At 44.4% G+C, this 55087-nt stretch carries 56 protein-coding genes and 1 pseudogene (1 of these 57 running past the window's edge); 7 read left to right on the forward strand and 50 right to left on the reverse strand.

The genetic code is table 11. The annotated features are described in order from the left end of the window. A protein-coding gene (locus tag ASG16_RS05735) for a DUF8202 domain-containing protein (RefSeq protein ID WP_111914377.1) crosses the window boundary here: on the reverse strand, positions 1-1323 show its start. It extends 4047 nt beyond the left edge of the window; only the first 1323 of its 5370 coding nucleotides appear in the window; the start codon lies at positions 1321-1323; the stop codon falls past the left edge of the window. 650 nt (positions 1324-1973) lie between these two features. Between ASG16_RS05735 and ASG16_RS05740 the strand changes: the two genes are divergently transcribed. Next, positions 1974-5048 (forward strand): hybrid sensor histidine kinase/response regulator, encoded by a 3075-nt coding sequence (locus ASG16_RS05740; protein ID WP_056488871.1) that lies wholly within the window; start codon positions 1974-1976, stop codon positions 5046-5048. A 17-nt stretch (positions 5049-5065) separates the two neighbouring features. Here ASG16_RS05740 and ASG16_RS05745 read toward each other — a convergent pair whose 3' ends face one another. Continuing rightward, positions 5066-6199, reverse strand: coding sequence for a response regulator (locus tag ASG16_RS05745; protein WP_241970692.1), 1134 nt, complete (start codon positions 6197-6199; stop codon positions 5066-5068). A gap of 101 nt (positions 6200-6300) precedes the next feature. Next, the gene (locus tag ASG16_RS05750) at positions 6301-6678 is read right to left on the reverse strand and encodes a winged helix-turn-helix transcriptional regulator (RefSeq protein ID WP_056488867.1); all 378 of its coding nucleotides are present in this window, start codon (positions 6676-6678) and stop codon (positions 6301-6303) included. A gap of 125 nt (positions 6679-6803) precedes the next feature. Here ASG16_RS05750 and ASG16_RS05755 point away from each other — a divergent pair, with 125 nt between their 5' ends. Then, positions 6804-7847, forward strand: coding sequence for a zinc-binding alcohol dehydrogenase family protein (locus ASG16_RS05755; RefSeq protein WP_056488865.1), 1044 nt, complete (start codon positions 6804-6806; stop codon positions 7845-7847). 134 nt (positions 7848-7981) lie between these two features. Here ASG16_RS05755 and ASG16_RS05760 read toward each other — a convergent pair whose 3' ends face one another. Further along, complete coding sequence (locus ASG16_RS05760) at positions 7982-8521, reverse strand: uracil-DNA glycosylase (RefSeq protein WP_056488862.1); 540 nt, start codon at positions 8519-8521, stop codon at positions 7982-7984. 124 nt (positions 8522-8645) lie between these two features. On the opposite strand from ASG16_RS05760, the gene ASG16_RS05765 reads away from it, so the two are divergent. Further along, on the forward strand, positions 8646-9212 hold the full coding sequence (locus ASG16_RS05765) for a DUF4062 domain-containing protein (RefSeq protein ID WP_056488861.1): 567 nt from the start codon (positions 8646-8648) through the stop codon (positions 9210-9212). 104 nt (positions 9213-9316) lie between these two features. Here the strand turns inward: ASG16_RS05765 and ASG16_RS05770 are convergent, their stop codons facing one another. From ASG16_RS05770 to ASG16_RS05815, 10 genes are all read right to left on the reverse strand, one after another. Then, positions 9317-9739, reverse strand: a complete 423-nt coding sequence (locus tag ASG16_RS05770) for a tetratricopeptide repeat protein (RefSeq protein ID WP_056488859.1) — start codon at positions 9737-9739, stop codon at positions 9317-9319. A gap of 70 nt (positions 9740-9809) precedes the next feature. Next, complete coding sequence (locus tag ASG16_RS05775) at positions 9810-10307, reverse strand: imm68 putative immunity domain-containing protein (protein ID WP_056488858.1); 498 nt, start codon at positions 10305-10307, stop codon at positions 9810-9812. Between the two features lie 96 nt (positions 10308-10403). Continuing rightward, complete coding sequence (locus ASG16_RS05780) at positions 10404-12077, reverse strand: DUF6138 family protein (protein ID WP_056488857.1); 1674 nt, start codon at positions 12075-12077, stop codon at positions 10404-10406. Between the two features lie 291 nt (positions 12078-12368). Continuing rightward, complete coding sequence (locus ASG16_RS05785; RefSeq protein ID WP_056488856.1) at positions 12369-12707, reverse strand: cupin domain-containing protein; 339 nt, start codon at positions 12705-12707, stop codon at positions 12369-12371. A gap of 29 nt (positions 12708-12736) precedes the next feature. Continuing rightward, entirely contained in the window at positions 12737-13720 is a 984-nt protein-coding gene (locus ASG16_RS05790) for an ABC transporter substrate-binding protein (protein WP_056488855.1), read from the reverse strand. Positions 13721-13807: 87 nt separating this feature from the next. Then, a complete protein-coding gene (locus ASG16_RS05795) occupies positions 13808-14635 on the reverse strand; it encodes a helix-turn-helix transcriptional regulator (protein ID WP_056488852.1) in 828 nt (275 codons plus the stop codon). 234 nt (positions 14636-14869) lie between these two features. Further along, positions 14870-15388 (reverse strand): SRPBCC family protein, encoded by a 519-nt coding sequence (locus ASG16_RS05800; RefSeq protein ID WP_056488851.1) that lies wholly within the window; start codon positions 15386-15388, stop codon positions 14870-14872. A 208-nt stretch (positions 15389-15596) separates the two neighbouring features. Further along, entirely contained in the window at positions 15597-16076 is a 480-nt protein-coding gene (gene rlmH / locus ASG16_RS05805) for a 23S rRNA (pseudouridine(1915)-N(3))-methyltransferase RlmH (protein ID WP_015894066.1), read from the reverse strand. A 3-nt stretch (positions 16077-16079) separates the two neighbouring features. Next, positions 16080-16346, reverse strand: a complete 267-nt coding sequence (locus tag ASG16_RS05810) for a CxxH/CxxC protein (protein WP_241970693.1) — start codon at positions 16344-16346, stop codon at positions 16080-16082. Positions 16347-16856: 510 nt separating this feature from the next. Beyond that, entirely contained in the window at positions 16857-18092 is a 1236-nt protein-coding gene (locus ASG16_RS05815; protein ID WP_048035459.1) for a S1C family serine protease, read from the reverse strand. Positions 18093-18373: 281 nt separating this feature from the next. Here ASG16_RS05815 and ASG16_RS05820 point away from each other — a divergent pair, with 281 nt between their 5' ends. Then, positions 18374-18610, forward strand: a complete 237-nt coding sequence (locus ASG16_RS05820; protein WP_056488850.1) for a hypothetical protein — start codon at positions 18374-18376, stop codon at positions 18608-18610. Here the strand turns inward: ASG16_RS05820 and ASG16_RS05825 are convergent. The 6 genes from ASG16_RS05825 to ASG16_RS05850 form a co-directional block, all read right to left on the reverse strand. Then, positions 18605-19393 (reverse strand): MBL fold metallo-hydrolase, encoded by a 789-nt coding sequence (locus tag ASG16_RS05825; protein WP_056488849.1) that lies wholly within the window; start codon positions 19391-19393, stop codon positions 18605-18607. The genes ASG16_RS05820 and ASG16_RS05825 overlap by 6 nt on opposite strands. A gap of 43 nt (positions 19394-19436) precedes the next feature. Beyond that, positions 19437-20210: a two-component system regulatory protein YycI gene (locus ASG16_RS05830; RefSeq protein ID WP_056488846.1), complete on the reverse strand. Its 774-nt coding sequence runs from the start codon at positions 20208-20210 to the stop codon at positions 19437-19439. Then, the gene (locus tag ASG16_RS05835) at positions 20197-21579 is read right to left on the reverse strand and encodes a YycH family regulatory protein (RefSeq protein WP_056488844.1); all 1383 of its coding nucleotides are present in this window, start codon (positions 21577-21579) and stop codon (positions 20197-20199) included. The genes ASG16_RS05830 and ASG16_RS05835 overlap by 14 nt, the downstream gene beginning before the upstream one ends. Further along, on the reverse strand, positions 21576-23399 hold the full coding sequence (gene walK / locus ASG16_RS05840; RefSeq protein ID WP_048035464.1) for a cell wall metabolism sensor histidine kinase WalK: 1824 nt from the start codon (positions 23397-23399) through the stop codon (positions 21576-21578). The genes ASG16_RS05835 and walK overlap by 4 nt, the downstream gene beginning before the upstream one ends. Continuing rightward, positions 23396-24106 (reverse strand): cell wall metabolism response regulator VicR, encoded by a 711-nt coding sequence (gene vicR / locus ASG16_RS05845; RefSeq protein ID WP_048035465.1) that lies wholly within the window; start codon positions 24104-24106, stop codon positions 23396-23398. The genes walK and vicR overlap by 4 nt, the downstream gene beginning before the upstream one ends. Positions 24107-24351: 245 nt before the next feature. Then, entirely contained in the window at positions 24352-25848 is a 1497-nt protein-coding gene (locus ASG16_RS05850; protein ID WP_056488843.1) for a LysM peptidoglycan-binding domain-containing M23 family metallopeptidase, read from the reverse strand. A 173-nt stretch (positions 25849-26021) separates the two neighbouring features. Between ASG16_RS05850 and ASG16_RS05855 the strand changes: the two genes are divergently transcribed. After that, a complete protein-coding gene (locus ASG16_RS05855; RefSeq protein WP_056488842.1) occupies positions 26022-26477 on the forward strand; it encodes a hypothetical protein in 456 nt (151 codons plus the stop codon). 66 nt (positions 26478-26543) lie between these two features. Here ASG16_RS05855 and ASG16_RS05860 read toward each other — a convergent pair whose 3' ends face one another. From ASG16_RS05860 to ASG16_RS05955, 20 genes are all read right to left on the reverse strand, one after another. Further along, positions 26544-26759, reverse strand: a complete 216-nt coding sequence (locus tag ASG16_RS05860; RefSeq protein WP_007720197.1) for a hypothetical protein — start codon at positions 26757-26759, stop codon at positions 26544-26546. A 132-nt stretch (positions 26760-26891) separates the two neighbouring features. Continuing rightward, on the reverse strand, positions 26892-28178 hold the full coding sequence (locus tag ASG16_RS05865; protein ID WP_056488841.1) for an adenylosuccinate synthase: 1287 nt from the start codon (positions 28176-28178) through the stop codon (positions 26892-26894). 181 nt (positions 28179-28359) lie between these two features. Further along, positions 28360-29709 (reverse strand): replicative DNA helicase, encoded by a 1350-nt coding sequence (gene dnaB / locus ASG16_RS05870; RefSeq protein ID WP_048035469.1) that lies wholly within the window; start codon positions 29707-29709, stop codon positions 28360-28362. A 24-nt stretch (positions 29710-29733) separates the two neighbouring features. After that, the gene (rplI, locus tag ASG16_RS05875) at positions 29734-30177 is read right to left on the reverse strand and encodes a 50S ribosomal protein L9 (protein WP_017246819.1); all 444 of its coding nucleotides are present in this window, start codon (positions 30175-30177) and stop codon (positions 29734-29736) included. 26 nt (positions 30178-30203) lie between these two features. Then, entirely contained in the window at positions 30204-32141 is a 1938-nt protein-coding gene (locus ASG16_RS05880) for a DHH family phosphoesterase (RefSeq protein ID WP_056488840.1), read from the reverse strand. 4 nt (positions 32142-32145) lie between these two features. After that, positions 32146-33054, reverse strand: a complete 909-nt coding sequence (locus ASG16_RS05885; RefSeq protein ID WP_056488839.1) for a DUF2232 domain-containing protein — start codon at positions 33052-33054, stop codon at positions 32146-32148. Positions 33055-33155: 101 nt separating this feature from the next. Further along, positions 33156-33386 carry a 30S ribosomal protein S18 gene (rpsR, locus tag ASG16_RS05890; RefSeq protein ID WP_016739387.1) on the reverse strand — a complete coding sequence of 77 codons (231 nt, stop codon included), beginning with the start codon at positions 33384-33386 and terminating at the stop codon, positions 33156-33158. A 40-nt stretch (positions 33387-33426) separates the two neighbouring features. Continuing rightward, positions 33427-33906 carry a single-stranded DNA-binding protein gene (locus ASG16_RS05895; protein ID WP_016739386.1) on the reverse strand — a complete coding sequence of 160 codons (480 nt, stop codon included), beginning with the start codon at positions 33904-33906 and terminating at the stop codon, positions 33427-33429. A gap of 29 nt (positions 33907-33935) precedes the next feature. Beyond that, entirely contained in the window at positions 33936-34223 is a 288-nt protein-coding gene (gene rpsF / locus ASG16_RS05900) for a 30S ribosomal protein S6 (RefSeq protein WP_007720183.1), read from the reverse strand. A 143-nt stretch (positions 34224-34366) separates the two neighbouring features. Next, positions 34367-35467 (reverse strand): redox-regulated ATPase YchF, encoded by a 1101-nt coding sequence (ychF, locus tag ASG16_RS05905; RefSeq protein ID WP_056488837.1) that lies wholly within the window; start codon positions 35465-35467, stop codon positions 34367-34369. Between the two features lie 460 nt (positions 35468-35927). Further along, positions 35928-37037, reverse strand: coding sequence for a Ger(x)C family spore germination protein (locus ASG16_RS05910; RefSeq protein WP_056488836.1), 1110 nt, complete (start codon positions 37035-37037; stop codon positions 35928-35930). Next, positions 37034-38134, reverse strand: coding sequence for a GerAB/ArcD/ProY family transporter (locus ASG16_RS05915; RefSeq protein WP_056488835.1), 1101 nt, complete (start codon positions 38132-38134; stop codon positions 37034-37036). Before ASG16_RS05915 ends, ASG16_RS05910 begins: the two co-directional genes overlap by 4 nt. After that, positions 38131-39687 (reverse strand): spore germination protein, encoded by a 1557-nt coding sequence (locus ASG16_RS05920; protein WP_056488833.1) that lies wholly within the window; start codon positions 39685-39687, stop codon positions 38131-38133. Before ASG16_RS05920 ends, ASG16_RS05915 begins: the two co-directional genes overlap by 4 nt. A 380-nt stretch (positions 39688-40067) precedes the next feature. Further along, a complete protein-coding gene (locus tag ASG16_RS05925; RefSeq protein WP_056488832.1) occupies positions 40068-40580 on the reverse strand; it encodes an SMI1/KNR4 family protein in 513 nt (170 codons plus the stop codon). A 21-nt stretch (positions 40581-40601) separates the two neighbouring features. Beyond that, complete coding sequence (locus ASG16_RS05930) at positions 40602-40886, reverse strand: HNH endonuclease (RefSeq protein ID WP_056488831.1); 285 nt, start codon at positions 40884-40886, stop codon at positions 40602-40604. A gap of 129 nt (positions 40887-41015) precedes the next feature. Then, on the reverse strand, positions 41016-41519 hold the full coding sequence (locus ASG16_RS05935) for a hypothetical protein (RefSeq protein ID WP_056488826.1): 504 nt from the start codon (positions 41517-41519) through the stop codon (positions 41016-41018). A gap of 94 nt (positions 41520-41613) precedes the next feature. Then, positions 41614-42675 carry a hypothetical protein gene (locus tag ASG16_RS05940; RefSeq protein WP_241970695.1) on the reverse strand — a complete coding sequence of 354 codons (1062 nt, stop codon included), beginning with the start codon at positions 42673-42675 and terminating at the stop codon, positions 41614-41616. A gap of 44 nt (positions 42676-42719) precedes the next feature. After that, positions 42720-43025, reverse strand: a complete 306-nt coding sequence (locus tag ASG16_RS05945) for an aspartyl-phosphate phosphatase Spo0E family protein (protein WP_111914383.1) — start codon at positions 43023-43025, stop codon at positions 42720-42722. Positions 43026-43224: 199 nt separating this feature from the next. Beyond that, positions 43225-44634, reverse strand: a complete 1410-nt coding sequence (locus tag ASG16_RS05950; protein WP_056488824.1) for a helix-turn-helix domain-containing protein — start codon at positions 44632-44634, stop codon at positions 43225-43227. Between the two features lie 645 nt (positions 44635-45279). Continuing rightward, complete coding sequence (locus ASG16_RS05955; RefSeq protein WP_056488823.1) at positions 45280-46053, reverse strand: M23 family metallopeptidase; 774 nt, start codon at positions 46051-46053, stop codon at positions 45280-45282. Between the two features lie 111 nt (positions 46054-46164). Here ASG16_RS05955 and ASG16_RS05960 point away from each other — a divergent pair, with 111 nt between their 5' ends. Together ASG16_RS05960 and ASG16_RS05965 are read left to right on the forward strand one after the other, a co-directional pair. After that, positions 46165-46857 (forward strand): hypothetical protein, encoded by a 693-nt coding sequence (locus tag ASG16_RS05960; RefSeq protein WP_056488822.1) that lies wholly within the window; start codon positions 46165-46167, stop codon positions 46855-46857. A gap of 402 nt (positions 46858-47259) precedes the next feature. Next, complete coding sequence (locus tag ASG16_RS05965; RefSeq protein WP_056488821.1) at positions 47260-47790, forward strand: hypothetical protein; 531 nt, start codon at positions 47260-47262, stop codon at positions 47788-47790. A 91-nt stretch (positions 47791-47881) separates the two neighbouring features. Here ASG16_RS05965 and ASG16_RS05970 read toward each other — a convergent pair whose 3' ends face one another. From ASG16_RS05970 to ASG16_RS30650, 10 genes and pseudogenes are all read right to left on the reverse strand, one after another. Beyond that, on the reverse strand, positions 47882-48448 hold the full coding sequence (locus ASG16_RS05970; RefSeq protein WP_056488817.1) for an N-acetylmuramoyl-L-alanine amidase family protein: 567 nt from the start codon (positions 48446-48448) through the stop codon (positions 47882-47884). Positions 48449-48564: 116 nt separating this feature from the next. Further along, positions 48565-48789, reverse strand: coding sequence for a helix-turn-helix domain-containing protein (locus ASG16_RS05975; RefSeq protein WP_056488816.1), 225 nt, complete (start codon positions 48787-48789; stop codon positions 48565-48567). Beyond that, positions 48752-49321 carry a sigma-70 family RNA polymerase sigma factor gene (locus ASG16_RS05980; protein ID WP_056488815.1) on the reverse strand — a complete coding sequence of 190 codons (570 nt, stop codon included), beginning with the start codon at positions 49319-49321 and terminating at the stop codon, positions 48752-48754. Before ASG16_RS05980 ends, ASG16_RS05975 begins: the two co-directional genes overlap by 38 nt. 227 nt (positions 49322-49548) lie before the next feature. Beyond that, entirely contained in the window at positions 49549-49701 is a 153-nt protein-coding gene (locus tag ASG16_RS30640; RefSeq protein WP_157966763.1) for a hypothetical protein, read from the reverse strand. After that, positions 49698-50516 (reverse strand): N-acetylmuramoyl-L-alanine amidase, encoded by an 819-nt coding sequence (locus ASG16_RS05985; protein WP_056488814.1) that lies wholly within the window; start codon positions 50514-50516, stop codon positions 49698-49700. Before ASG16_RS05985 ends, ASG16_RS30640 begins: the two co-directional genes overlap by 4 nt. Before the next feature lie 2 nt (positions 50517-50518). Continuing rightward, on the reverse strand, positions 50519-50977 hold the full coding sequence (locus ASG16_RS05990; protein ID WP_056488812.1) for a phage holin family protein: 459 nt from the start codon (positions 50975-50977) through the stop codon (positions 50519-50521). A gap of 98 nt (positions 50978-51075) precedes the next feature. Beyond that, positions 51076-51228: a CD1375 family protein gene (locus ASG16_RS30830; protein ID WP_167403236.1), complete on the reverse strand. Its 153-nt coding sequence runs from the start codon at positions 51226-51228 to the stop codon at positions 51076-51078. Continuing rightward, positions 51225-51389 (reverse strand): hypothetical protein, encoded by a 165-nt coding sequence (locus ASG16_RS30645; RefSeq protein ID WP_157966764.1) that lies wholly within the window; start codon positions 51387-51389, stop codon positions 51225-51227. The genes ASG16_RS30830 and ASG16_RS30645 overlap by 4 nt, the downstream gene beginning before the upstream one ends. A gap of 14 nt (positions 51390-51403) precedes the next feature. Then, a complete protein-coding gene (locus tag ASG16_RS05995; RefSeq protein ID WP_056488811.1) occupies positions 51404-54751 on the reverse strand; it encodes a glycoside hydrolase family 78 protein in 3348 nt (1115 codons plus the stop codon). A 15-nt stretch (positions 54752-54766) separates the two neighbouring features. Continuing rightward, a pseudogene (locus ASG16_RS30650) lies at positions 54767-55087 on the reverse strand (hypothetical protein); the annotation flags it as partial.

Consider the following 55087-nt stretch of genomic DNA (forward strand, 5'->3'; position numbering starts at 1 on the left):
GGTTTTGATTTCGTCCGCTTTTGCTTGCAGCTTCGATTTATCGACGACAGGTTCGGTTGGTGTTGTATCTACGGTAATAGACTTTGTTGCTTTGGCTGACTTGCCCTCGTCTGTCGTAGCTGTTACCTCAACTGTGTATTCACCGTCTATCAAATCTTGGGTTGGTGTAAAGGTCCAGTTGCCTTCTGTATCAACTGTTACCGTTGGAGTATCTACTACATTGCCATCTTTGTCTTTAATCTCAACGGTCACCTTAGATCCCGCTGTTGACGTTCCTTTGAACTCTGGTTTCCCAGTGGACACCTTGTCACCGGACGGTTGTTCAAACGTTACTGTCGGTGGTGCTTTCCACAACAAAGCATTACTTGCACCGTAAACTGCAAAAAGAGGACTGTCGTCAGCAATCAGATTCTCCAGCCCCGCTAGATCCCCTGCCTCGGCTTGTCCAAACTTGCTCTCAGCAGTCATACGATTTTGCGCGGTAATACCCGCTTTTCCGGTAAACGCACCGCTTAGCGTAAGAAGCGTACTGCCTTGTAGATTAACGTTTCGTGCTTTTGGTTGGCCCGAAACTACTATTGTATTCCCTGTAATAGTTGCATCGCCGGAAAGAGCGAATTTCCCCGCCTGGAGATCGACTCCTCCGCCACTATTGTTAGTGATTTGGCCTCCGGTCATATTGAATGTACCAGCACCAAGATAGACCGCACCTGTACTATTATTCTTATTGCCTGTAATTACTCCACCAGTCATTTGTAAGACCGCTGTACTTTGACCGAGATAGATTGCGCTTCCCGGAAAGTTTGAATAACTATTCCGTAAAACAGTGCCTTCTTCTATGATCAGTTTTGCATCATAGACGTTAATGATTCTACCTTGGGCCATTTTCCCCCCTTGGTAGCTGCCGTCAATGATAATATTTTTTAATGTAAGCTGGCCCAGACTAAGATCTAAAAGTGTGCCATCTCCAGCCGGGTCACGCTGAATCATAGCAGTCTCCGCGACTCCAGGAGCTGTGGTGATCGTAACAACCTTGTTCTTATCGTATTTTTTTGTAGTGCTGGCCAATAAGTTGATATTGTCCAGAACGTATATAGTCCCAACGCTACCAATCTTTTGATAGGCTGTATACAATGTAGCAAAAGGAAAATCTCGGGTTCCATCACCTGTGGTGTCATCGCCACTGTTAGAGACGTAATAGGTCTCTTCTTCAGCAGCATAGCTGACGGGTATTCCTAAGCTTGCCCCCATGCCGGTGAAGACAAGAGAAAAAATCAGGAAAACCATCCCTATTTTCCGTAGATTAATACCGTTGCTCAGCATGCAGATCCATTCCTTTCTGAGATTTGATTTGTGTTACGCTTCCGATGCTCTCAATATGAACCGACCTTCTCCCCTCACTTTCACTTATTCATCTGCTATGTCATATGTCAGGGGTACACAGCATCGGACTCTTCAATAGAATAAGTAAAGAACTCAAACTTGATATATTCTTCCAAACAGACAAAGTAGTGCTCCTAATCCTTTAGATTCTCTATTTTAAATCGGGAAATTTTCCCCCCGATATTTTAAATGAGAATCACCTCATCCAGAACCATTACTAAACGTATCAAACTTGTACGTAACCACTTAATTAGCTCAACCGCCTGCACGCCTTCTGCTTGCACTAGCGCCAATAAAAACCTGAGCGCCAGTGGACACTTCCACCAAATAGCCCTTTCTTCCTCTCCCCTCGGATTCTGGATATTTTGTTGAAACTACCTATTTTTCAATAGGCCTCATCCAATATGTCATCTTAACAGGGCCACCTCTACATAACCTCTACAACGTTCCTACTTCCACCCTGATATATTCTTTATAAGAGGTGTCCTAAAAATCTTGTCGAAGAGTATTCATTATGAGAAAAAATGATATTTTTCGGATTTGGGAACTAACAATCTTCTTACTACTATTCATTGAGGGTAATCATTGATATGAAAACAGTCGCCTGGAAATGGACGAAAATGATCGTTGTTGCTCTACTAGTAGTAACAGCCGTTCGCTTACTCTGGATGAGTTTCCTCACCACCTTTGACTACGCTGAAAAACCAGTGGCTGTACAAGGTGTGCTTGATTTACGTGGGTGGGAATTCTCTGAATACCAAACATTACGGTTGGATGGGGAGTGGGAGTTCTTTCCTTCTCAGTTCATAGAGGGAAACGGCCTGAAGAAACCTGGGGGACAGACATACCTCCAAGTGCCCAATCGCTGGGATGAGGCATTTGTTCATGAGCAGGGAATAACGGACTCCTTTCACTTTGGCACGTATCGACTACGTATCTTGCTTGATCCGGAACAGAAACAGACGCTTGGACTCAGGATCAATGAGCTTCGAACTGCCTCCGCCGTCTATGCCAATGGGAAATTAGTTACCCAAGTGGGACAACCGGCAACCAGCTACATAGAACATCAAGCACGCAATATTCCCTACTCTGTCAAACTGACACCAGAACAAGGCCAAGTGGAGTTGCTTATCCATGTTTCCAATGATGCCGGGGCAGGAGGAATCACAAAACCTATTCGCTTCGGTACGATCGAAGCTGTACAGATGCGGACGATCCTCTCCATCAGTTTGCAATTATTATTACTCGTCGTGTTTCTGATCCATAGTTTATATGCCTTGCTCCTGTACTTCTTGGGTGCCAGAAATAAAGGCTTGGTATATTTCTCTTTGGTCATGATTTGTGGAATATTGACTGTGGTAACAGCCGATGACAAGTTATTATTTGTCTGGTTGGAGTTCGATTATGATTGGACCGTTAAGTTGACATTTCTCGTCTATGTTGGTGCAGTCGCCTTCATCCCTCCCTTGGTTCATCATCTGTTTCCTGCTTATCTAAACAGAAGGGTTTTACAAGGTTTCGGTGGTTTGTGCAGCTTATACGCCATCTTCATCCTCCTTGTACCTGCTGGAACTATCTTAGCGATGAGCAGAATGCTCTCTATCATGATGCTCCTATCCGTCATTATTTCTGCCTACATACTCTGGAAAGCCATTCGGGACAAGGAAGACATTATATTTCTCCTGCTAGCTTGCTTGTTTGTAGGAGTGAATGTGATCTGGACGATCGCTTATGTCATATTAGGATTGGAATTGGTTCACTACCCCTTCAACCTGATCTTTGCCGTACTTGCTTTTGCGGCATATTGGTTTAGACGATTTTTCCGGGCAACGACTGAGACGAAACATCTTGCTGAGAAATTACAGCAAGAGGATAAGCGCAAGGATGAATTTTTGGTGAATACTTCTCATGAACTGAGAAACCCATTACATGGCATCATCAATATCACACAATCGATTATCGAGGATACAAACACGCCCCTTCATGAAGAACACAAAAAGCGTCTGGATATTCTCCTGCATGTCAGCAGACGTCTGACGCTCATGCTAGATGATTTGCTGGATGTAACCCGATTAAAGGAGAACACCATTCGCCTGCATGAGAAAAAATTAAACCTGCAGTCTATCTTCGCTGGTGTTTTCGATATGGCGAAGCTGATGCTGGACGGAAAACCGATTGCTCTAAAAGTGGAAATAGACGATTCATTTCCTTCTGTTCGGGGAGATGAAAATCGGCTGATTCAAATTCTTTTTAATTTGGTGCATAATGCCATCAAATTTACAGATGAAGGAACCATTACGATTCGTGCGACAACGTCTAACGGATTTGCGCATATCCAGGTAGAGGATACTGGGGTTGGTATCGAGGAAAAGGCTCTGCAAACTATTTTTCAACCTTATGAACAAGCGGAGCTGAATTCAATCAGAGCAAGTGGCGGATTCGGGCTTGGCTTACATATTTCCAAACAATTGGTTGAGCTACACGGCGGTACTCTGTCGGTTCAGTCCACCCTGGGAAAAGGCTCTGCCTTTACTTTTACACTCCCACTAGCTACAGATTCCGTTCCAATAGAAGAAGGCAGCGCTCAGACATGGATGCAGACTTCACTAGAAATGGCCGCTGCAACGACTGATCGAATCACGACACCGACAGAAACGGTTTCTTCTATGAATAGAAAAGCAAAAATAATCGTTGTAGATGACGACAGCATTAACCTGAACATCCTTAGCAAAATGCTTGAATCAGATCAATATGAAGTAAGCACGGCAACTAGCGCTCAGCAAGCCCTGTCCATACTGGAACGTAAACCGGTGGATCTGGTCATCTCAGACGTCATGATGCCTCACGTATCCGGCTATGAACTAACACGCATCATCCGGGAACGATTCTCTGTTTTAGAACTGCCTGTCCTGCTCTTGACCGCGCGCAGTCGTTCCGAGGATATTATAGCCGGCTTTCAAGCAGGAGCGAACGACTATGTTAAGAAACCCGTTGATGCTTGGGAATTAAGGGCAAGAGTAAAAGCCTTAACAGAGTTTAAAATCTCCTTCAATGAACGTTTGCGTATGGAAGGAGCATGGTTACAATCACAAATCGAACCTCATTTTTTATTTAACGCATTAAATTCAATTGCCGCCTTGGGACTCCAGGACTTCACGAAAATGCAAGCACTGCTTGAAGAGTTTAGCAACTATTTGCGTTTGAGCTTCGACTTTCATAATTCTGAACCCGTTATTTCGCTTCACGATGAACTTGATCTTGTTCGATCTTATTTGTATATCGAGAAGCAACGATTTGGCGATCGATTGCAAGTGGAATGGGATCTGGACCCTGATCTCGATTTTTACTTACCACCCTTATCCATACAACCGCTAGTCGAAAATGCAATCAAACACGGCTTAATGCAACGCACAAGTGGGGGAACAGTCTGGATTCACATCAAAGACAAAGAGGAGTATTTCGAAGTTTCCATCCAAGACGATGGGGAAGGGATAACAGAGGAAGATCTGAATCAACTTTTCAGCCAAACAAGGCATGGCAAAAAAAGAGCAAGCGTAGGTCTGCGAAATATCGAACGGCGACTTAAACAACTATATAGCCAGGGATTAACGATTGATAGCTCACCTGACCAAGGTACGATCGTCACTTTTAATATCCCAAAATAAGGAATAAGCCACTTGGTTTATTCCTTATTTTTCTGCTTCCAAAGTCGATACCATTCTGTAATAGCCGGATTAGGCTGTTCTTGCAATTCGTTCCATAACACACTCGTTAATTGATCATATTGCTTGTGAACTGAAGAGTGCCTTCCCATGTCAGCAAATATTTTCATAAGGAAAAAATAAGCTTCTTCCTCGAGCGGATAACGGTGACAAATGTCCAAACATAGCGTGATGGCTTTGTCCCACTCATCATTGGCGTAATACCAATCCACTACTTTCACGGCGGTTTGCACCCATTGCAGTTGTAATCTTTGACGCTCGCTTTCTGCCCATATGTAATTATGCTCTTGCAAATAATCTCCTTTATACAGAGCTATGGCTTGTTCATATTCGCCAATCGTCTCCGCAGATAAGGATAGATCAGAGCGAAAAAAACGCTCAAACTGATCCACATCCAAGATGGTTTGTTCTAGTCTTACCTTATAGCCTTCTGATGTATTGCTGATTTGAAAATGTTTACTAAATGGCGCCAACGTTTTGCGAATATGATAGATAGCCGTATACAATTGATGATAGGCTTTTTCCGGTTCAAGCTCTGGCCAGAGCAACTCAATGATCGCCGTTTTATTAACCACCGTTCCCCTGTGTTGAACCAAATATAAGAACAACTGCTGAACCTTGGCAGTTCGCCAACGAAGTAGGATTTCCTGGCCTCCATCTACAATCGTTACTTGTTGAAACAGACTCATTTGTAAATTCTCCGATTTCTGAAGGGAGAAGGGCGTATGTTCCTCCATCATGGATTGAATTCGTTTCATTGTATTTTGCAGACGTTGCTTGCCAACTGGCTTTAAGACATAGTCAAGGGCGTTCAGCTCAAATGCTTTAATCGCATATCTCTCATATGCGGTGACGAAAACAATTTGTAATTGAGGTTTCACTTCCAAAAGCTGTTCGGCCAACTCGATACCGTTTAGCTTTGGTGTTTGAATATCCAAAAAGACAATATCAATCTCATTTTTTTCAATCTCTCGTTTGCCGATCATCGGGTCCGTAAACTTGCCAACAATTTGAAAATCGCCGATATTTAATAACTGATGCTCCAAATAATTTAATGCTAACTCTTCATCGTCGATTAAGATCGCTTTCATCATGTTCACCACTTTAATATTCTATCTATTTTTAAACTATTCCCTCCCTGAACATTTACTCAAACATTCCCGCTCCACTACTTAGGTTACTGCTCAACTTGCCTCTAACTCTCCTCCGCTTGTATCGTTGGATTTTCATTAAGCCGCACTTTATAAGACTCGCCCCATACTTTCATTGACATAATGACCGGTTCGAGAGTCCTTCCGAAATCAGTAAGGGAGTATTCCACTCTTGGAGGAACCTCTTTATATATTTCGCGATGAATGATGCCATCCCGTTCAAGCTCTCTTAACTGCAATGTAAGCATAAACTGCGTGATTCCCGGATTGAGGCGCCTGAATTCATTGAATCTTTTCGTTCCGTTCAGGAGCTGATAGAGAATGATCCCCTTCCACTTTCCACCGATAACATCCAGCGTTGTTTCAACTGGACATGCTTGCATATCTGGACTCACTCCATATTTCTTTCTTCGGTCTCCCATCAGCTTATCCCCCAATGGTTTGATTTTTAATACTATACCATAAAAATATGCGTACTTACTTAAAGTAATTGAATCGATTTACAATGCAACTGTACAACATTTCCTATTTGAGAGGATGGATACCCATGAATACTCACCAAAAGATGAAAGCTGTCGGTGCTTACCAATACCTCCCTATATCCAATCCGGAAAGCCTTATTGATCTGCACTTGGATAAACCGGAACCTACAGGCCGCGATTTGCTTGTACGTGTGAAAGCAATCTCCGTCAACCCTGCAGACGTAGGCGTCCGCGAAAGTCATAACTACGAAGCCGATTCACCGAAAATTCTTGGTTGGGATGCCGCTGGAATCGTAGAACAAGTTGGTCCTGACTGCCAATTGTTTAAACCTGGGGACAAGATCTATTATGCGGGCAGTGTGTCTCGAGCAGGCAGTAACAGTGAATTTCACGTAGTTGATGAACGAATTGTGGGAAATATGCCAAGAAGCTTGGATTTCGCGGCCGCGGCCGCATTACCGCTCACCTCGATAACTGCATGGGAGGGCCTTTTTGATCGTTTAGGAATTAACGTAAATACAGGCGAAAACAAAAACATACTGATTATCGGTGCGGCTGGAGGAGTAGGATCGATCGCGATTCAACTTGCAAAATTAGCAGGTTTGACCGTCATCGGTACTGCTTCACGTCCAGAGTCAATTCAATGGGTTAAAGGTCTCGGTGCGGATTTTACCATAAATCACAACAACCCTTTTCACCCTCAGCTCAAGGAAGTTGGTATTGACAGCGTAGATTATATCCTTTGCTTGAATGACACTGTTCAACATCTTGAAAATATGGCGGAAGTCATTGTCCCCCAAGGTAAGATTTGCTCTATCGTTCCTGCAAATAAAACTACCTGGGCAGGGAGCTTGAAAATGGACTTGCTGTTTTCTAAAAGTGTAACGTTTGTATGGGAGTTCATGTTTACACGATCCTTGTTTCATACCAATGACATGATCAAACAACACCAATTGTTGAATGAACTGGCTGACTTAATCGATGATGGGAAAATAAAAACTACGCTGACTGAACGACTGGAGCCCATCAATGCTGCAAACCTGCGTTTTGCGCATGAAAAGCTGGAATCTGGACGGACCATTGGAAAAATCGTTTTGGAAAACTTCTGATACTACGAAGACAAAGTAGGCACCAATAAACAACTCTAAGGCCCCTTGCTACTATGGGGCCTTTTTGCGTACAACGGTGTGTGCTGGGCTCACCGCGCTGTCCGTAACGGCAAGTTCTCAAAAGAATCGTCAATCTATATCCTGCCGTGTTGAATCTCCTTCCACTTCTCCTTCAAAGCTTTCAAATCTTCTACGAAGAACCTAAGTAGATTAGACCGTCTTCTTACCGCAAGCGGGTGATAGGTGAAGCTGACGGGTGTACCCTGAAACTCATACCAGCTACCTCGTAATTCCTTGACACTGGCACTCTCCTTATCTATGCATATTGCTTCCGCTACGACATTACCAAATCCAAATAATAGAAGCGGCTGCTTCTGAAAGAGCTGCCGTTGTAGATGAGGGAGACACGCTGCTCTAGCCTCGGGTTTATTGTAAGCACGCATCGGTCGGCATTTTAGCAAATAGGTGACATAAACATCGTTTACATCTATCCCCGCCTCTCTCATGCCGAATTGGAGTGTTTCTCGGGTACCGCATAGAAACGAATTTCCTTCCCGATCCTCCCTGGCTCCGGGATTATCCAGAATCAGCATAAGCGGAGCCTTCGGATTTCCTTCACCCCAGATGACACGCTTCCGCTGCTTGGATAGTTCACAAATTTCACAATGCTCTATACCATTGGGCGCTTAGAGAACTGGACAATCACTTGCTTGCCGCATGAAAACCCAGTCAATTTTGACAAATAAAGTGAGTGAGTGGTAGATTCTTTTTATACAATTCTTTAATTTGGGTGGGCCTATGAGAAAAAAATTGCAAATTTACATATCGTCTACTTTCAACGATCTTATTGAGGAAAGACATACCGCTGTTGAAGCCGTACTTCAAGCCGGTCATATCCCTGCTGGCATCGAGCAATTTTTCAAGGAAAGCCCAATGAAAATTAGGAAGAGATGGATCGACGAGTCCGATGTATATATCCTGATTCTCGGAGGATTTTATGGCTTAACGCTTCCTGATGAATCCAAGAGTTATACGCATTGGGAATATGAGTATGCCGGAGAAGCAGGCAAACCTAGATTCGCTTTTGTTGTCACAGATGAAACATTAAGACAAAAACCATACGACTTCGCAGCAATAGAATACTATCAGAAGTTTCAAGAGTTTAAGCAATCGGTCATGGAACAAATCCCTATCTATTATGTTGAAGATTTACGGCACATTAAAATGGTACTTCGTGATCAATTGCCGGAGTATGCAGCAAGAGACGATTTGTATGGCTGGTTTTCCGGCAAGGATGTCCCGGACGTTCAAAAGCTGTTGGAAGAGAATGCAAGATTAAAAGCGGAGTTGGAGAAAAAGAAATGAAAGAGGGGCTGACACAATCAGCCCCTTTCTTCCGTCTTCCCCGCCAGCTTAGACTTCCCTAACCCCGCGGGAACCTCTATCCCTATTGTTCTAATCCCGGAACTTCAAATCTCTATTTTTGTCTCCAGAAACTCAAGGTACTTTGGGTCATCTTCCATAAAGATCGCAATCCCGGCACCCATATAAGCCCGGGTCAGCTCCTCTGCCGCTTTATCAAGGTTTTCCTGTTCGTAATACAATTGCCCTAGCCGAAGATGCACATAGGGATTCCCCAGCCCTTCCGGACACTGTACAGCATTAAAGAAACACTTGAATGCCTTATCGTAATTCTTCATTTGAAAATGGACATCCCCAATAGCCACATATATCCACGTTGCCGCCTCCCATTCTCGATGATTTTCCGGCAATAATCGGAGGGCCGCGACGTACTTATTCTTGCCCTCCTCAAGATTGCCTGCTCTCACCAAATCATCACCTTGTTTACACAGCACGGTAATTTCGGCATGGGTGGAATCTGAAAGTTGCACCGTCGTCTCTCCTATCCTGTGCGATTTGAAGCCGCCATAGCAAAAATTTTGCCGCTACTTGTGGAATGGTTCAGCTTAACGATGCCAGCTCATCTGCGATCATTTTTGCCTTTTCCGCAAGCTCCCTCATATCATCCGCCGGAACAAGCTCGGCTAATTCGTAAGTCAGCGGATCACGGGAAAACTTGTACAATTCATCCCGAAGCAGGTTCCTTTTTTCTTCGGAGGCATCTATATAAATTCTGCACGGCTGCCTATCCTCATCCAAATCATGCAAATCGACATAGCCTGATTTTTGAGACTCCAACACAATAGCTGAAAGATCGATTAGAACTGAGCAGGCAATATCAAGTTCTGCTCGAAACGTGCCGTTCGCATTTTTTATGTCAAATCCAATACTTCCGCCGCTTTTCAAGTCTCCCTCGGAAAGCAGAACATCCAGACCCAAGTCCTTTAAAATCTGATTGAGCGTCACATTCGTTGAGCCCAATTGTTCCAAATAGTCTACCAATGCCAGCGAATCATCGGAACCCCCAATTAAATCTCCCCACCATTTGCTTATGTACATGTTTTTCTCCCACTTTCTTTTAAGCATTGTAATGATCTAAATAAGATCGTTTCACTCAAAAGCATGCTTATCAATGCCGCTTTCACCGAGCCACCGTCAGGCTATACCCGCCGCCTTTTGCAGACGAATTATCAGCTCCTTATGCTGTCCTTGCGCCTTGCGAGCCAATGCAGTCAGCTTCTCCACCTTGCCCCAGATCGGGTACAGTACCCGCTCGACCTCGTCATCCGACAGAGTCTCTATTTGCTGTACGAATAGCAACAGCTTGTATTCGCTTTCCAGCTCCGGCTGAATCTTCAGCTTTAGCGAATCGTGGGAGCGCAGCAGGCACGCGATCAAGGTGGGAGTCGAGCGTTCCGTTATGCCATAGGTTTCGGCAAAAACGGCTGTGAACTTGTCATGCACCAGTTGATGCTCATCATCCACTAGGTCCATGTAAGCTTCAACAAGCGGAAAATACCGCTCGGACGAAAGCCCCAGCCCGAACACAGCATAACTGCCCGGCATTACGCTTTTTTCGCTTTCCGTATCCTCGTACCATTCATACTCTTCCATCGCCTCACGAGTGTATTCCTCCAATAAAGGATGCAGCTCGGAATAAGCCAGAGCATTCGCAAAAAAACGGTGCGTGTCCGATTTGGCTAGCCCCTTGATGGGTAAATACTCCTTCACGCTGGATTTCAACTTGATTTTGTAGCTTTTCGGGAAGTCCTTTCGGAGCAGGGAGAGAATAAACGAAATCGCCCGCTCGTACGCTCCCGCTTCTTCCTTGCGAATAACGATTGTGAAAAGGGAAAAAACATCGTTAGCCTTGCATTCGACCAATTCATGGCGCAAATGGACGTCTTCTTGCGAGAAGCTGTCGCTGCCATCCTTCAGCATACGGGCGGCTTTACCGCTACCAAGCTGCTTCGCCAGCTCCAGAAAAGTCTGGCCCATGAATTTGCTGAATTCCGGCTCGTAACGAATAATCATTACCGCTCCGTACAAAAGAAGGTCGATAGGCTGACTCGGCTCATCCTTGTCCTCAAAAACAGCATCCGGCTTGATTACATACTCATTGGTCCTGCATTCGGAACGGGTAACATCATAGTAACGCGGCAAAAATACATTCTCGACCCAGTCGGTCAAAGCCCTAATGATATCTCTTCGATGCTCGGCAAGAGCCTCAACCTGTTCTTTATTCAACTCCTGAATCCGGTCAAATAAAGCGATCGTCTTTGCGGCTTCCGGTTCGGGGAACAAATACGGATCCAGCAGATGACGCGCCAAAAAGAAGGTTTCCAGCCTGTTTGTCGGGTTAGAGCCCTTCTCCAGTTTTTCCTCCATATAGGACTGAATTCGCTCCAGAAGCTGCCGCTTTTTCTCTTCATATTCAGTTTCCAGCACCGTTAATTCCACCAGCCCGTCCGTCGTTGCGAAGGTTCCTTGGAAGGTAAAACGGTAGTTGATCAGCGGCGACGTTTCCAGCTTGTCCAGCCTCTCCCTTACGATTTCCGCCAGCAGAGGCTGAACCTCATGCAATATCTGCTCCCGCGTAAAGGGGGAAGCTTTCATCGACTTTTTGCCTGCGGCACTCCCTACAGATTTGGAACTTTCAACCCTAGTCCTGCCCGGTCGATAATCCAGCATGACAAAGTTAAAGATGCCTACTTGCAGCGTGGTGCGTAAGACCACTTCCTCTGCATTCTTTCGATTCTCCTGTTCGTCAAACCATTTATGAATCGCCGTTTTCATCTCTTCCAGCGCTTCTTTTTGTAGTTCGTTCATTGTCTCCCGCCTTTTTGCGTGCTCCATCTTAGCTCAATATAATCATACTATGAAAATGGGAAAGCTTGTTGGAATTGTATGCCTCTGCCTGTGGTTGGCTAAAGCTTGATCCTTAGGATGCAGGAAGTAGAGAGGAGAAAAATGCTTATGTCGGGAAGATCAGATTTAATAAACATAAAAAGCCGCTGGAGCAAGAGCTACAGCGGCTGGAAAAGGAACAAAATGATATTGAACGTAAAAAAAGCGGAGCTGAGAGCTGTACTAGTAGATCCAATTATCATTGGCTGCTGTTCATTCGGACTCATTACCGCCAGTGTTTACTGCGCTTCTAGGCTCCACCAACATGACATGGCATTCCTTTTCGGCGAAAGGCTTTTGAACGGCTCCCCCCGGGACAATAAACATCTCACCCTTGGAAATTTTCACTTGGCCATCACGAAAAGCAATGAACATCTCTCCTTCGAGCACGATAAATACCTTATCCGTACCTTGATGCTCGTGCCACATAAAATCCCCAGCAATCTTAATGAGCTTAAATTGATAGTCATTTATTTCAGCAATGACTTTCGGAGACCAGAGATCGTTGAATGTAGATAGCTTCTCATTCAGATTAATAGCTTGGTAATGCAAATGAATCCCTCCTCATTTTTCTCGACTTTTTAGAGCTTACGCAAGGCACTTGTTATATTTTGTAAAGCGTATTCGATAGCTAATGGGCCACCAGTAATAGCGGACGCATCCATTAAATGAACATTTCTTTTCTTAACGGCATTGAGATTATTCCATACATTGCTTCGTTTTAAGTCATTCATTAATTGTTCCTTTTTGGTAATGTCACCGATAAGGAAAATATGGTCTGCTTCAACAGTTGATATTCCTTCAAACGTAGTAAATTTATTAGTCGTACCTTTAAATATATGGTCTGGTGTAAGTCCCAGTCCCTTCTCTTTATCAAACGCAAGTATATAGACCGGATTTCCTTCACCTAGGACATTAAACGTTTTTCCATCCCACGACAATATAAGGGCTACTGACTCTCCTTCAATCGACTTTAATGTTTCGCGCCCAGTTGTGATTTCTTTCATCATTTTATCAATGACTTTTTCCGCTTCATCTTCTTTTCCAATAATCTCGGCTACTGTACGGAGTCCATATTGCCAATCGTCATAGATGTCCTTGGATTTTAACGTAATGACTGGCGCAACTTTTTCTAGTGAATCATACATTTTTTCATGATGCTCAGTTGCTAAAATAATGTCAGGCTCTATCGATAGGATTTTTTCAATATTAGGTGATAATTTTTCTCCTAATTCATCAGTTGAATCCAGCTTTCCTTTTAAATAGGTTAAAGTAGATAGATACTCTTTTTCAGTAGAAGCAGCAGGCGTCTCACCTAATGCAACTAGTATTTCAGGATAAAAATACCATAATGAAGCAATATTCTCTGGTTGTTTCTCGATAACAATTTCTTTACCTAAGGCATCCTTAAATGTTCTTGGCCATTCAGTTGTATCTACCTTACCTGCTGTTGTAGATGCGCCTTCTGTCGTTGATCCTTTATTTTCAGCAGGTGTTTCATTACAACCTACCAATATGCCTGCTACTAATAGCATGGAGATTAGCAGGCCTTTCATCTTTCGCATACGAAAATTCCTCCAACATCATGTTATCTTTCGTTTGCCATTAGTATAGAAAAGGAATTTTTAGATGAGAATGGATGCCTGTTGAAATTAGCATGGATTATTGATGAACTTCTCTCGATATTCAGTAGGAGAGATACCAAGTTGTTTCTTGAACACTCTACTAAAATAAAACGGGTCAGCAATTCCAACCGTTTGCGCAATTTGTTGTACAGACGCATCACTTGTAAATAGCATTTCTTGCGCCATGTTTATACGATGTTTTAATATGTATTCCGCTGGTCCCATACCTGCATGTCTTCTAAATAAATAAGACAGTCGATTTCGATTCACGTTATGTTGTTCTGCAAGCGATGCTATTGTAAGGCTTTGATCATAGTATTCATGAATATAATGAGATACCCGTTCGAACAAAGTTTGTGATTCACAGCTATTCTGCCTATTCACAACACATAATAAGGTTTCATTCAGTACATCACGAAACAGCATTTCGGTCTGAAACATCGAAATGCCACCAGGCTGATTATACACATGCCAAAGGCGCATAATTAGTTCAATCAGACGAGGAGATTGACCCGTTGATAATTCAAAATGCTGATGGGAAAAGCTTGTCTCTTCTAGTTCTGAGTTATATATCCGGTATAAAACAAGGATATATTCCCAGTTTGTGTTACCGAACATTTTTTGAGATATTTTCATTCTTGCACCGCCATGCACAACTTTTCCTGGCGAAAAGATATAAGGCGTTCCATTAAATTGAAATTGCACCTTCCCTGTAAGTGGAAACACAAATCCAGGAAAAGAATCTGTATATTCAGCGTAAGGTACACCTGGATTTTTCGCATATCGATATACTCCTTCTACTTGAAAAGGAATGTGTGCCAAATGCTCCGCTAACTGATTAACGTCGATTTTCACGTTGCATACCTCATTTCAATAGTCGTTTGCCAGTAATACCTGAGGGCTCTTGTTTATTTTACCATTATTGATAACGATTATCACTCTCAACATATGAGGACAATAAAAATGCCGCACCCGCTTATGTTCAAACAGCGGGTAACGGCATCAGATCAGGATATTCTCAAAAATAGAGGGGCAATAGTCTCATTGAGTCTTAAACTTTGGACAAAAAAAGACGTCCGATTGGACGCTTTAGCTAGTTTTATTTCTTCCCTCCGTCAAATATTGTTCAAGCTGATCAAAGGTCCCCCCGAAGCCCTGCTGCATGGACTCGAACATCCCCTCAAAGAAGCTGCGCTCTTCTTCAGTAGCATTGATCGCTTGGCTGCATAGGGTTATTTCGGTTGTACCATTATTATCGCTCAATGTTACCTCATTGCGAATTTCGAGCGGAATCAAATCACTGAATGGAGACCTGACAATGTTTCCTGCCTCATCCGAAAAGCAGTTGATCCAGACAATCTTCTCGGGAGCCTTGATCTCCTGGTACACAAATTTACCCCACATTTGACTGCCATCAGGAGCTTGCATGCTGTAGTGGAAAAATCCGCCCTCACGAAAATCGAGATGCTTTACACTTATTTCAAACCCTTTCGGCCCCCACCAATGCTTCAGGTGCTCTGCCTCAGTCCATACTTGGTATACAAGTTCGCGTGGCGCATGAATCTCACGCGTTATTACTAACTCTTTGCTTTCCGAGTTGAGCGTCATATCGATTCCTCCATCAATCAGTATTCATTTTTAATTTATATAAGTGCTTGGACGAGATACCGTGCCCAACCGCGATTACTGACACCGCCAATATTATTAAACAAAGTTAATACCTTTAAACATACCGACCCAGTTAAATATATAAATCTAATCATTACGAACTTTATATCAAAGCAACTACTTTGTTAATGCTTGTAAATACTTGCCGTTACTTATGATAAGGCTCCCCCCGACTAATCCGAAACGCCCGATAAACCTGCTCCAACAACACCAACCGCACCAACTGATGCGGAAACGTCATCTTCGAAAACGACAGCAACGCATCAGCTCGCTTCAACACCTGATCTGCCAACCCCAACGACCCGCCAATCACAAACGCCACCTGACTGCGCCCATGCAAAGCCAGCTTGTCCATCTCCGCAGACAGCTTCTCCGACGACCACATTTGCCCATCAATCGCCAGCGCAATCACATACTGATCCTGCTTGATCTGCGCCAGGATGCGCTCGCCTTCCTTGCGCTTCACCTGCTCCATCTCCGCCGCACTCATCTCTTCCGGCGCCTTTTCATCATTGACCTCGATCACTTGCAACTTGCAGTAAGCAGACAAACGCTTGCTGTATTCATCAATGCCCTCACGCAAATATTTCTCCTTCAGCTTTCCTACCGTAATAATCGAAATCTGCATGCCCTACATTCCCTTCTCTTTCAAAAGCGCAATCTGCCCAGGCACTCCACATTCCCGACAACGCTTGTCTACTCCATCGCCCTCAATCGCCTGTGCTGCATACGTATCCGGCGCCGCCTCAAAATCATTTACGTAATCATCCAGCTCCTGCTCCAAATGCTCCATGCAAGCAAACCGCACCGGATACTCCGCCAACAACTCAACTTCTTTGCCTTCTATTTGTAAGCTTTTCATCTTCATGTCCATATCAAATGCCTCTTTTCCGTTCATTAATGTTGCTTCCTATTCTACCCCAGAACAGCAACAAAACAAATGAATCCGCCAAAAAGACATCAATGAGTTTGCAGAGATGAGCCAGTTAAAGCTGTAGAGAGAAAAAAGAAGAAAACGGCGAAAGTCTTTGGGATATCATCCGAAGCTCCATGGAAAAAAAGAAACCTGCCTTTAGCGTCCACCTCTGAGACACTACGTAGCTACGCGACTTTGGACGCGGGTTTCACTTTTTCCATGAAGCTGGGCAGAACCGCTTCCCAGCAGGTATCCCAAGAACTTGAGCGTTTTCTTCTTTTTTCTCTCCTCCACCCAAAAGCCCGTCTAACGAAAAAAAAGAGAGCGCCGTATCAGCTCGGCGCTCTTAAGAAGGGATCTATTAAAAAATAGATAGAGGGGGGAACTTCAGATACTGCATATATGCAAACGGGATAAAATGCATCCCGGAATTGCCCGTCAAAGTTTGTTTCCTTCACATGCCTGCCTTCAAAACGGCTTGGTCAATGCTTCTTACTGCTGTGGCGGAGCGGTCAGCTTCACTTTGGCAGTCTTCTGGATACCATCACGATAGTACGTAACGTTCATCGTATCGCCCGGCTTTTTGCTCATCGTCAAGTACTTGCGTAGCTGAGCACTGTTGGAAATGTCCTTGTTGTCCAGCTTGACGATGACATCGAATTGTCTCAAGCCTGCTTCACCCGCAGGAGAGAATTTGCCTACCTCTGTTTGCACGACGACGCCGGCTTTCACATTGTCAGGCAGATTCAAGGTTTCTTTCCATTCGTAGCGTGGCACATTGGCCAAGTCGAGTGGCTGCACACCGAGGTAAGAACGTTCCAGTGTTCCTTTTTCCATCAGTTGGTCCACGATCACTTTGACATCATTGATCGGGAGGGCAAAACCTAATCCTTCGACCCCTGCTTTGGAAATTTTCAAGGTGTTAATCCCGATGACCTGACCCTCGATGTTCACGAGGGCACCACCGCTGTTACCAGGGTTGATCGCTGCGTCTGTTTGAATGACATCCAGCTCCCAGTCGTCTTGACCATCTTCGTTAAAGTCCATTGGCATGGAGCGTTCTTTGGAACTGATGATGCCTTGTGTAACGGTCCGGGAGAATTGCATGCCCAGCGGATTCCCGATGGCAATGGCCGGTTCGCCCACCTGTAAGGTAGAGGAATCACCAAACTCAGCAACGTCCGTAACCTTGGCGGCGTCGATTTCCAGTACCGCCAGATCGGTATAACCATCGGCTCCGACCACTTTTGCCGATACTTTTTCACCTGTTGGCAGGGCGACCTCTAGTTTTTGCGCCTTATCGATTACGTGGTAGTTGGTAACGATGTAGGCTTTTCCGCCTTTTTTCTCAAAGATGACACCAGAGCCTTGGCCCTGCTCTACATCCATCGAGTTCTGCATCCAACTGTTTCTGCGCTGCCCGATGTTGATTACACCAACAATCGCATTCTCCACTTTTTTCACCGCATCTACTGTACCAGAGCCGACACTTACAGATACTGGCTTGGCAAACAGGTTAGAAGAAGAAGAGGCATTACTGCTTAGCGCATTTTCTGTTCCAGGCTTAACCATATTAATATATCCCGCATTGGAGAGAGTCGGCAGCGTGAGCAGGACGACCATCCCCCCAATTACTGCGGACGTTACCGACGTCACGACCATACGTCCAATGCTAGAACCGCGTTGTTTCTTTCGCTCCACGTGAGTTAAATCATCATAAAACCCCATGATTCATACTCTCCTTTCTATCTTCTACCATTACTAGCTTTGCAGGTTTTCCATGCTCGTATACACAATGACATGCTCCATATTTGGTTTGCATGATTAATTTCGTTGATATCTGTTTCCTTTTGACATCCTTAGTATACGACCCGCTTTTGGCAAAATGGCGTGAGAATTATGGAAAGGTTGTGGAATAGAAAAAAGCTCCCGGAATATTTCTCCGAGAGCACGGATATGATAGATTAAGAGCTTTTTCTTGCCAGACCAAATAGAAAGGATTGATAGACTTGAAAGAAGTCCACCTTATCGCCAAGCTGGCTGACCTTCAGGAAGTAGACTACCACAATACCCTTGTCCTGCATGCCTTGATCGAACTACTCGTAGCCAAAGGACTGCTGACACATGACGAGCTGACTGCGAAAGTGAATGAACTCGATACACAGCTAACTTTCCATATCGATACGTACGCGAAGCTCACAGAGCGCATCGCCAGTCGTCAAGTGGGGATCAAACCGATCTTATAGCTCTTCCAGCTTGGTAGGTCGATCCGGGTACGTATCGCGCAGATGCACATCATCACCAACAGACAGCCCCCGCTCCTCCAGGATGTTTTTGACCGTCAGTCGGGCCAAATCAATCATGTTGTTCTCCTTACTCAAGTGGGCGAGGTATACACGTTCAGCCCCACCTGTTAGACAATCGAGCAAAGCATCGCCCGCCGCTTCATTGGACAAGTGCCCGACATCACTCAAGATACGTCGCTTGATGCTCCAAGGATACTGGGACATGCGCAGCAGCTCAACGTCATGATTGGACTCGAACACATACGCATCTGCTCCACGAATCGTCTCCTTGATCCGATCGCTGACATACCCCAAATCTGTCGCGACACTGAGCTTTTTCTTGCCATGATAAAAACAGAAGCCCATCGGCTCGGCGGCATCGTGCGAGATTCCGAATGACTCGATGCCCAAATCCTCCAGCTCTTTCTTTTCCCCCACAGAAAAGAAGCGTCGCTGATCTTCCTTGATCGTCCCGATTTGCCCATCCAGCTCCGACCACGTCTTATCATTGGCGTAAATCGGCAATCCATATCGTCTCGCCATGACGCCGACTCCTTTAATGTGGTCGACGTGCTCATGGGTAACGAGAATAGCGCTGAGCTCTGCTGGATTGACACCAATGGTCTCCAGTGCCGCTTCTGCCTGCTTTCCTGTAATGCCTACATCGATCAATACGGAAACACGGTCTGTCGCCACGTAAATGGCGTTGCCCGTACTCCCGCTTGCCAACACACTAAATCTCACCGAACATCCCTCTTCCCGTATCTTTCCCAGGTTGTCTATCTATTCAGCGCTGCGTTACCATCGGACGCTCCAGAGCCCCTGTAATCGCGTTGACAAAATGCCATTTGCCATCGTGAACCACGCGCCATACAGGCACAAGCGTCTGAATATCCGCATCGTAGGAACCGTAATAACCCAGGCTGACATTCTCAATCCGTTCCCCTGGTGAAATGATTTGCTTGTCCACCAGAGAGCGTAGTGCCGCATAACCAGAGATCACCTGTCGTTCCCCCTGCTGCTTGCGAAGGTGGAAAAAGGTCTGCCTGTATCCGAGTATCGATCCGTTGTCCAAATACATTTCCAGCGGCGCGACGAATACTGGCATCTTATCATAGACCTGCCAATACAAGAGGCGCGATTGATTCGATTGATACGGATCGGCCACGTATTGATCGGAATAAACCAGCCTCGGACCAATTTGACGCAAAAGCTCCTGAGGATTCAGTTGACCACGAATCTGCATGGGTGGGTCCAGCTTGGCAGCCAGCGCCATCTTTTCTACCGTCGCCTGAAGTCCTGATATCTCATGCAAGGAAATCGGATTAATTCCGATATACTCCGCATCCAAATTGGACATTTCCGGTGTATCCTGCGGCACTTCTGTATCCAATGTGATATTTTGCTGATTCAAGTACAGCTCTGTATTCCATTTCTCGCTCTGCGCGACTTCCTTGTCATTCCACAGGCTAATGCGCGTCACATACACCTGATACAGGAGAAACAAATCGAGGAGAAGAAAGGCCCAGATCAGAATCGTCTTCGTCCTACTCCAATCCATGCGCCTTCCCTCCTCCCTGCTTGGTGTGCGCAGAAATATACAGGTTCGCCTGATTCGCCAATTCCACAACCCAGACTGGCATCAGGTCCACGTATCCTTCACCTACTTTGGTATGGTAAGCCAAATAAGCGTTGGTGATTTTTTCTGTGTCCGCCAGCTTTTTGTCGCGGATATATTGATACAGCTCCGGACCAGACATAACCGTCCACTCTTTGTTATCGATATACTTGTCCAAATCCAGCAGCGATCGGCTCATCGTCACAACCTGGCCTGCCTCTGAAGTAATTTGGATCGTATCGATCTGCTTGGCCTCTCCCTCACTGATCAAGGGATACGCCCCCAAGTACTGGCGGAACGTGATCAAGTCCTTTTCATTGTAGCTCTTTTTGATTCGTTCAAAATGGTACTCATCCAGCCAGCCTAAGTGTTGATTCATGAAGGTAACGGCACTCTGCACTTTTTCTTCATCAGACAGCTCCTGATCCCGCTGTTGGTACGCCGGATCAGTAAACGTGAATGCCTGCTGCTCTGACCTCAATTGAATCGATCTGCTGCCATCTGTAAAAATAACCGTTTTGTCCCGCTCCATGATCTGTCTGACGAGCGATTGATCGATAAAGTAGGACTCGATCAATCTTTCATTCGTAACAGGTACGTAGCTGTAGCGGAATTGCTGCATGCGCATCTGATTCTTGGGCAAATAGTACGTGCTCCACATGAGCGCAGGTCCTTCCAAATCAACGAAGCTTCGCTCTGGTTTGACGATTTTCATGATTTGCTCAGGCATTAAATCACCAGAAGCCAAATACGATTCTCGCAAATCCTTTGGGCTGATCGATGTTCGAGAACGCATCATTCGACCTTCCTCAGTCGACAAAAATAACGCGTAGACGACATCCTCGTCCTTTTCGTAGTACAACCACAATCGGTCAATCCCTTTCATTCGGTTGTCAAACTCATCCCGAAAAGTTACCAGCCGACCTACAATTGACAAGGGAACCGTGCTCCGAAAGCGCACTTCCAAACCCATCTTTTCCCGGGCAATATCTTCCCATTTCTCATTGGAGATGGTGAGCGGAGAAAAATCGAGAAAGATCCATTTCGACATTTCTCGCACGATCAAACTGTAAGGAGCATCGGTTGCGGACGCTTTCGTGTGGCGATCTTCCCCATAATGAAAAACAACGGATTCCGGCGTAACGAGCTGTTCGAGTTGTTTTTCCTGAACTGGCTTTGACTGTGTGTACTCTGCCGGCTCAATAAATTGAAGGTTAGGTTGATTCGACCACAACATCGCTGTCAAAACAAAGCTGGCTAGCACTAGCAAATTGAGTAAGACGGTCTTGGCAGGCTCTAGCATCCGCTTCATCCCGTTTTTCCTCCTTGGGCAAATGGCACCCAGAACGTGACTGTCGTTCCCACATTCCATTCGCTTGTAATCTCGATATCTGCACCGTGTGCCTGTACTAATTCACGGGCAATCGCCAATCCCAGACCTGTTCCACCCTGACCGCGCGAACGCGCCTTGTCTACGCGGTAGAAGCGCTCAAAGATTCGCTTCAAATCGCGGCTGGGAATACCGATTCCTGTGTCGGTGATGGAGATTTGTACCCGCTTTTGCTTGTGGTTCTCTTTTGCCATGAGAACCACGGTGCCTCCTTGAGGCGTATACTTGATCGCATTGGACAAAAGATTATCCAATACTTGATTGATTGCATCCAAATCAATATAAACCGGCGGAAGCTTGCTCGGCATATCCAGACTGAGCTGAACCTCCTGCTGCTCACTGAACATGGAGAAACGATCGGCAGCATAGCGAAGCAATCGATTGATGTCCGCTTCCTTGCAATGCAGACGAACCCCCTGCGAATCAAAACGCGATAGCTGCAACAAATCGTTTACCAAGCGAATCATGCGCTCTGTCTCCGACGACGTAACCTTCAAGAACCGTTGGGACAGCTCTGGCTCTTCCACTGCGCCATCCAGCAGCGCTTCCACGTAGCTTTTAATGGTCGTCAGTGGTGTTCGCAGCTCATGCGACACATTCGCCACGAATTCGCGGCGCTGCTGCTCCAATCGCTGCTGCTCCGTCACATCAGCTACGACAGCAATGATCCCGCCCATTTTTTTGCTATCGTGCTGCAAAGGCGTAAACGTTACACGCAGGATCACTTCTTCCTTATTCGGCAGCGTCATCTCAATGAAAAGTGGCTCTTCCTGCGCATAGAGCGACATCTCATCCTCTGGCGGCAGGCCCAACAGATCATACAAGGTGCGTCTCTTGAGAAGGACGTCAGCCATCGTCACCTGTAACATATCTTCTGCTGCCCGATTAAACAGGATGATCTGTCCATTCCGGTTAGCGGCAATAACACCGTCCGTCATGTTGCTCAAAATTCCCGCGAGCTTCTCACGCTCTTCCTCTTGCTGCAAAATCGCTTCCTGCAAGCGCAAGGTCATATGATTAAAAGCCATACCGAGCTGGCCAATTTCGTCATCGCTATAGACACGTACACTACTGTTAAAATCCCCATCTGCCACCAATCGCGCCTGACGGGTCATCTCCTTCACTGGCTTGGTGATGGTACGGGCCAACACGACCCCGAGCACCGCCGTAATGACCATTGCGATCATGGTACCTGTCCCCAAGATGCCGTTCATTTTACCAATCGTCGCATAAGTGCCTTCCATCGAAGCAATCATGTAGACCGCACCGTATACGATCTGGTCGCCCTTAACAGGTAATGCCAATACTTTTACCCGCGCCCCTGTCTTCGGGTCGATCCGCATCGATTCACTGCGCGTCCCGAGCAAGGCAACCGTCACTTCAGGCTGCGAGGTCCGCTGTCCAATTGTATTTTTGTCCTCCGTCGTCGCAACCACCGTTCTTGTCTGGTCGATGACCTGCACATTCGCTCCGTTGATTTTTACCAGGTTGTTGATCAGGTTGTCGATGTCCTGGCGGTTTTGTTCGGCGTTGGATTCCTTCCCGTCATGCGGGCGCAAATCGCTTTCCAGCAAGCTCGCTAACAAACTAGCTTGTCCATTCAATGCCTCGGAAAAGTTGTTGATGTAGTAGCTCTCGACTTCCCGGGCAAAATAGGCGCTAATAAATTGCATCGCAAGCAAAATCAACAGCATGTAAATGATGACCATTTTCCACTGAACGGTTTTGAACAGCCGCCTCATCCAGGCTGGCCTCCCATGCCGGGATTGCGTAATGTATAGCCCAAACCACGCCGCGTAATAATGTACTTCGGCTGGCTAGGATCATCCTCTATTTTTTCTCGCAAACGACGGATGGTCACATCTACCGTTCGCACATCGCCAAAATAGTCAAATCCCCAGACCGACTGCAGGAGATGCTCTCGCGTCAATACTTGTCCCTGATGGCGAGCGAGGTACACCAGCAGCTCAAACTCACGGTGCGTCAGCTCTAATGCTTCTCCCACCTTTTCGACGGTATACGAGTGCAAATCGATTTCCAGCTCATGCACGCGCAGTACATGCTGGCTATCCTTCTCTTCCACTTTCGAGCGGTTACGGCGCAAATGGGCCTTTACACGGGCTACCAGCTCCCGCGTACTAAATGGCTTCGTCACGTAATCGTCCGCACCCAATTCCAGCCCGAGTACTTTATCCAGTTCAGAGTCTTTGGCAGTCAGCATGATGATCGGAACATCATACGTTTGACGAACGGTTCGGCATACGTCCATCCCGTCTCTACCTGGAAGCATAACATCAAGTAAAATCAGATCCGGTCGCTCATCCTTGACCACGACAAGTGCCTCATCACCATCGTAGGCGCATACGACCTGATACCCTTCTTTTTCAAACGTGAATTTCAAAATATCTGCAATCGGTTTTTCATCGTCAACTACGAGGAGTTTTGCCATCCTGCGCCCTCCTTTTTCCAAAAATAGTTCATTCAAAAAGTCGGCTTTTCAGCACCGAGAAAATGGCGAGAACCTCAAAAGACGACTTTTTAAACTTCCTGATCAAGGATTCCACTTTGACTGTCACTATTCCTCTACAATACACCATGTACGCCGTGTAAAGAAGGGCTTGGCATTCAATCCCTGCCAACAAAAAAAGGGCCCCCCTCCTAAGAGTTGCCCTTTCCCTTCCAGAAATTACTTTTCTATTTTAAGTAACGAATCGGGTTTTGATTTCGTCCATTTTGTAGAACCTCAAAATGCAGGTGGACGCCGGTCGATTGTCCAGTAGAACCCTTTACGCCGATTTTCTTTCCTTGGCTAACGACATCGCCGACTTTCACATTAATGCTGCTCATGTGACCGTACAATGTCTTCATTCCATTGCCGTGGTCGATGATAACCGATTTTCCATAGTCACCATTCCAACCAGCGAATGTGACACGTCCATTGTCTGCCGCCATGACAGAACCAGCACCGGCAATATCAATTCCTTTGTGCATGCTACCCCAGCGTTTGCCGAAGCCGCTGCTAATATACCCGCTAGCAGGCCAGCTCAAACGGCCTGTCCCGCGCGATGGAATTACTTTTGTACCGCGCTCCATAATTTTGGTTACAGGCTGCACAGTTACATCTTGTTTGATGATTTTGCGATTCACTACTTGTCCATTTTCTTTCACAACTTCGTACTTAACTGTTTTACTGCCGTTTTTACCTTCTTGTACGACCTTGGTTTCGCCTTTAGGAACCTTGTCATTGTTTTTAATTTGGGTATTAAAAGCAATAACCTCTTGTTGATCTACTTCTTCTTTGACTTGTACAGTAACCAGCGGACGCACCGCGGTTACATTGATTTCTTGTCCCAATTGAAGGACGGTATTTTCCGTAACACCTGGGTTGTTCGCGTAAATATCTTTTGACGTAATGCCGTATTTCTTCGCAATGCAACCGATGCAATCGCCTTCTACGACCGTGTGCTTCATATCCTTGAAGGTCCCTTTTACCAGCAACTCCTCCAGTTTATCGGCAGACAAAATTTGAGATGCATCGACTGTTTCGGTTTGCATCTCTACATTCTCTTTAAATGCAACTTCTTTTACCGGATTTGGTTTGACCGGGACTGTGGATGCTGCTGCTACAACAGCCTTTTTCCCTGTCGTTGCAGGAACTCCGGAATATCTTTGCTTCACTTCAGCCAGTACTTGATCAGCCGATTGCTGGTCTGGCATATAACCTACCACTTTGCCGTCAATCGTCAGCTTAACGCCCTGAACCTTGATATCCGCTACGGATGCAAGAGCTTGTACAGCGGCATCATTATTGAACGGTGCCTTGAATTCACGCTCTTCTTCGAATGTGATATAGTCAGCCAATTGCAAGTTGAGGCCTGTTTTTGCCTTTTCCTCTTCCAGCTTGGATGCTGTCCAGTTATGTATCACATTTGGATCATTTACCACGCCAATCTCTTTGCCGTTCACACTGACATGGTAGACAGAATTGACATTGCTTGTGTAATAGTATTGTGCAGATGCTCCAGCAGCAATCGTCAAAACTAGACCTGCCGCAATTGAAAGCGATTGTTTTTTGTGCGACTGGATATAAGAGCTTGTACGTTTCATTGTACGTTTCGCCAGATCACTGCAATCCCGAACGATTCGTGATGACCGTTCCTGCAGCTTGGCCTTCCATTCCGACCAATGCATAACTTGTCCCTCCTGAAAACAGATACAACTTGCTCGTTCCATTTCCTGAAAATTTTTAATTTATTGACTAGGTCGTAAATCCCATAATTTAGTTTCCATTAATCTGCCAAATTGCCTAAAGAAACCAACTATGTCGACTTTACCATAAGAATAACGACAACATCAAGTGTAAATTGCTGTCGAATAAAAAAATAGACACAGAGTCACTATATGTACAAACAATTGGTAGCATTTATCATATCTGGAGGCTGATATACGTGAAGGAACGTAATATTCTTGCAGGATTTCACACCGAAGATGATGCGCATAAGGCAGAAAAAGCACTTCGCCAAGCTGGTTTTTCCATCATTCAGATCGACAGAATCGGACAATTCCCAGGTGACGGGAATGAACAAATCCTGAATCCCATATCCGGAGATTTTCCCAGCTTGGGCAACCTTACCCTGGCAGGTGACTTCCCAAGCGGCAGGGATGCAAGTGTCATGGCCGCTGTAAATCCAGACGCCAGCGGCATGGCCGATCGGGGCGATGACAATTTGAATCGCAGTGTCTTGTTAACGGCAGTCGTACCAGAGGAACAAGGTGATCTTGCAACTGAGATCATCCGATCGTATGGAGGCACGATCTAAAATAAATATAGCCATCTTCCTAAATGACTAGAAAAGATGGCTTATTTCGTTATGGACATCTGTGACTCACACCTCTTGCATCGAGGTAACGTCTTTTAACGCAAGTCTGCGTATTTTCGTTTTCTCGGCGTCATTTGGTTGTTTGTATGTGGTGATAAAGCATAGGTAGCCATTGTTGAAATGAGTCATGGTTCCCTTGATGACGACGCCATTGATCATCTTTACCTGTACATTTTTGCCCAGCAGCTTCATGGCCTTTTGGTCAAATCCAAAACCCATCATCACTTTTCACCTCTCCATTTCTCCCTATGTCTATCCATATGCCCAGAGGGTGTCGTTTCGTGTCTGTCCCTTGCAAAAAAAAAGAAAGCTGCCGAATGCTCGACAGCTTTCTTCTATTATATAGTCGATAGCTTATCCGTAAATGCCACGAACAACAACCGTTTGCTCACGATCTGGTCCTACGGAGAAGATCGACATTGGAATACCAGTCAGTTGCGTGATGCGCTCCATGTAGTGACGAGCGTTTTCTGGCAAGTCGTTCAGATTGCGAACACCTGTGATATCCTCAGTCCAACCTGGCAGTTCCTCATAAACTGGCTCGCATTTCGCAAGCAGGTTGAGGTTCGCCGGGAACGATTCGATAACTTCTCCATTGTATTTGTACGCTGTGCAAATACGCAGTGTCTCAATGCCAGACAATGTATCCAGCTTGGTGATCGCCAAACCGGTGATACCGCTGACACGACGAGCATGACGAACAACTACACTGTCGAACCAGCCTACACGGCGAGGACGACCTGTTGTTGTACCATATTCGAAGCCAACCTCACGAATATGGTCGCCAGTTGCATCAGTCAGCTCAGTCAGGAACGGACCGTCACCTACACGCGTGGTGTAAGCTTTTGCCACCCCGATTACCTGGTGGATCTTGGTTGGTCCAACACCAGAACCGATAGTCACACCACCCGCAATTGGGTTGGAGGACGTTACGTAAGGATACGTACCTTGGTCAATATCGAGCAATACGCCTTGTGCACCTTCAAACAATACGCGGTTGCCGCTATCAATGGAATCATTGAGGACAACAGATGTATCGGTTACGTAAGGACGAATGATTTCTGCCAGAGCCAAGTATTCATCCAGAATTTCTTGAAGCTCAAAGCCAGTTGTGTTGTACAGCTTCTCCAGCAGCATGTTTTTCTCTGCCAGGTTGCGCTCAAGCTTGCGAGCAAACTCTTCGCGATCCAACAAATCAGCGATACGAATACCGATACGCGCTGCTTTATCCATGTAAGCAGGTCCGATACCTTTACGGGTCGTACCGATTTTGTTAGCACCGCGGCTATCTTCCTCTACGCCATCCAGCTTGATGTGGTATGGCAGAATCACATGCGCGCGATCACTGATTTTCAAATTGCTTGTCGAAAAACCGAAGCTGTGAATGTACTCCAGCTCTTTTACCAATGCTTTCGGATCGATTACCATACCGTTTCCGATTACGCAGGTCTTGTCACTATAAAAAATTCCGGATGGAATCAAATGCAGCTTATACTTGTTACCATCAAAAATAATGGTATGGCCTGCGTTGTTACCGCCTTGATAACGAGCCACTACCTCTGCACTTTCAGCTAGATAGTCTGTAATTTTACCCTTACCTTCATCGCCCCACTGGGTTCCGACGACAACGACTGTTGACATCGAAAAACACCTCCTGATATTATCATGTCTTTTCGGGCCTGAAACAATCTAAGTTTACTAAACGAGACTCCCCATGTCAACGCTAAATACGAACATTCATATAGTTAGTTCTTAATATGTTCGGCAATTCAATATAGAAAAAAAAGCCGGAATTTCTCCGGCTTTTCTTCCATTCCAACTATTAACCTGCTTGATTCCGAAAGCGATGATCCAAGTTAACGAATTTGTTGAATTCTTTCAGGAACGCTAACTCCACCGTTCCGGTCGGGCCGTTACGCTGTTTGGCGATAATGACTTCGATGACATTCTTGTTTTCTGATTCCTTGTCATAGTAGTCATCACGGTACAAGAAGGCCACGATATCGGCGTCCTGCTCAATCGACCCTGACTCACGGATATCGGACATCATCGGTCGCTTGTCCTGCCGTTGCTCTACACCACGGCTCAACTGCGACAGGGCGATAACCGGCACGTTCAGCTCACGCGCGATCCCTTTTAGCGTACGAGAGATCTCAGATACTTCCTGCTGACGGTTATCTCCTTTGCCTCGTCCATGAATCAACTGAAGGTAATCGATCAGGATCAAGCCCAAGCCTTTCTCCGTTTGAAGGCGACGGCATTTTGCCCGGATGTCCTGTACAGTAACCCCAGGTGAATCGTCGATGTAAATCGGCGCTTTCGCCAGCGTACCGATTGCCATCGTTAGCTTTTGCCAATCGTCTTCCTCCAGTGTACCGGAACGCATCCGGGACGCATCCAGATTGCCCTCCGCACAAATCATACGCTGAACCAGCTGAGAAGCACCCATCTCCAAGGAGAAGATGGCTACGGTCTCACCTGCACGGGCTGCTACGTTTTGCGCGAGATTCAAGGCAAATGCCGTCTTCCCTACGGAAGGACGGGCTGCCAAGATAATCAGGTCACTGCGCTGCAATCCTGCTGTCATCTTGTCCAAATCCGTATAACCCGTCGAAATCCCCGTAATATCACCGCGTCGCTGACTCAAAAACTCAATCCGCTCGTACGTTTCCAGAAGGGCATCACGAATCGGTGTAAAACCGCCACTGTTGCGATTTTGGCCGATCTCCATGATGTACTTCTCCGCATCCGCGATGATCTGCGTGACATCATCCTCACGGGAGTATCCGTCATTGGCAATCTTGGTAGCTGTATGAATCAATCGCCGAAGTAGCGATTTTTCTTCTACAATTTTTGCGTAGTATTCGATGTTGGCTGCCGTTGGAACTGAGCTGGCGATTTCCGTGAGATACGTAACTCCGCCGACCTCATCCAGCAGCTTGTGGTCCTGTAGATCCGCTGTAACCGTAACCAGATCGACCGGTTCGCCTTTTTCATACAGGTCCACCATCGTTTGAAAGATGCGCTGATGCGCTGTCTTGTAAAAATCCTCCGGACGGAGAATCTCAATGGCCGTGATTAAAGCTTCCTTAGACAAGAACACGGCACCCAGTACCGATTGTTCCGCTTCCTTGTTCTGTGGCGGCACACGATCCAAAAACAGGTCGCTCACGTCACACCCCCCACAATTGAGACATTATTCTTCCACAACGTGTACTTTCAGAGTCACGGTTACTTCGTTGTGCAGTTTTACTTTGATTTGCGTCACGCCCAAAGCACGGATTGCATCCATTTCGAGCTTACGTTTGTCTACTTTGATTTTATACTGATCTTCCAACGCTTGCGCTACTTGTTTGCTGGAAATTGCACCGAACAAGCGACCACCTTCGCCTGCTTTTCCTACTACTTTCACTGTCAGCTCTTCCAACTTTTTGCCCAACTCCTGAGCATCCAGCTTTTCTTGTTCCTTGCGCTTATCTTCGCTGCGCTTTTGAGCGTCGAGCGTTTTCACGTTGCTATCTGTCGCTTCTTTTACCAGCTTCTTTGGCAACAAGAAGTTGCGTACATAGCCCTCTGACAAATCCTTCACTTCGCCTTTTTTCCCTTGGCCTTTTACATCTTGAAGAAAAATGACTTTCATCATCGTTTCCCCCTTTATATTTTGGCCTATACGACCGAATCAATCGCTTCTTTCAAACGACGTGTAGCTTCTTTAATTGATATGCCTTGAATTTGTGTGGCAGCACCCGTGAGGTGACCGCCTCCACCCAACAGTTCCATGATGGACTGAACATTGATGTCGCCCAGAGAACGTCCACTGATCAAGATCGTATCGTCGGATCGCTCTGCAACAACAAACGACGCCTGGATACCTGACAAAGTGAGTAGCTGCTCAGCAGCTTGCGCCACCTGTACCTGGGTGTAATCCTCGGACGGGTCGCCTATGGCAATCGCCATGTTGTCACGGTACGTTTCCGTGTTCATGATGATTTTTGCCCGCTTCACATACTGTCCCAGATCTTCCTTCAACAGACGCTGGACAGCCGCGGTATCGGCCCCGTTACGGCGAAGGAAAGACGCCGCTTCAAAGGTCCGTGAACCTGTGCGGAAGGCAAAGCTTTTGGTATCCACCACGATCCCTGCTAACAATGCCGTTGCAATCAGATTGTCGATATTCAATCGCTCGCTCTGATATTGCAAGAGCTCCGTAACCAGCTCGGCTGTAGAAGAAGCATATGGTTCCAGATACAAGAGTACTGGCTCAATGAACTCCTCCGAACGTCGATGGTGGTCAATCACCACAATTCGGCTCGTTTCTGTCAACAGCTTCGGCTCAATCACCAGCGATGGTCGATGTGTATCGACGACTACCAGCAATGTGCGGCCAGAGATGAGTCGGATCGCCTGTTCTGGCGTGATAAAAGTCTCAGCCAACTCTTCGTTGGCATAAATCTCTTTCATCAGACGCTCGACAGAATGATTGCCTTCGTCCATGACGATATAAGCCGTTTTGTTGTGCAACTGCACAGCCTTCAATACACCAAGTGATGCCCCGATGGAATCCATGTCAGGCTGTTTATGCCCCATGACGATGACGTGCTCCGCCTCATGAATGAGATCACGCAAAGCATGTGCAATCACACGAGCCCGGACACGTGTCCGCTTTTCTACCGCATTCGATTTCCCACCGTAGAAAGTGAGCTTGTTGCCAATCTTGACAGCGCACTGGTCGCCACCGCGCCCCAATGCGATATCCAAGCTTGATTGTGCCATTTGTCCCAGCTCAATGTAAGTCGTAGCGGCCGCTCCAACCCCGATACTGAGCGTAATCGGAATTTTGTTGTCAGCCGTCATCTCCCGAACTACATCGAGAATGTCAAATCGCGATTCTTCCAATTTATCAAGTGCTTCCCGTTCCATCAGAGCCAAAAACTTGTCGGCCGTGATTCGGCGAAGATATATGCCATGTTTGTTGGCCCACTCTGTAATCACACCAGCCACGCTTGTAGAGAGCAGCGTACGGCTCTGATCATCCATGACTTGTCCGACCTCGTCCAAATTGTCGAGGTGAATAATGGCAAGTGCAGCCTTTTCTCGATGGTAACGAGTCGTCAATTCTTTGAAGTCCGTAATGTCCTTGAAATACAAAAGGCGCTCATCAGACCGCACAATGACCTCGTATACCCGCTCGTTATAAGTAAACTCCAGCCGTTTTTGCTCCGGCTTCCAAACCAGTTGGGGGAATACCTCTTGAAGGCCTTTCCCGATCATGGATTCATCCCCGGACATATGCGTCATATACGGGTTTACCCACTCAATTGCCTTTTCCTCGTTGTATAAAAGAATTCCGATCGGCAGTTCCTGGATAACGCCTTCTCCCGCCTTCTTCACGCGATGGGTGACCGTCGCCAAATACAGGCGCAAGTCTCTTTGGAACCCCTTTTCTGCTTGAAGAGCGTAAAGAACCAAGCCAATCAAGCAAATCATGCCGATCGCCCCGTACATCCAATGGAACAAGGTCAAAATCCCCAACAACAGCAAGCTAAAGCTGAGTGCCAGGACCATGTGCATCCCGTACCAACGCTTTAACAGGAACTTGGGCATTTCCTCAGCCCCTCTTCACTCTTGTTTCCAGTTTTTCACGCAAACGAATTCCTAGGTCAAATATCCCTACTAGACTAAGTATAGTACTTAGGGGTGGAAAAATAAATAGACAGACAATGAGCACAGGAGTCAATCTCTTCCAGCCGTACAAATAGGCAGCAAATAGACAAAAACTCAAGCCCTGCAAAACAAAAATAACATCCAGCATGACTTTCAGGTTCATCAGGGCGATTTCCCAAAACGTTCCCTGCATGCTTTCAGCAAACAACAATAGACTGATCATCGCAATGAAGTAGTAATAAATCAACGAACGCGGGAAGTTCCATTCCCGAATTGGCTTCAATGCTGGAATCGGTCTGCGCAGACGTCGTCCAATCAGACTCGCCAATCCATGAATAATGGCGGTCGATAAAAAGCTGAACATGACAAAACTCGTAGGCAAGACGATTTTACCCAGTTCAAGGAGCTGATCAAACTGCTCTTTTGGCATCATTGCTGGACGCAGCTTAGCAACTTCTTGAATCATGGCATTAAAATCAACGTTCATCCCGAATGCCATGAATGCCAGCAAGGAAATGACACTCAAAAAGGCAACGCCTGCCCCTGCCACAATCGCCGGAAGAGCCGCTCCTTTTTTCGCATAAAAAATCCCCATGACTGAACCCCAAACCGCACTTGAAAAAGCAAGGGTTGCCGCAAACGGACCAGTAACGATCCAGCCCAAAAACGTAAAAGCAAGGGTGATCCAAACCATGTTAGGTACTGTTCGATTTACTGCCAAAAGGATAAAAGGCAGAGGTATCAAGAAACTGACCAGTCCTCCCAGTACCGTATATGTACTGAGAAACAGCAGCACCAGTGCGATACCCAGCATAAGGGCATTTTCAGCCAAGTGTTTCGTTTTGGACGGCATGTCAGCACCTCATTATTCATGTCTCATGTACGCTCTCCATAGAAAACTATGGAAAAAAGAGGGCCACGCAATTGTGCCCCCCTTTTTATAGCTTTTGCAACTTATTCAGCAGTGTAAGGCAACAGTGCTACTTGACGGGATCGCTTGATCGCGATTGTCAGTGCACGTTGATACTTCGCAGAAGTACCAGTTACACGACGTGGCAAGATTTTGCCGCGTTCGCTGATGAACTTTTTCAGCAAGTCAACATCTTTATAATCGATGTGCTTGATTTTGTTCACTTTAAAGAAGCATACTTTACGACGCTTATTAGGACGTCCTTTGCGTGCCATGATAGTCCCTCCCTCTTAGGAATGTGAAAGTTATACGATACTAGAACGGCAAGTCATCATCTGAAATGTTGATCGGCTTGCCTGCACTCGCGAAAGGATCACCAAACGGATCATAGTCATTATTTCGTTGACCGGATGGTTTGTTACCGCCACCCATGCCCGGTCCTGGATCGTATCCTGAATTGTCTCCGCCGGATTCATTACCTCGACCGCCCAAAAATTGAACGTTCTCCGCAACGACTTCCGTCACGTATACCTTTTTACCTTCTTTATTATCATAGGAGCGTGTTTGCATACGTCCTTCGATGGCTGCTTGTCTACCTTTACGCAAATAGCTTGCGCACAGGTCGGCAAGTTTTTGCCAAGCGACAATGTTAATGAAGTCCGTTTCTCTCTCTCCCGCTTGATTGGTGCGGGGACGATTTACGGCCACAGTAAAAGTAGCAACGGCAACGCCATTTGGCGTGTAGCGAAGTTCAGGATCTTTCGTCAGGTTGCCGATGAGAATGACTTTATTCATCTTGGTTCCCCCTCTGATCGCGACAATGATTACTTCTCATCACGAACAAACATAAAGCGGATTACGTCGTCATTGATTTTCATCAGACGCTCAGCTTCCGCAACAGCATCGGAGTTCGCTTTGAAGTTCATCAAAACGTAGTAACCTTCACGGAACTTGTTGATCTCGTACGCAAGACGACGTTTACCCATTTCTTGAAGCTTAGAGATTTCGCCACCATAGTTAGTTACAACATCGCTGTAACGAGCTACATTGGATTTTACTTTCTCTTCTTCAAGGTCTGGACGCAATACATACATTACTTCGTATTGGCGCATACCTTTTCACCTCCTTATGGACTTTAGCGGCCCTGTTCGGGCAAGGAGCGAGTGCTAAAACGAAACGCACAAATCATGCACTCCATAAATACTCGCATTATCGTATTATAGCAAAACGCCTATAACGAATCAAGAATTTCGTACTAAACGTTGAAACGGAAATGCATAACATCTCCATCTGCCACTACGTACTCTTTCCCTTCAAGACGGTACTTCCCACGTTCTCTGGCTACTGCTACGGAACCAGCATCTACCAGATGATCATAAGCAATCACTTCGGCACGAATGAATCCTCGTTCGAAATCGGTATGAATCACGCCTGCCGCACCTGGAGCCTTTGTACCCTGACGGATAGTCCATGCGCGAACTTCTTGTACACCTGCAGTGAAATAAGTAACTAATCCCAACAGTTTGTAAGCTGCACGAATCAAGCGATCGAGACCAGATTCAGTAAGTCCTAGCTCTTCCAAGAACATTTCTTTGTCCTCGCCCTCGAGCTCAGCGATTTCTGCTTCTACTTTCGCGCTGATCACAACCACTTCTGCACCTTCACTCGCTGCATGCTGACGAACTGTCTGCACATGCGGGTTGTTATCTGCATCGTTAATGCCGTCTTCCGCTACGTTGCACACGTACAGCATTGGCTTGATTGTCAGCAGATGCAAATCGCGAATCCATTTGCGCTCTTCGTCATCGAGTTCAACACTGCGAGCAGATTGACCCTCTTCAAATGCTGCTTTCAACTTCTCCAGCACGTCCAGCTCTTGCTTGGATTCTTTGTCGCCGGATTTCACTTTGCGTGCAATGCGATCAATACGACGATCAACAGAGTCCAGGTCAGCAAAAATCAGCTCCAGGTTGATTGTCTCGATATCGCTCAAAGGATCGACACGACCTGCTACGTGCGTGATGTTCTCATCTTCAAAGCAACGTACAACATGTGCAATCGCGTCCACTTCACGGATGTGTCCGAGGAACTGGTTACCAAGACCCTCGCCTCTGCTCGCACCTTTTACCAAGCCAGCAATGTCCACGAATTCAAACGCTGTCGGAACTACCTTGTTCGGAACGACGATCTGTGTCAGCTTTTCCAGACGCTCGTCTGGCACCTCCACAATACCTACGTTAGGGTCAATCGTACAGAACGGATAGTTCGCCGATTCAGCACCCGCTTGTGTAATGGCATTAAACAATGTCGATTTCCCTACGTTTGGAAGACCTACAATCCCTGTAGCAAAGCCCATTTATATACACCTCGTTCATTTTTGTTATCTAACTTGAAATAGTCTATCACATTCTTTCAATACGTCCAATCAGCCACTAACTTGAAAACATTGAAAGTAAATAACCGTTTCTTAAGTTAGGAACGGGTTGGCTACTAGGCGGTGCAAATCAGCATATTTCTGCTATTGGAAAATTTCGCCATCCTATAATGTGGTACCGCCAGCCAAATGCGAAACTTGTACGGTAAGGAACTTTTTATACGAAGAAAGCCGGTTTTCCCCATTTAGAGGAATCACCGACTCTATCCTTGTTAATGTATTGGGGGGAAACAAAGCACTTAATAATTTTATGGAGCTCTTTTTAAATCTGTCTACTTGACAAGAGTATGTTCAGATACCGCTGACCACTGTTCTCCGCGGTACCTGTTTTTATATTTTGAGTGATGAGCTTTTTTTCTAATTGCCCAATGATAAAAACCGATTATTTACTGATTCCCATACCTGCAATAATTACTTTTACGCTTACCTTCACATCTGCTTTCGCTAATGTTTCTCCCCACCGTTCCTTCACTGGTTTCCAATGTTCATACTCATAAGCACGAGCGTATATTCCGAGCCCGATAGGGTCAATTTTAGCTGTTTGAATCTTGTGAATAAGCTTCTTCATTCGTTTCGTCATTTCCTGTTCGATCTCCTGCTCCAATTTTTTTGATTCTTTTCTGATATCCAATTTGAACAGCCGTTCGGTTAGAACTACTCTCATTTGTACGTTAATGTCAAACTTGAACTTGTCCGACACATAATCGGTTGTTGTTTTGACGGAAATGCCACTGGTCGAAAAACTGTAGGCAGTCGCCGGAAAAATCTCACCGACGGGTTGGTTAGGGTTTTTAAATGTAAAAGAAAACTCCCCTTTGGTGTCATGCTGCAAAATGCGGAGTAGCTTGTTCTCCGTGGGAGCGAGGGAGAACTTGTACTCGCCTTCCTCACCAAGCAGCGCGGTTCCGGTTACAAACAGCTTCTTCTCTTTTTTTATCTCGGTTACATTTGCGGTGATCCCGCTCTCGTATGTAGCCCGACGCAAATCTTGCAGGGTTGTTTTCGTGCATATATTGCGAAGGTGAGCGGTATCAATCAGTTTTGTCAAGTAAAGGGGGAGGCGTGGTTTATCTTTCGGCAAATAACTTATCACATCGTATGCGTTCCCATCCACCATCACGATTCTTCCAGTGATCGAGTTTTTTGGGTCGCGGAGTAAAGGCTCCAACAACTTTAACCAGCCCTTGTGTTGCATCACACGTTTCCCGACCAAAATTGCCTGAACTTTACCGCCGACTGTCAGCGCCATAAAGGTTTTGTCGTCTTCTTCCCGCGATTCCCGCATCGTTATCGCTGGCGATATGTAAACTTCCTCCTTGATTTTTGCTTCCTCGCTAAATACAGGGCTTGATGTCGAAAAGATGAGGTTGTTATTTTCATCGAGGTCAATACCAATCAAGAGCGACAGGGATACATCTTCGATATTCATCTTGTCCATGCACCCTGTCGTAAAAAGAGTCAGAGATAAGAGTGCAAACAACAGCTTTTTCATCCAGTTTTTCCCCTCCGCAACATTTCAAAACCTCGTACATAGATATAAAGAACAACAGGAAACATGTACATGACACCAAATGCCGCCTTGCTTAGCAGCTTTGTCCATTCCTCGCTTTGATTCCATGTAGGGTTCATGACATAAACAGACGCGACAGCAAACAAAAAATAGATGCCACTGAAAATGCTGTGATCTTGTTTCTTAAATATTTGAGCGGTAGAGAAAACCGCACAGGAAATGTAGATGATCCAGGCTTTTGACACCACCAGCAAATAAATCGCCAGAAAAATCATATCGAATCGCTCCAGAAAGCGAAACTCGATATTCTTTAGCAAGCTCAGCACTGGTTGATTTAAGGTTGTGATTCCGTCAGGTGTATAAAAAATAAAACAAACGATGGTAATAAACAAATAATAAAGCAGCGTTAGTGTATTCCCGATTAAAAATCCGTGTATGGCGTATTTTTTTTTTTGCAGAAATGGATAAATAATAAAGAGGATCTCGAAACCGGCGTAAGCGAAAACCGTTTTCGGCAATCCTTGCAACACTGGTAGCCACCCTTCCTTGAGAAAGGGAAGCAGAAAAAGCGTATTTCCTTCCCCTACTGGAATCAACATGAAAAGCGGCATCCACATCGTCATGTAAAAGACCAACTCAATATATCGAGCTTGAACGCGTAAACCATTGCGAACAACAAGATAACTAGGAATAGCGAACAGAAGCACCACCAAGTAAGCTGGCGTTTTCGTCAAAAACCATGACTTGATGTAGAGCATCGAATTGACCATGATGACCAAGCCAAAAGAAGCGAAGTAGATAATCAAAGGGAGGGCTAATAGTTTGCCCAACCATTTCCCGAATAAGTAGGACAACAGGTCTAAAAGCGTGAAGTCCGGATACTTTCTAAGTGTCAGCAGCATGATCCATCCCGCCAAACAATTGATAATCCAAGCTAACAAAACTGTCATCCATCCATCCGTTCCACTTGTTTCAGCCAACTGCCTCGGAAGCGAGAATATTCCGGTTCCCACTTGAGAAGCATGGATTAGAATAATATACTGCATCAAGGTGATTCCGTTCATAGCATATTTACTCACGAATCCTTCTCCTTTGATCGTTTTCGGCCCATCCTGATCTCTTGGATCGCTCTGGTACTTTTCGGGCGCTGAAACATTGACCATAATGGGAACCGAACGAACGTATCCCTCATGTCTTGCCAACGGAATGGAGCCAGAGGGCTACCGTATGGAGTTCCAAGAGATTCCAAGGCAACTAGATGGGCAAGTAGAGTCATAAAACCGATGACGATCCCAATAATTCCAAACAGCGAAGCCATCAGCATCATCGGAAAACGCAGCAGTCTGACAGCTGTTCCCATATCGTAGCTGGGTAGAATGAACGAAGCGATAGCGGTAGAGGCAACTACAATAACCATGATGTTGCTGACTATACCCGCTTGTACAGCTGCTTGACCGACAACGATGCCCCCCACGATACCGATTGTTTGTCCAACGGGAGCAGGAAGCCGGATTCCAGCTTCTCGCATCATTTCCAGCATGATTTCCATCATCATGGCTTCCAACAGCGGAGGAAACGGTACTCGTGCCCTTGACTCGGCTATCGATAGGAACAATTGAAGCGGTACAACCTCGTAATTAAAGGAGAGGAAGGCGATGTAAACGGCCGGCAAAAGCAAGGCAATCATGAAAGCCAAAAAACGAAGTAGACGAATAAACGAGGCGATTAGCCAACGCATGCTGTAATCGTCCACGCTTTGGAAGAAAGAGATAAACGTGGCTGGTGCAATGATTACGCTGGGGGAACGATCAACGACAACGACAAAGCGGCCTTGTAATAACTGGGAAACTGCTGAATCCGGACGCTCTGTCAAGATGAATTGCGGGAAAGGTGAATACCGATTATCCTCGATGTATTCGGCGAGTTCCCCCGTATTGATCACAGCATCAATATCAATTTGTTCTATTCGTTTTTCTAGTTCTTTAAGAACTTCTGGATGCGCAATGTCTTCTAAATACATGATCCAGACGTTCGTTTTTCCCCGACGCCCTACTATATGTTCCTTGATACGTAGTTCGAGATTCGGAATATATCTTCGAAGCAGGGCTATATTTTGCACGCCTGTCTCAACAAATCCTTGATGCGCCCCTTTTAACGAGCTTTCCAACTGTGGGTCTTCAATGGAACGTTGCGGCCAACCTGTTGTATCGAAAACCCGAACTTCAACCTGCCCTTCAAAAAAAAGCACACTTTCTCCCTGCAAGATAGCGTTTTCCACATCACGCCAAGATGAAACCGTACGACAACTGCTGATCGTTGGTAACGGAGTTTCATTTACTTCTCTGGAGTCGTACATCATCGGACGCAAAATGTTATTATTCAGTGAATTTTTATCTGTTAACCCGTCAAGATAGACCAGGGCAACTCGTGTCTGCTTTAAACCAGTTGTAAATTGGTGAATGACTAAATCAGGAGATGCTGGGAATTTTTGCTTTATTTCTTTGATATTCTGAAATAATTCGATGCTAATGAGACGATCTTCAGCCGTTTCCTCGTGCATTTGATTCATTTTTCCCATTTTTATTCTTTTTTGTGAGGGGTATTTTTTATAAAAACGAGAAAAAAAATACATAAGTACTTGTTCCTTTCGAAGATGATTTTTATCATTATGGCAACAAAGACAACGCCCTATACAACCACCACAAGAAGAACTATTATATAAGGGGGAGCGCCAACATTTTAACGAAAATATACGCTAAGGAACTTTTTGGTAAGAGGACCGCCAACTAAATGCGAAATTTGTTCGGTAAGACCTTAGCGATCATGTAATTAACTATGGTGCCGTCAGCAAAACGCGAAATTCCCACGTTAACAAAACCAGCGTAGCTGTCACAGCTGACGAAACAACCTAAAAACTAGAGAAGTACCTCAGAAACGTTGATGTATTACAGGTTTCGATATTAAAAAGAGGGGTGTCTCTCAATCGTGAGACAGCCCCTTCTTTATTTCCACTTACCAAGTCCAAAACTCTGTTCCTTGAGCAATGATTAATCTTTCCAACCAAGTTTCAAAATTCATCTTCATAGTTGAACCATTTTCTGGAACAACATCATCATCGTGATCAAAGCGAACTAAATAATGCGCTTTTCCTTCTTTTACACGATTTGAATCAATAAAGATATAGTCACCATTGCTCACAGAGATTGGATACCAATGTTTAGGCATATAATCAAGATGATTGTGTATAATTTTCTCTAGGCTTAATAGCTCATATCCACCTCCATATTTTATGTCCCGGAAGAGCCTAGCTCCATTGTGTATTTGTATGAATTTTCGGAAATCTACTGGTATGCTCCATCCTGTAACTCTTGAGAATTTTTCTATCTCAGAATCAGTTGCGGGAGTATTAAATGAAAAAACAGCTTGAAACACATCCCCTCCTGAATTTTGCACCAACAGTGTGTTGTCTTTATCAAGCCGACTTTTCAATCCCTCTAGTGCCATTAAGCAAATATTTCCTTCCAAAAGCAGATCTCCTTTCCTGCTTTAGTAGTCATCTCCATCTGGTACGTACTTACCATAAGATGCCCACCAAGGGGTAACTTCCTGCCTATGAAAATCCTCTGGTAATGGAATCAAGTTGTCGAAGTCATTGTACCCACCATAAGCCAATGGAATAATATGGTGGATATCTACATCGCTCCAATTAAAATTTGGTACACCATACTTATTCTCATACCATTTAATATATTCCTTCCTAACCCCTGGATCTCTTTGTTCTCGCTGGGATTTAGGAAGCCAAGCGAGGTCTGCTTCATCAGGCTCAAACATTTTTATTCTACTATGAGCGTCTCTATACTTAGGATATTCGATACCCTTTTTGTTAAGGGGTACCGCCAACAAAATGCGGATTTTGTACGCTAAGCCTGGATGACAGAAAAAAAGCCGGTATCCTGTACGCTAAGGATTACCGGCATTATCAATTGGGGAATTAGAAATCGAATAAATACTTACAGTTTCAAAATACAAATTCTTCATCTCATCCTCTTGTATACTTGGTTTAAGTTCTTTAAACCAATCTGCTTCTAAATCCTCATCATTAAGTACGTTTCCTCTCCAAAGGGACAATCCCAAATGCGGAAAGGTATATGAGTAGCCTAAAGAAGCCTCTTCATTTCTATCGAACGGTGAAATCTTATCTAGTATTTCTACGAGCTTGCTTGCTTTCGTATTAAACACATTAATACCTCTAAACAAACAATAGTAATAGTCTTTCAATGAATTGGAAATATGAATATGAGACACTTTTCCATCTGCATCATATTCGCATTGAACATCTTCATAAAAATGCGCTTCAATAGAATCATTCTTACTCAACTGAACATATCTCTCGACTTCTTCTTTAGTCATTCCAAGCTTAATTACATCTATTGAGTGTCCTTCCTCAATAATTAAATTTTTCATATTATCCCCCTAGTATCTTGGTAATGGAAAATCTGAACACAACCTTAAACTATTAGAAGAGTAAGGATGTGTTCAGATTAATGTTACTTTTATATTACTTTACACCCCAAAATTGTAGTGCCAAGTAGGATGCCGCAACAATATAATCGTTATACTTATCTGCTAAGGTTTTATATTTCCCTTCCGGGTCATTTTTTCCTTTTAAACCGTCGACTTCAAATTTAAGTAAGCCCATATAATCTTTGTTATTCATATATTGCAATTCTAATTCTCTAAATCTTTGAGAAGAAGTGTAATTTCCCCAGTTAGGCGTTTTTACATGGTCATCATACATCATTCTAACAGCAGGAAACTGTCCAGTATTTTGAAAACCAGCTTTCTCTAATGAGCTAGCTGCAACGATGTGGTGTCTTTCTCCTCCTAATGTATCCATTGAACTATAGGCACCAGCATCGAAGTTATATCTTTGCCATTGGAATTTTTTGTCGCCAGTTTTATTTTTATATATCCAAGTTGTTCCATCCTCAATTACGGTTATATCATATTCAAAATAATCAGATACAGCTTCTTTGCTTTGTATCCATTTAAATACGTTACCAGTACCAACATCTTTTTTGTTGAATCTAATGCTACCATCGGTCCGCCAATCTTGTCTTTGCTTATTATACTTTATTAAAGTTCCAGAAATCGAATCAATTTTATCCCTACCAACATTTAGAATATCAACAGAAAAATCAGAACCAGTCGTACTGTATGCAAGGTACCACACGTTACTAACTGCATTATCTGGTGAACGCTCTACTAGCAAATTTTCCTCAATTGTAATTTCTTGCGGTTCGGGCATGTTCAATCCTAGCTCATTCACTATCTCCTCAATATCACTATCACTAATTTCACGCAGGATTAATGGTTTTTCCATCTCAGTAAAATCAATATGTTCTGATAGGAAATTATACTTCTCGTTCCCAGTGCTTAATAGATGTTCAAATCCTTGCTTTCTAATGAAATCTTCAATATCTGAGTGGTTACCAATATCCTCTAATTTAATATTTTCCAAAAATGTTGAAGAGTTTTCTTGTGCCAAAGCTGTGGTAAAACTACCAAAAACCAATAGTAAGCATAACAATCCAAACGATATTACTCTTTTAAAATTCATTTTAATTCATTCCTTTCAATAAAGTATGAATTAGCATCTCACTTTTATTCTTTTTTCATCATTTTTAATTGAATTGCTAGAATGTATTTATCCAATTGCTGGCTTAAATCCACGACTTCATTATCCAACAAATCATTCTTCTCTAAATACAATTGCACCAGTTGTTCGCGCAATTGTTCCACATTTTTTTTCAAGTGACCGATATCTTGATATGTTCCTCCTTCCCGATCTTTTGGTGGCGTGGTACATTTACTTATAGGAGCTGTAACTGCTCCTTCTGTGGGCGTTCCGTTAACCTGGCAAAGGGGTGGAACGCCCTTTTTATAGGCAATAGCTCCTATGGTTATCACCTCCCATTTTATTACATTAAAGTACATTTATAACTATATACTAGCATTCAGGAAGTGGGCGGTTGATAAAATTTGAATAGTAAAAAAAATCATCCTCAAAAGAGGATGATTACCTTCGGTCAGTATTTACCCACCAACACCGTGTTCATATTGTATAACTGTTCCTTTAGGGATTGCTGCTTGTCCACTCGTGACGCTGCTACACAGTCCCAAAACTAATGCTATTGATAGCAAAATCGACCTCTTCATTTCGTATCCCCTCCATGATTCGCTTGTACTCCCTTTTTTGTTGATCTGTTGCATGTGATCGGAAAGCTTCGAATAGTGTAACGCAACGTATGAAGCCACTGTCATTCTTCATGATAGTCGATAAAACCAAGCAGCGTAAAGTATCCTCCATTCCGTTCACGTACTGACCATTGTGAAGTCGATACATAGCTAGTTCATATCGAAAACGAAAATAACGATCCGTCTGGATGAGGTTATCATAATCGTTAAAATCATTGATCTGATTTGAAAATTGTTTGAGAATCCCATCCACTAAAAATCCATGCTTATTGGCCGATTCCATTATGGCTATTAGGCCAGAGAGGATCTCTTTTGGGTGATCGATTAGGAAACGAGTGTAAATTGGCAGAACATCGATGTTACCCAGGAGGACATCTAGCGTATAGTGATTAGCCGTTGCCCACTGTCGAAACTTTTCTACCTCCATCTGTCCTGTTTCATCCAACAGTTCAAACCAACTCAGATCAGCATAACCAGAGATATATTCCTTCGCTTCTTCATACAATCCTTGTTTTTCAAGAGCAGCACTCTTCAAAAGGAATCCCTGACCGTAGTATACAACTAAATGCCGCTCTGTCTTCAGCGGAAGGATTTTTCTGTTGATGTTTCTCCCACGCAACTCATCCTGATAAACAGCAGTTGCCAACTCTCTTAGCTCATCTGCATAACGCTCAACATCCTTCCATTTGTGAAGCGAAAAGCATACATTGGCAAGCTGTAATAGGGCATCCAATTGATAGTTTTCAGGTAGTCTCTTTCGATATGGATCAAATTGTATGACAGCCCCCCAATTTTTCTCGGAATCGGTACCTTGTAGAGCTCGAAATAATCGATACTGTGCGATGACGAAGCGCTCATTGTGACTGTTTTTATCCGTATCAATGACGAGCTGATAAAAAAGAACCGATTCCTTACGTTTCCCTTTGGTAAAGAGTTCCTCAGCTACCTGAAAGAGAATAGACGTGTTTTTCTGATTGTCCAGTAGCTTGGAGACAATCGAATCAATACAATCCTGCCGACCAATTTCCGCACATCGAATCAGGAAGGGGACAACCCTGGATCGAGACACTCTTCCTTCCACAAAACACTCGGCCTCGTACAACTCGTACAGCCAGCCTTGAGACTGCTCAAACGCATGAGCGAGTGCATCCAAGTGACCAATCGTCATTGCACGTGGCGGTATTCGATTTAAGAGGTCGCTCAATACTCCCTGATTAATACCTGTTATCTCGCTAAGTCTAGTCAGTGTGTAACCACGTTCTTTCAGATGCTGTTCAATCTCTGATCGTATTGATTGTTGAACTGTCTTACCTTCCCCCATATTATATCTACTCCTCCTTAACACAGGAAACATCAAACTTCCTATATTTTACAGAAGGCTCGAGCAAATGTAAATATTTTACATAAGCCTATAATCCTTCAAGACTTGTTCATTTAGAGTACACCCTGTCAAGACACAGAGAAATGCAATAAAATTGAGGTGTGAATATGTTCAAATAGGGTTTTGTTCATAATCTGCATAAGTACTTGCTGCAAAATTAAGCACTTTTACTTTGCAATACATACAGTCGACCGATTTAAGCGTAACGGACGGTTTCTTGCTTGGGGAACAATGATTATTGTTTAAACGTTAACTCCATTGCCCTTCCTATTAGAAAATAGAAAAAGCACCCTGCTAAGGGTGCTCAGGAATTACTGTTACGTGGACATTTTGAGTATTAATGAATTTATTTATACTAATTACGGTGTATATTCAACTTTCGATTAAATTACAGACACAATCGCAAATGCTGCACGCTCAACTTATTCTATGTTAAAGGATATGTACTAAAGTCCTCTCTTTCCTTCCCTAATTTCAATGCCCTCTCCATTATTGGAAGAGGGTTTTTTCATAATCATAAGCAAACTCGTCTCCGCAAAACAGGGACGGGTTGTCATTTGACATTGGGTTATCTAATTTCTGCGGCTATTCCCTTGCTTGTTGCTTTAATTTCTTTTCTTTTTCATCGGAGATATTAAAAGCCTTTTTAAAATTTGGTACTGTTTGATCTTCCAACGGTTGTGAATTAATCCAATTCATAAATTCTTCTTCCCCTACATAATTTATAAGGGTGTCTTCAAAAAAGTATTCTTCACTATCAAATTTACGTAATAATTCATCTTCCGTTTGATGCGCTTCGGTTTGATGCTCTTCATGTGGCGCAAAAGTAGGGCCATCAAAATAGTGAGGCCAGAAGTATTTAGGATCAATTGAATTTGAATAATCAATGTACTTCCCATCATACTTCCCTTCATTATTTATATCGATATGCAAATGAGGACCAGTACTATCTGTACCAGTATTTCCTGATACCGCAATTTCTTCTCCTTTGCTCACAGAATCACCTGTAGATACAGATTTGGATTTTAAATGAAGAAACCTAATTACTAGTTTAGTATTCGTGTCAGGGTCCTTGTCTCTTGTTTCAATTGCCACATAATTGCCTGCACTTGTCCAATAACCTGCACTTAATACGGTTCCTCTTTGTGGACTGTATACTGGCTCTTTATTTACTGCAATATCCATTCCTTTATGACTCTTAGAGTATCCCCTACTTAATTCACTATCAGTAGTAACCCAACGCCAGTTAAAATCGTCGTATGGATTTATCCCTTCTGCGTAAGCTGTTCCATTGCCAGAACTAACTACAGCTGATACTGCGAGAGCAAAACCAAGAATACCTACCCTTACTTTTCTCATATTTCCATTCCTTCCATTTTGTGGTATATTATTGCCAATATGATTATAATGTTTATTTGTCCAATTTTCAATTAATTTAGATAATAAATATGTAAAAAGGTGGTAATTTGAGTGTGCAAAAAGTTAACGTTATTTATTTTGCTTTCTGCCGTTTCGATAGTTGGCTGTTCGACTAGTAGCAATGCAGTATCAAAACAGGAAAGTCCTCAACCTACGCCTGCAGATTATAGTAAAAAGCTAGAAATTCTTGATCGGTTAGAGAACCACGACTCTACCTTAAGTCGAATGACAGAAATACTAGCAATCGAATGGCATCATTTATTTACACAAAAGAATGAAGAGGATCTATGGAATACATATTTTTATCTCACTTGGAATTTACGTCCAGACGAAAAAGAACGAGTAAGGAGCGAATTATCTACAACCCACAAAGAGCTCGCAACATACTTAGATATGCAGAAACAAGGCACACTTCCCGCAAAAGAAGTTAGTATTAAAAATATTATGGCTGAGAGAAACCCCAATAATGACGGTTATCTCGTGAAAGCAAGTTACCTTCTAACACTAAAAGACGGTACAACCAAAGAAGTATTGGTTGAACTTAACGCAGACGACTACATGGAAACTTTTAATCCTCGTTTTAACACTATAGCTACAGGAGAAAATCTTCCTGAACCCAAAAATGAACAAGAGCGATTACGTCGTGACTTTATACTTAGAGCACTTGACTATAATGTAATCAAAAAAATGACTTACGATGAAATTTTGGAGATGATCGACATGAAATCGGTCGATACAAAGTAAACCTATGTACGTTACGGTTAAATAAAGTGGTTGATTCATGTATTGGCAGGATGCGAGTAAGCATCTTCACATTAAAGAACCCGTCCCTGTTTTTAAGGAGACGGGTTCTTTACTAAGCAAGAATAAAATCAATAAACACTGTGAACGAAGCATGCCACTCTTTGTCCAGTTAAATGGGCTTTCCCGCTGCCCCCTAGACGGGGCATTTGAATGTATTGCAGCTTATTTATTGCTGTTGCAGTTATTACATCACTTGTGTTCTGTATCTTATGCTAGCAAGAAAAGCTTTCTATAATAAATGCCACTCTTATTAGTTAATTACATTTGTGTAACCTTTAGAATGAATAATCCGTTATAATTTTTGAAAGGAAAAAATGTACAAAGTGGAGGAAGTGTAATTACATGGTAAAAAAATGGGGTATACTTGGTTTGACTTTATTGATTAGTATCTATGCGATTTATCTTCAAATAGAAAATAAAGAGCTTGAGCAACGGCTTGAAATTATTTCTGGATCTAATTTATTTCTTCTTTCAAACTCTTATGATGAACTAGAGGAAACGATTAATTCAGACAAACAAAATGCAGAAATTATTAGTGATGTTAATATAATACTAAAAACAATAAGGCATCACTCATCAACTATTGACACTGCTTTAGGTCGTGATGAATTGAAAACAATATTCTATAAGTTTAATGAAATATTTTCACATCCTGCAAAAATCTACACCTCAGTTGATAATATTAAAACAAAGGAGTTAATTGAAATTACGGATCTAATACAAGAACTGAATAATAGCATTACGTCTACTTATTATAAAAAGGACTACCCTGGAGATGGTAAAGCGGAGCTGTATATAAAAGATTTCGGCAAAATGGATGCATATATCGAAAGACTAACCAACTATACTAAGGAGTTCACGCAAAAAAAATAGTCTCTCTACGAGTCCCGATTTTAATAAAAATGTTGAGCAGTTTATTACTGCTCAACATTTTTTATCTGCTATTTTTCTTCAATAGTTGAGGTTACACTCGTCCAAGTCGCAAGTCATGAAAATAATCATTAAGTCCCAGTGCAATTTCCTTCGCAACGTCTTTCAATCTGTCGGAATCATCTAGCCACTCTTCGTCGATTCGAGCAATTTCGATTAGCGATTTTGCACCAGCTACTGTTGTTTCACGTAGGATTGCTAAATCATCTTCAAAACTTTTCTTACCCATATTTACAGCAATATTTTTCGCTAATGTTTTGGAGGCTTTTGCACCCTCTTGATAAAATGCACCAATTCGATTGAAAGCCCGTTCAGTATTTACATGAATACTAATCAATACGTCAATACCCTTACCTTTGTATTTCTTATTAATGTATTTTACTCGCTCCATGATATCATCATCCGCATCCGTACCACCAAAATCCTCATCACGAGTACGCGTCAGATAGACTTTTGCACCTTCTGCTTCAAGCAGTTCCTCAAGGATTTTACTCATCTTCAAAGTAACATCTTCTTCTTCTCGACCTTCATATTCCTTGCCTGGATAGTCGCCGCCATGTCCTGGGTCAATAACAATCTTTTTACCTTTCAATTCTTTCATTGTGATTCCACCTTTTAATTTGGTAAGGAATTCTGGCCAGAATTTCCTTTCAATATATAAGGTGAAAGAATTGATTGATAATACAACCTTTCATTCCCTCTTTTTTATTTTTTGAATCATAATTGTTCCCGATCAATCAACCTGTTACCCTCATTCGCCATTCTATAAGATTTGACAGCTTTAATCATTCGAAATATTATGTCTTGATGTATGTCCTCACGTACACCTATATCCGTGAATTTTAACGACTTCCGAATCTTTGGCTCAAATCTTTCTATGATCTCTACCATTGCACTCTCATCATTATTTTGTGCTCGCTTTACCAGTGTTAACAGGCTCATGTATTCCGCCTCCCTCTAGCTGTTTTCTGATCTTCAGTAACGCTCGTTTCTTTGTTTTAGAAACGGCTTGTTGGCTAATGCCTGACAGACTCGCAGCCTCTGCCTCTTTGAGATTCCTTAAATATAGAAGTTTAAGTATCTCCTGTTCCTTTTCAGTGAGGGTTTGAACAGCATCCAAAACTCGTTTGTCAGCTAATACATCTTCCCACTCAAATGTGTCCTCCCGTTCACTTTTGTTAGTGTCGCTAACAAGGTTGTCTACAACCATTTCAATCTCGTCTGTAGGCTGGCATACCTTGCCTATCTTTTGATTTCGAACAGCCAACTCGATAGCTGTAAAACGAATGAGTGACGAAATAAATTTGGTCAATTGGACCTCAGCGTAAAACTCCTGAAGTCTACTATCCAGTTCATCACTCTTCTGAGTGTCCCCCGGTGAAGTAAGCACTCGTTGGTATAGTAGTTGAATGTCTGCTTGAGCTAGAAATGCATCCAGCAACTTCTGATTAGCTACGTCTGTAAGTTTGATCACAAAATCTCTCCTTACATATAGGATCATACGTTCTTATTTTGGACAAAAAAATAGACGTACCCTATTCACACAGCACGTCCCGAACCACTCTATCCATTTTACCAAATAACTCATTTTCCCCACTCAATATTCCTGTAGTGTAAACTTTTGTAAGCATATGTAATTTTGTATATTCATGCCTTACACTTGAAAAGATTATCCCAAAAATAAAAAAGCCCCTCACCCAATTAAGGGCGAGGGGAAGACAGTAGTTGCTCAAAGATACTAACGATTTGGAGTTGCAGGTCTTTGCTTAATCCAGTGGCAGCTCCTGCGATGCCGAGTACTCCAGCCAGGATCAGCAGCACGCTTTTTTTATTCTTTGTCAGCCAGTCTTTCATACTGTTACACATCCTTTCAATTTCACAGTTTTTGTTGCTTGATCCCATTCGATTTTTAGCCGAAGGGCAGTAGCCAGCTCTCGGGCAGGGGCATAAGCTGAACCTGCAATGAGTGTCTCATTCAGGTCTATGTCGTTAACCCGAACATCTTGGGTAGCCGTGATCCAATCCACTTTGCCACCAGCAGCATTGGCTACCGCCCGAACTGGCAGCATAGAAACGCCTTCCTGCAAAAAGCCAGTTACAGCAAGCAGCTCATCATTCAGCTTAATTGCAACTGGAATCTGCTTGGGCTTGTCCACTTTACCCACAGCTTTTTGCAAGAATTGTGAGTAATTTGTGCGGAATGTGCCCATCGGGAATGCAGGACAGTTTTTCCACGCGTAGCCGGGGTACTCCTGGTGACCAAACACCTGCTTCATAGTAGGAATCTGTACCTGCAAGTGCTGGATCAGGCGATTCGCAGCATCGAGTTGTGCTGCGGTTGGTTGCTGTGTCCGGAAATCCCCTACAAGACAAATGCCAAGCGCATGACGGTTGCTATTGCCTACGTGGTAGGAAATTGTTTCTGGGTCGTTACACCAGTAAATCACCCCATCCTTTTGAATCACAAAATGATAGGCAATACCCGGCCATCCATTCGTGACAACATGGTAGCCTGCAAACGCCTCTGGCGATCCGCTTTTTGTAGCTGAATGGTGGAGGGCTGCTGATCGGATATCAGTCAGCTTTCGACGTCCATACTTTAGCGTTTTGTGGCGTGGCAAAGAGGTGCGAACGTCGATCACGCACGCACCCGAGATAGTCATATTCATGTTTACTTGTTCTCCTTTCTTGCAGCTCGCTCTGCTTTCGCTTTGATTTCCGATCCTACCAATTTTTCAACTGACCTTGGCATAGGCCAGCCAGCTCGATGTGCATTTGCGGTCAGGCTCGTCCACGTGTGGTAAATGAGACCGAACGTTACTCCGTAAAACAAAAAGCCTGGCGTGCCCATGACGCGATCTAAGAGATTGGCTAAGGCTGGTAGAGCAAAGAGGAACATTGTGCGTGGGATTCTGGACAACCCATAATCAGATGAGTAGGATTGATCTTTTTTTGCTGCGGAAATGCCTGTAATCCAATCCAAGACAATCATGAAAAAGAGCACAATCAGGATGTCTTGGCGGTTCGTTCCATATAGATAATGAAAAACGGGTGAAACGATTGCACCCGCTGTTGTCGCCCAAGCGTTTGCTGGGGTTGCTACGTTTTCTAGGCTATGAAGAAATTTCATCAGCTCATCTTCTCCTCACCCCCCTCGGGGCAAAAAATAAAGGAGCTGCCTTTGCAGCTCCCCATAAAAAAACACCTTCGCTCTTTTGAGAGAAGGCGTTAAGTTGTTTGTACTGTAGCTAAGTGTTCAGCAACAGGTAAGCGGTAGGGTTCCGGAATTACTTTTTCTGCTTCCATCCCAGTCGGTTCTAGTGACCAGCCGCATTTTACTAAGTAGGCATAAACCGGAATCATATATTTTACCACCATCATTTTTCACCCCCTTTTAATGTTTGAACTTCTTTTTGTAATACCTCAACAGTCTCATGTAATGCAGTTATCGCTTCATAAGCTGATTGGAGCTCTGTATTTACCTTTGCTTGCTCACTTGCACGCAGTTGAGCCAAATCGGTTTGTTTTAAGTGTCTGCCCATGGCTTCGCACCTTCCTATTCGTAACTGATCCCGAAACCGTCAATTTCTATCGGACCTAGCCGCTCTTTTGCGTCTACCGTAATCTTTAGCGCCAAGCCCCATTCAGGCGCGGTCTTAACCATATTTTTATATCGGTAGTAGTCCCCCGACAAAAAGACGTCCGTTACATCCTCCCAGGTCGGGGTTGCGTCATTCGCATTATTTGAAGATTGGACAGTTAAGACGGCTGGAGCCCTTGTGTCTAGGATTTCGAAGAAGTCAAGGGCGCAGCTCATCCCTAGGGCTGCGGGGTCTACTTTTTCGTTTCGGTTGACGATTTTAATTTTGTGCGGCCCATATGGTAATTTAGTGTTTTCATAAACGATTTGCTGCTTTGTATCGCCTACGTACCCCTCAGGTACATACTGACTTACGGTTTTAACCAGTACATCGTCTATATAAACATCTACCAGCCCGTACCAAGGGCTTAACCAACTTCCGAAACGAATGCCTGTACCGATAAATGACAGCTCGGCCCAGGCCCCGGCTGTCCCTGCTACGTATGCACTTGTTCCCTCGCTGCTTCCAGCGTCTACGTAGTTAATATTGTTCCAGGCAAGCCCGCCGCTACTGTACGTAATTCTTGAATCGGTGTTTTCTATCCGTTTCACCGCTGGTACGTGAATAGGCAGCATAGCAAACTTCGAAAATACGCTGCGATCTACTGGGGCAGTCGTCTTGATCGGCTTTGTTTGTAATGCCAGTGTTGTTCCACAGCGTATCCGTGTTTTTCGTGGGATGGTCTGCGTATTATCGACATACGGGTAACGCAGGGCCAACAGTTCGCCACTCCATGACGGATCAACACTAATCAGCTCGTATTCAGCCTTCGAGATTTCATACACCCTTACCTGGTCAAAGTAGGCGTACTGGCCTGCTTCGGTCGGTGAAAAACCTAAATCTAGGTTACCGGGATAGTCGGTCGTAGGTGCGGTTTTACACCAGTAGAAATTAAATTTCGTTTTGTCATAGATTTGCCAGCTAGCACTATATGTAGGCCCGCTCGGTATAATACGCGCCCCTTTTTCCGCGTTTCCATTTTTAATAAAACCTAGAATTACGTAATACTTACCCGCTTTCCATCCTCCTACGTCCTTAAATGCTGCGGCTACATTTTTATTGGTAGCCGTTACCTTAATGCTGGCGTTACCATCTACTTTGTTTGTCGTATCCGTTGTAACGGTGCAATTGTACGCGCCCCAATCGGCTGCATTCTCACATTTCCCACTTGTCCCCAATCGGTTTGTAAGCGTCTGCTGATCTGTCCATTCTGACAGTGTACCCGTTAGGCCATCCTTCGCAGCCATTCGCCAGTAGTAAGCCTTTCCTTCGGTAAGCGGTTCTCCGTAGTAAGCGTCTACCCCTATGGTATAGCGAACTTTGTTATACTTCTTCACCCCATCTATTGATACCGTTACATCGTCAATGTATGCCGTCATATTCGGTGTACCATCTACAAAAACCCGTACCAGTAAAGTCTTAGTGTTTGCTGGTATCGTTATGCTAGCGTCTGAAAATTTCGTAAAGCCTGTCGTAATACCTTCAGCGACGATACCGGATGTATCTATCAAATTCTTACCATTCGCGTCATACGCCACTAAATCGACGTTTAGCCTTCCAGTTGCGTATTTCGTGATATTAACGTAGGCGTCTAGAGTTACCTTATCCCCTGGTTTCCAGCCCTTTAATTCCTGCTGTACGCCGATATTGTTTCCGCTAGCCGCAACAATTCGTAGTGAGTAGTTTCCGTTACGCTTTTGTTCGTGCGCATTGTTGATTTTGTCGCCCGTACCCAGCGGTCCTACGTCCCATTTCCAAATTCCTCCGAGAACTCCTTCGAAACCGTAGTCCCTTACTAGCTGCGCAGGCCGGATTTTGCCGCCAGGTTGAAAAGTGTCCCATACGGTGCCGTCGAAGGCTTCCCAGCCCTCTATCCTAAAGTCGCTTCTGAAATCCAAAAGGTTTTCGGTAAACGCGCTGTTTGTCGCCAACTGCAAAACGAATGCCTGGGCGTCGTTTTCTACATCGTCATTTATTGTTGCTTCGAAAACGGGTCGCTTCCCCACCCGCAGCGTGTCTGGGATATGGTCGGGTATGGGTTTGGCTGGAGGTACGTTGATAACGAAATACTGCCCTTTCGAAAATCCACTAACCATACTAGTCGAATCTCTAACTTGTACCTCCCAGTAGTACGTTACTCCTGCTGCAAGTACACCAACTGGTACGTCATAATACGTATTCGTAGAAATGATAAGTCCGCTTTCGTGAGCAATACCGTCATCAGACGCTCTTTTTATCCTTACCTGAAAGGAGTTTTGCACATGATTTTCAGTGTCTGCATATGACCATTGTACGCGTGGCGTTTGGCTTATCATTAAGGGTAAGGCACCTGTCCCTAACGGGCTCTTAGGAGTTACCGTTGGTGCTTTTGTTGTTTTAAAGTATTGACGAGTAGAATAAGGGCTTGCGGCGTCGTGGTTGTCCCATACGATGACTTCCCAACCGTATACTTTGTCAGGCTGCAAAGCTGTTACCCCGCTGGATGGATACGTAAAGATCATGCTACCTGTGGCTACTTTACCACTGTCATAAATAAGTGTTGCCCCGTCGTATATTTTCAGTTGTCGCGCCTTCTGACTGTTCCCAACGTCTGGGTCAGAAAATGACCAGTTCAGTGTAGGTGTCAACGTGGCTAGAACTGCTGGAGCAGCAAGAGTCCCTGTTGGGTTCATTGAGGGCACGTGTGGGGCTGCATTCACTGGTGCAAGCATAAGGGCCATAGTCGCAGAATAGGTCCCCCCGCTATGTGATAACGCTGGAGGCTGAGCCAACTGAGTAGAAATATTGTCCAAGTAACCAACAGAAGCTGACCCATTCGTCAGCCAAGTATAATTGGGCGGATTTGAAGGTGGAGTATAGCGGTTTACCAGCAGAACGCCCATACCAGGTGTAGAATACCCTGTTGGAATAGACTGGGTGGGTGAACCAGACGCATAGCCTGTACTATCCCAGTCCACAATTTGGGCATTCCTGAATACTACTGTAACTTGCGACTGGCTGTTTCCGCTCACCGTAATGTTTGCTGTTACGTCATTATCTACAGTATATACTCTGGCACAAACCGAATCGGGTGAAGCCCCAGCGGTGTTGTACGCGTGGGTATACTTCTGGGTCATACTTCCTGCACTTAGTGTAGCGGTTACGTCTACTCCGCTGCTCCCAGAAGTAGCAAAGGTAACTACTACGTCACCCTTTTTCAAAACAGCGTTTGATATCACCGTCCCAACTCCCAGGGCTTCGTAGGCTTTTGAAATAATTGACAAGGTTATTCCTCCCTTCTATGCCAGATACACTTTCTTATTCTTGCTGTCATGCTTTGTAGCCCCGTTTAATAGTTTGACATCTTCTACATCTATAAAGGATTCAATATAAATATTGCTTGTCAATCCGTTTAAAACTGCCCCTTTTACCGTCTCCAACTCAAGAGCCATTTCCAAAATGTTTTTTTCATTAATATCTGCCCTCCTATGCAGATGAGCTATCTCTGACTTTGCTACAGTTTCCAATTGCTCTATTTTTGAATCGATCTGATCAAAGTTTTCGTTAATTTTTTTAGCCCCTGTCAAAAGACTGTCAGGGGCGCTTGGATCGATAGATAT

The sequence above is a fragment of the Brevibacillus sp. Leaf182 genome (genome assembly GCF_001423865.2).
Classification (GTDB): Bacteria; Bacillota; Bacilli; order Brevibacillales; family Brevibacillaceae; genus Brevibacillus; species Brevibacillus brevis_C.

Excerpts from the sequence above, each read along its gene's own strand:
- ASG16_RS30645 (WP_157966764.1), bottom strand. The coding sequence starts at position 51,389 with ATGGGCAGACACTTAAAACAAACCGATTTGGCTCAACTGCGTGCAAGT.
- ASG16_RS05780 (WP_056488857.1), bottom strand. The coding sequence starts at position 12,077 with ATGAACGAACTACAAAAAGAAGCGCTGGAAGAGATGAAAACGGCGATT.
- ASG16_RS05990 (WP_056488812.1), bottom strand. The coding sequence starts at position 50,977 with ATGAAATTTCTTCATAGCCTAGAAAACGTAGCAACCCCAGCAAACGCT.
- ychF (WP_056488837.1), bottom strand. The coding sequence starts at position 35,467 with ATGGGCTTTGCTACAGGGATTGTAGGTCTTCCAAACGTAGGGAAATCG.
- ASG16_RS05975 (WP_056488816.1), bottom strand. The coding sequence starts at position 48,789 with ATGAGCCTGTTAACACTGGTAAAGCGAGCACAAAATAATGATGAGAGT.
- ASG16_RS30830 (WP_167403236.1), bottom strand. The coding sequence starts at position 51,228 with ATGATGGTGGTAAAATATATGATTCCGGTTTATGCCTACTTAGTAAAA.
- rlmH (WP_015894066.1), bottom strand. The coding sequence starts at position 16,076 with ATGCAGATTTCGATTATTACGGTAGGAAAGCTGAAGGAGAAATATTTG.
- ASG16_RS05755 (WP_056488865.1), top strand. The coding sequence starts at position 6,804 with ATGAATACTCACCAAAAGATGAAAGCTGTCGGTGCTTACCAATACCTC.
- ASG16_RS05930 (WP_056488831.1), bottom strand. The coding sequence starts at position 40,886 with ATGTTTGAGCCTGATGAAGCAGACCTCGCTTGGCTTCCTAAATCCCAG.
- ASG16_RS05765 (WP_056488861.1), top strand. The coding sequence starts at position 8,646 with ATGAGAAAAAAATTGCAAATTTACATATCGTCTACTTTCAACGATCTT.
- ASG16_RS05750 (WP_056488867.1), bottom strand. The coding sequence starts at position 6,678 with ATGGGAGACCGAAGAAAGAAATATGGAGTGAGTCCAGATATGCAAGCA.
- ASG16_RS30640 (WP_157966763.1), bottom strand. The coding sequence starts at position 49,701 with ATGAAAGACTGGCTGACAAAGAATAAAAAAAGCGTGCTGCTGATCCTG.
- ASG16_RS05880 (WP_056488840.1), bottom strand. The coding sequence starts at position 32,141 with ATGCCCAAGTTCCTGTTAAAGCGTTGGTACGGGATGCACATGGTCCTG.
- walK (WP_048035464.1), bottom strand. The coding sequence starts at position 23,399 with ATGAGGCGGCTGTTCAAAACCGTTCAGTGGAAAATGGTCATCATTTAC.
- ASG16_RS05910 (WP_056488836.1), bottom strand. The coding sequence starts at position 37,037 with ATGAAAAAGCTGTTGTTTGCACTCTTATCTCTGACTCTTTTTACGACA.
- rpsR (WP_016739387.1), bottom strand. The coding sequence starts at position 33,386 with ATGGCACGCAAAGGACGTCCTAATAAGCGTCGTAAAGTATGCTTCTTT.
- rplI (WP_017246819.1), bottom strand. The coding sequence starts at position 30,177 with ATGAAAGTCATTTTTCTTCAAGATGTAAAAGGCCAAGGGAAAAAAGGC.
- ASG16_RS05815 (WP_048035459.1), bottom strand. The coding sequence starts at position 18,092 with ATGGGGTTTTATGATGATTTAACTCACGTGGAGCGAAAGAAACAACGC.
- ASG16_RS05920 (WP_056488833.1), bottom strand. The coding sequence starts at position 39,687 with ATGTATTTTTTTTCTCGTTTTTATAAAAAATACCCCTCACAAAAAAGA.
- ASG16_RS05885 (WP_056488839.1), bottom strand. The coding sequence starts at position 33,054 with ATGCCGTCCAAAACGAAACACTTGGCTGAAAATGCCCTTATGCTGGGT.
- ASG16_RS05790 (WP_056488855.1), bottom strand. The coding sequence starts at position 13,720 with ATGCGAAAGATGAAAGGCCTGCTAATCTCCATGCTATTAGTAGCAGGC.
- ASG16_RS05970 (WP_056488817.1), bottom strand. The coding sequence starts at position 48,448 with ATGAAAGAATTGAAAGGTAAAAAGATTGTTATTGACCCAGGACATGGC.
- ASG16_RS05740 (WP_056488871.1), top strand. The coding sequence starts at position 1,974 with ATGAAAACAGTCGCCTGGAAATGGACGAAAATGATCGTTGTTGCTCTA.
- ASG16_RS05860 (WP_007720197.1), bottom strand. The coding sequence starts at position 26,759 with ATGATGGGTTTTGGATTTGACCAAAAGGCCATGAAGCTGCTGGGCAAA.
- ASG16_RS05895 (WP_016739386.1), bottom strand. The coding sequence starts at position 33,906 with ATGAATAAAGTCATTCTCATCGGCAACCTGACGAAAGATCCTGAACTT.
- ASG16_RS05775 (WP_056488858.1), bottom strand. The coding sequence starts at position 10,307 with ATGTACATAAGCAAATGGTGGGGAGATTTAATTGGGGGTTCCGATGAT.
- ASG16_RS05800 (WP_056488851.1), bottom strand. The coding sequence starts at position 15,388 with ATGACGCTCAACTCGGAAAGCAAAGAGTTAGTAATAACGCGTGAGATT.
- ASG16_RS05985 (WP_056488814.1), bottom strand. The coding sequence starts at position 50,516 with ATGAATATGACTATCTCGGGTGCGTGCGTGATCGACGTTCGCACCTCT.
- ASG16_RS05935 (WP_056488826.1), bottom strand. The coding sequence starts at position 41,519 with ATGAAAAATTTAATTATTGAGGAAGGACACTCAATAGATGTAATTAAG.
- ASG16_RS05830 (WP_056488846.1), bottom strand. The coding sequence starts at position 20,210 with ATGGATTGGAGTAGGACGAAGACGATTCTGATCTGGGCCTTTCTTCTC.
- ASG16_RS05835 (WP_056488844.1), bottom strand. The coding sequence starts at position 21,579 with ATGAAGCGGATGCTAGAGCCTGCCAAGACCGTCTTACTCAATTTGCTA.
- ASG16_RS05955 (WP_056488823.1), bottom strand. The coding sequence starts at position 46,053 with ATGAGAAAAGTAAGGGTAGGTATTCTTGGTTTTGCTCTCGCAGTATCA.
- ASG16_RS05850 (WP_056488843.1), bottom strand. The coding sequence starts at position 25,848 with ATGCATTGGTCGGAATGGAAGGCCAAGCTGCAGGAACGGTCATCACGA.
- ASG16_RS05810 (WP_241970693.1), bottom strand. The coding sequence starts at position 16,346 with ATGAACGGAAAAGAGGCATTTGATATGGACATGAAGATGAAAAGCTTA.
- ASG16_RS05950 (WP_056488824.1), bottom strand. The coding sequence starts at position 44,634 with ATGGGGGAAGGTAAGACAGTTCAACAATCAATACGATCAGAGATTGAA.
- ASG16_RS05965 (WP_056488821.1), top strand. The coding sequence starts at position 47,260 with ATGGTAAAAAAATGGGGTATACTTGGTTTGACTTTATTGATTAGTATC.
- vicR (WP_048035465.1), bottom strand. The coding sequence starts at position 24,106 with ATGGCAAAACTCCTCGTAGTTGACGATGAAAAACCGATTGCAGATATT.
- rpsF (WP_007720183.1), bottom strand. The coding sequence starts at position 34,223 with ATGCGCCAATACGAAGTAATGTATGTATTGCGTCCAGACCTTGAAGAA.
- ASG16_RS05745 (WP_241970692.1), bottom strand. The coding sequence starts at position 6,199 with ATGATGAAAGCGATCTTAATCGACGATGAAGAGTTAGCATTAAATTAT.
- ASG16_RS05940 (WP_241970695.1), bottom strand. The coding sequence starts at position 42,675 with ATGAATTTTAAAAGAGTAATATCGTTTGGATTGTTATGCTTACTATTG.
- ASG16_RS05865 (WP_056488841.1), bottom strand. The coding sequence starts at position 28,178 with ATGTCAACAGTCGTTGTCGTCGGAACCCAGTGGGGCGATGAAGGTAAG.